The sequence below is a fragment of the Empedobacter stercoris genome (genome assembly GCF_020281205.1).
GTDB lineage: Bacteria > Bacteroidota > Bacteroidia > Flavobacteriales > Weeksellaceae > Empedobacter > Empedobacter stercoris.
Genome location: NZ_JACXZC010000002.1, coordinates 1 through 57,671 on the forward strand (window position 1 = coordinate 1; position 57,671 = coordinate 57,671).

Sequence of the window (57,671 nt, forward strand, 5' to 3'; positions counted from 1 at the left end):
AATGAGCCCGATACAATATCGAACTCATTTTTATAATTATTAATTTTTAATCTGTCCAAACTTTTGGGTGCAGTCTATTCATCTGAAGCTTTTTTTGAAATGAGTATGATTAAAGTTATTTTTTATCAAAAGTTCCTGTGTAAACAGAAGTCAATTTGTCTAATGAAATGTATTTTTTGAAAACTTCATTTACTTGACTTACATTCAGAGCATCAACTTTTTTCTCTAAATTATCGAAATCATCAAAACTAATTCCGTTTAACAAATAACCATTCGATAAACTTAATAAAGTACCATCCATTCCCAAAGATGTGTTACGTCCATTTTTCCAACTTACGATATTTGTTTTTAATTCTTCAGCTGTGAAACCATCTTTCAATGCTTTTGCAACTTCCTCTTTCAATGCTATTTCAACAGCTTCACGTTTAGTAGGATTCAAAAATGCGTAATATCCCCAAGAAGCAACATCGTTTTTAGGATCGTTTGGAATAGAAACATACGAACCTGCACCGTAGCTGATACCTTCTTTTTCTCTCAATCGCATAGGAATACGAGCAGATAAAAATCCACCGCTACCAATCATTTCGTTTGCCATAACCATTGCTGCATAATCTGCACTTTCACGATTCATTTTGAAGTTAATTGATCCAACTGCAGCTGCATTTTCTTTGTCAGCAATGTTGTATATTTTGTCTTCTTTTTTAGTTGCTGTAAACGTTGGATATGCTTTTTCGTATTTCGATTTACTATTCCATTTGCCAAATGTATCACTCAGTATTTTTTCAACTTTAGCTTTATCATTAGTTCCAACGACAGAAACAACTCCGTTTTGCGCACCTAAAATGTTTTTATAAAAATCAACTAAATCAGTTTGTTTTATAGTTTTAATTTCATCTTTTAATTCACTAAAAGAAGCAGTATAAAAAATAGATGATTTTGGATAATTAGAAGTTAAACGATTAATCTCATTGAAAGCTAAAGCTTGTGGATCGTTAGTGTTAGCGTCTAAATAAGTGGTGTATTCATTTACAGTTTTTGTTAATTCGGCTTGAGGGAAAGTTGGTTCTGTAATAATTTGACGAACGATATCCATTGTTTTGTCTAATGAATTTTTGTACGTATTAATTGTTACGGATAACGTTTGTCCACTAAATCTAAATCCGACAGAAGATTTCAACTCATCTAATTTATCTTTGATTTGTTCTTTTGTTAGATTCTTCGTTCCAGACATTAACAATTCAGCCGTTAATTGACCAATAATTCCTTTATTCGCTAAATCTTTTTCATTCGAAACAGGTAAATTGAATGATAAAATAACTTTTTCACCTTTGATTTCTTTATCGATGATTCCGTATTTTAATCCATTGTTCAATTTCCCTTCTGCATAATGCGCTTTAAGATTTTTGATCGAAGCTTCGAAAGGTTTTGCTTCCTTCTCTGCAGCACGACCTTTATAATTTGAAACTAATTCTGTAATTTGTTTATTCGTTAATTCATTCGGTTTTACACGAATTTCATCTTTTGTAGGAATAAATGTTCCAACCGTTCTATTGTTCGCTCTAAAATATTTTTCAGCAACACGCTTGATATCTTCTTTTGTTACTTTTTCGATATTATCGCGGTACAAGAATCCTAAGCGATAATCACCAGCACCAACAATTTCGGTTAAAGCAATTGCAAAATTAATGGTGTTATTTTTTCTATTTTCGATGTTCTTGATAATATTCGCTTTTGCACGTTGTACATCTTGATCAGTATAATTAATTGTGGCAACTTTATCTAATTCTGCACGAATATCATTTTTCGTTTGTTCAATATTTTTCTCTTTCGGAATTTCTGTTCCAATATAAAAGAAACTCGCATCACGAACTTCTGGACTAAATGCCCAAATAGAAGCAATTTTGTGTGTGTCTACTAAAGCTTTATATAAATACCCAGATGGATCTGAAGTCAGAATATTGTTCAACACATCAATCGCTGCATAATCTTTGTCGCTGTAAGCTGCAACGTGATACATCACGCCAACAGATTGAGAATCACCTGCGCGTTTTACTTCTACAAATTTTTCACCGTCTTGTGCTGGTTCAACGGTTAAGACTTCGTCTAAAACACGAGTTGGTTTTGGAATTGGAGCAAAATATTGATTGACATAATCCATTGTTTTTTTCTCGTCAAACTTTCCTGCAATAATTAATGTAGCATTATCAGGTTGATAGTATTTTTCGTAGAATTTCCGTAATTGAGGTGTTTTAACACGTTCGATATCTTCTTTGGAACCAATCGTCGACTTTCCGTAATTGTGCCATAAATATCCAGCAGAAATCACACGTTCCATCAGTACACTTGAAGGATTATTTTCTCCAATTTCAAATTCATTGCGAACAACCGAAAACTCTTTATCTAAATCTTCTTGTTTGATGGTTGCATTAATCATTCGATCGGCTTCCATTTCGATACTCCAACGTAAATTTTCATCACTTGAAGGAAAGATTTCATAATAATTTGTACGATCATACCATGTTGTTCCATTTGCTATTCCACCTTTATCAGATAACATTTTTTTGATATCACCAAGGTTTTTAGTCGATTTAAACAACATATGTTCTAACAAATGCGCCATTCCTTTTTCTCCGTAACCTTCATGTTTAGAACCTACATTGTAAACAATGTTTACGACAACATTACTTTGAGATTGATCAGGAAGTAATAAAACTTGCAAACCATTAGATAGTTTGTACTCTTTTATTCCTTCTACTTGAGTTACAAAAGTTGCTCCTCCAGCTTTAGTTTGAGCCATTACATACGATGAATTTGCAAAAGCAAAAACAAAACATAAACTCAATAAAGTTTTTTTCATGTATTTATTTTTAGTGTTATTAATAGGATGATATAAAATTATAATCTATTCGTTAGACGCAAATTGTATGGTGTAAGTTACAAATCTTTTGTTAAATTTGTGATGCAACAAACAAAAGAAATGGAAACAAAAGAGGTAAATAAAATTACTTTCGAAGAGTTTAAAAGTCAAATCATTAGTGATTATAGAACGGCTTTTATGTCTCGTGAAGTAAGTCTTTTAGGAAGAAGAGAAGTACTTACAGGGAAAGCAAAATTTGGAATTTTTGGTGATGGAAAAGAGTTACCACAAATTGCAATGGCAAAGGTATTCAAAGATGGAGATTTCCGTTCGGGGTATTACCGCGATCAGACATTTATGTTCGCTATTGGTCAACTAACAGTTGAACAATTTTTCGCACAATTATACGCTTTAACTGATTTAGAAAAAGAACCTTCATCTGGAGGTCGTCAAATGACTTCTCACTTCGGAACAAGATCTTTAAACGAAGATGGTTCTTGGAAAAAACTAACAACGCAAAAAAATTCGAGTGCAGATATTTCTCCTACAGCGGGACAAATGCCACGTTTATTAGGATTAGCACAAGCATCAAAATATTTTAGAAATGTACCACAAGCCGATGAAGAGCAACAATTTTCTGTAAGTGGAAATGAAATTGCATTCGGTACAATTGGTGATGCAAGTACATCTGAAGGACATTTTTGGGAAACGATAAATGCGGGTGGAGTTCTTCAAGTGCCAATGGTGGTTTCTATTTGGGACGATGGCTATGGAATTTCCGTTCCAGCTAAATTTCAACGTACAAAATCGAATCTTTCTGAACTATTATCAGGTTTTGGAAGAACAGAAAACGAAAGAGGTTACGAAATTATTACTGTAAAAGCTTGGGATTATCCAGCGTTGATCGAAGCATATACTCGTGCAGAAAGATTTGCGCGTGAGCATCATATTCCTTGTATTGTACACGTGCAAGAATGTACACAGCCACAAGGTCACTCTACGTCTGGTTCACACGAACGTTACAAATCAGAAGAGCGTTTAGCTTGGGAAAAAGAATACGATGGAATAGCAAAATTCCGCGAATATATTTTAGCATTTGCAGATCATTCGGATGCAATTATTACAGCAGAAGAGTTGGATAAATTAGAAGCAGAAGTAAAAGCAGAAGTAAAAAAATCTCAAAAACAATGTTGGGATGATTATTTGAATCCAATTTTAGAGTTGAAAAATCAAGCATTAGATTTATTAATGAAAGTTGGTTCAGAAAGTGTAAATTCAGCATTTATCAATATTGAAATTAATAATTTAAAATCGAAGAAAAGCCCATTTAAACGTGATGTTTATGGTGCAGTTCGTAAAATAATTCGTTTAACTCGTTCTGAAAATTTAGCTTCAAAGGCTGAATTAATTTCTTGGTTAGAAGTTAAATTGGCAAAAGAGGAAGAAATTTATTCGACAAAATTAGTTTCAGGAACAGCTACAAATGTACCTCAAGTTAAACCTGAGTTTGGAGAAAATCCAGTATTAGAAGATGGTCGTGTAATAGTTCGTGATAACTTTGATAAACTTTTCGAAAAGTATCCAAAAGCATTAGTTTTCGGAGAAGATGCTGGAAATATTGGTGATGTAAACCAAGGTTTAGAAGGTCTTCAAGCGAAATATGGAATCGATCGTATTTCAGATACAGGAATTCGTGAAGCAACAATTCTTGGTCAAGGAATTGGGTTAGCAATGCGTGGTTTACGCCCTATTGCAGAAATTCAATACTTAGATTATATTCTTTATTGTTTACAAGGAATTTCAGATGATTTAGCAACTGTACTTTATCGTACAAATGGTGGTCAGAAAGCACCCGTAATAATCAGAACGCGTGGGCATCGATTAGAAGGTGTTTGGCATTCTGGTTCTCCGATGGGAGGAATCTTGAATTTGGTTCGTGGTGTGAATGTTTTGGTTCCTCGCGATCTAACTAAAGCAGCAGGTTTTTACAATACATTAATGCAAGCAGATGAACCAGCAATTGTGGTTGAAAGTCTGAATGGTTACCGTCTGAAAGAACCTGCACCAACAAATATTGGAGAATTTACAACGCCAATTGGTGAAGTTGAAATCACAAAAGAAGGACAAGATGTAACGTTGTTAACTTATGGTTCTACTTGGAGAATTGTAATGGAGGCAGCAAAAGAATTAGAACAATTAGGAATTTCGGTTGAGGTAATTGATGCACAATCATTATTACCATTCGATATTAATGCAGATGTTGCAAAAAGTTTATCAAAAACCAATCGTTTAGTAATTGTTGACGAAGATGTTCCTGGTGGAGCAAGTGCATTTTTGTTACAAGAAATTGTCGAAAAACAAGGTGGATATTTTACATTAGATAGCGCGCCATTGACGATTACAGCGAAAGCTCACCGTCCTGCTTATGCGACAGATGGAGATTATTTTTCAAAACCTTCTGTAGATGATATTACTGAAAAGGTTTATGAATTGATGCGCGAAGCAAAACCAAATGAGTTTCCTGCTTTGTACTAAAAAATAAATTTTAAAGTTATATAAGCGTGTGTCTTTGTAAAAAGACACACGCTTTTTTGTATTTTTATCAATCAAAATAGTAATGAAAATGAAATTCTATTCGATTATCCTGTGTTTATTAACGACAATTGTTTTAGGACAATATCAAGAAGTTAATCCACCAAAAAATATTAAAACTATTCAAGTTTTTAATCCACAAACAAACGACAATACACCAATTATCAAGTTAGGTTCAGAGGAAAGTTTATTTTTTCTTTTTGATGATATTAATGCAGGATATAGACGTTACCAATATTCTATCGAGCATCGAAATGCAGATTGGACAGAATCAAATATTTTTCAATCCGAATTTCTAAATGGTGTAAACGCAGATTATGCACGTACATATAAAAACTCGTTCAATACTTATCAAAAATATACCAATTATCAAATTCGATTTCCGAACGAACAAATGAATATTAAGTTACCAGGAAATTACATTTTGAAAGTGTATTTGGATACGGATGACAACCCTATTTTTACGAAAAGATTTGCCGTTTATCAACCAATTACTGATGTTGGCGTGGTGGTTTCTCGTTTTAATAATCCAACTGTAAAAGAATTGAATCAGCGCTTACAAGTTCAGGTTTCAAGTGGAACTCAAAATTTGACGGAAGTTCCAGATGGAGCAAAGTTATTTTTGATGAAAAATAACAATTGGAACGAAGGTTATTTTGTTAATCGACCATCATTTTCTCGTCCAAATCAATTAACATACAACGATACCAATACACTTTTTGAAGGAGGAGCTGAATACAATTGGTTTGATAATAAAAATTTGGAGGTTCCGAGTATGACAACCGAAAAAACATTCAGAAAAGATAGTGTATACCATACTGTTTTACGCGTAGATTTTCCGAAATACAATTTACCATATGATGATTACCCAGATATTGATGGTAATTTTTATATCCGAAATAACCGTTATGGAAATGAATATGCAGCGAATTCTGAAGCGGATTATTCGTGGGTTTATTTTGCGTTAGATGCGTTCGAAGATCAAAACGGATTGTATGAACCTTACGTCGTGGGAGCTTTTAATAATTGGAATATTGATGAAAATTCGAGATTAGAGAAAGATGATTCAGGACTTTGGGTAACCGAATTATTTTTGAAACAAGGCTATTACAATTACCAATACGTTGTAAAAAACACCAAAACAGGAAAAATAGATCCAAGTTATGTGAGTGGAAGTTTTTGGCAAACCGAAAACCAATACCAAGCTTTATTTTACTATAGACCTTGGGGACAACGTTACGATATTTTGATGGGGTACGGATCAGGAAATTCGAGGAGATAAATTACTTCAAATGAATTTTTCTAAATTTTAGATTTAAAAATTTCACTATAATTAACGATAGAATTCACTATAATTCTATTTAAATTTGGACATGAACTTTATATTCAGATTTTTATCACTCACTATATTGTTTTTTTTGGTTGGATGTACTTCCGAAACCAAAAAATCTCCCGTAGATTTTTATTATTGGCGAAGTAATTTTTCGATCAATGAAACGGAGATAAAAACAGTCGATTACCTAAAGGTAGAGAATGTTTACATTCGTTTTTTTGATGTAGATAAAAAAGCAAATAAAATTTCACCAATTGGGATTATTCAGAATTTTGATGCAACAAAACTTAACGTTAATTATATTCCGACCATTTTTATTACCAATCAAACTTTTCTAAATACATCCAAAGATAAAGTAAAAAAATTGGCTAAAGATGTGTTTAATTTTTTGAACGAAACAGCTGAAAGAGGAAGCTTAAAAAGTTTTGATGAAATTCAAATTGATTGCGATTGGTCAAAATCGACACGAGAAAATTATTTTACATTTTTGTCTGAATTGAAACATATTTCGGGCAAACAAATTTCTGCCACTTTACGTTTGCATCAAGTGAAATTTAAAGAGCAAGAAGGTGTTCCACCATTGGATAAAATGGTTTTGATGTGTTATGCTACCGAAAATCCGACCGATCAAACTGAAAACAATTCAATTTTAGATTTGAAAATAGCCAAAGATTATTTACAAAATTTAGAAGATTATCCAATCAAATTAGATGTGGCTTTGCCAATTTATTCATGGGCGATTTTAACAAATCATCTTGGAAAAATAAAGTTAATCAATTCTTTTTCGGAGCAAGATTTGATAGGGAAACCTGTGAAAAAAGTTCGTGAAGGTTTTTACGAAGTTGAAGATGATTTCTTCGTTCGAAATTTTTATGTGAGCAAAGGTTTTACCATTAAAGTAGAAACAATATCACCTCAATTATTAGTTGAAACAAAGTCGTTTATCGATACAAAATTAAAAGACAATTACCGTTTGATCTATTATCATTTAGATTCAAAATTTTTAAATACAATTCCTAAAGATCTATGAAAAAAATAGTACTATCATTAAGTTTAATCTTTGGACTAACTCAAGCATTTGCTTGCGCTGATGGAGGAGGAGAAGATTACTATTATTACAATCTTTTTTCTCAAACATTAAGCGAAGCGCCACAATATCAACCTTTTTTGATGACATTGGATAATCCATATTATTCGATTGATGAAAATCAAAAAAATGAGAATATTTTAGATTGGCAAAAAACATTAGGAATCACATATCAACAAGCTTACGAATTGGTTTTTAAAGCATCAAAACAAGAAGTTGATTCGATGATTAAAACTGGAAAATCAACCAATTCAACAACCAATTTTGCGACAACAGATTGGATAAAAAAGAATAAACAACAATTGCTTTATTTATCATATGCCAAATATTTAGAGCCTTACATGGCATTTTATTACATTGATAATGGTGAGTGGTCGTATGTCGATCGTCCAGAAAAAAATGTTAATAATCTAAATTATAAAAAAGTTCTTGAGGTTCTAAAGAAGAGTTGGAATGCGGAAACAGATAAAGAATTGAAAACGCGTTATGGTTATCAATTGGTTCGTTTTGCACATTATTTCCATGAATACAGAGATGCTATTAACTATTTTAACATGTATGTAGCTTCTCAGGGACTAAAAAATTCGATGTATTATTATGCGTTAGATCAAAAAGGTGGTGCCGAACGTGCACTCGGAAATTATGTACAAGCGAATTATGATTTTTTCGAAGTTTTTTCACATTCTAATGACCGTAAATTAAGTGCTTATCAGTCGATGAACGTGACACAAGATTTAAATTATGAGAAGCTTTTGGCAAATGCAAAAACTACACAAGAGAAAAATGATTTGTATCTATTGATTGGTTACAATGACTTTTCTAATCCGTTAGCACCCGCGAAAAAAATTATTGCAAATGATGTGAATGCGCCACAAGCTCGAATTTTATTTGCGCGTTCTATCAATTTAATCGAGCGTCAATATTTGCAACAAAATCCTGAAGATTATTATTGGAATTCGACACAAGGACGAAAAAAATACACGGATTTGTATTTGCCTGTAAAATTGAATAATGAATATTATGGAAGTTCGGTTGATAATTCGAAAGAAGAAATTCAAATTAATGAGTTGATTGCCTTAGCAAAATTACAAGCTACAAAAGCCGATAACAAAGAATTTTGGAATTTATCGGTTGCTTATTTGAATTTATTGAATAAAAATTTTACCGAAACGAAGACGTATTTAGCAAAAGTAAATTCGACCTCGAAAGAATTTCAACAACAAAAAAATGTAATTCAAGTTTTATTAGAAATTTTCGAACAAAAGAAAATTACGGATAGTTTTGAGAATCAATTGATGCAAAAATATGCGTCAATCCTTCATTACGAATACCCAAAATTACCAGAAAATGAATACGAATATCCTATTAGTGAGAATCAAAAAATGAATCTAAAAAATGTCATTTTAGACGTTTTGGCAAATCGATATTTTTTGCAAGGCGATAAAGGAAAAGCGTTTTTGATTCATAACGAAATTACACAATTAGGTTCAAATCCGAATTGGGCGATTATCAACGATTTGGATAAATTGGATAAGAAAACGAATAAAACAGCTTTCGAAAAATATTTAATCAATACAAAAGTAAAATCGAGTTCATGGGATTGGAGAACCGAAAAATCAACGGATATTCAATTTAAATTAGCTGATTATTTAGCTGATTTCAAAGGGACTATTTATTTGGGCGAAATGAAATTTGATTTAGCAAAGAAGGAATTCGAAAAAATAGATCCAACATTTCATACTTCCGAAAGTTCATATTTTGTGTATGATTACAATTATTCGACAGAAAAAGAAACAAAAACTTGGGTAGAAAACCAATTTGATGGCTTTCATAATATTCCAAGTAAGATTTTTGGGTACAATAAAATTGAATGTTTTAACTGTGATGAAAATCAGGTAATTGAAACGCCTTATTTGAATGAGTTCAAATTTATCAAATCTAAAATGTCAAAATTAGAATTGACGAATGCAATGATTGAATTGAATAAAATCGGGAAAAAAAATTCTGAAGAAGGTGCGAAAGCAAATTATTTATTAGGAAATTTTTATTACAACACAACAACTTTAGGGTATTATCGCTATTTGTTGACATTTGATCGAAACAACGAGAATGGACCAAAATATCATAATTATGATTCGGAATATGAAGCAACAACAAATTTCTTTTATAAAAGTTTTGGTTGGGGTGGATATTATGTTGATAATTTTACACCTTCAGAAAATTATTTGAAAAAAGCGTTTGATGCAACTAAGGATAAAGAGATGAAAGCGCAACTATTGTTTGCATTATCAAAGAATGAACAAGGTCGTTTTTACAATGCAAAAGATCCAGTTTTGAAACGTTTGTATGAAGATCAATATTCGAATGAAAATAAAATATTGGCATATAAAGTGGCAAATTATCGTTCTAATTTCAAGAGTTTAAAACAATATTCAGATACGAAAGCGTATCAAGAAATCAAATCAAATTGTAAATATTTCGATTATTACACGAATAACTTTTAATCCAGTAAACGCTTCTAATTTTAGGAGCGTTTTTTGTTAGAAAATTTTTGACTCAAATAGACTATTATGAAATGTTTTGTAACACAAAAACCAATTCATCGCTATGAAGCTGTGAAAGGTAAAGAGATTCAACAAGAAATTTTTAAATTAATTCAACAAGATTATCCAGCTATATCCGGAGAAGAAAATGTTTCAATTAAAGTTCTAAATAAATATCGTCGTTTATTTTTTGCTAATTTGATTTCGCAAGAAATAGGTGAAATGGAAAAATTGGATCAAGATGTTATAGAAGCAATTCGAAATAATTCGATTCTTTCAGAAAATATCAAAGAAGAAACAGTAAAAACATTAACAATTGGTGAAAAAATAGCTGATAATGTGGCTACTTTTGGAGGAAGTTGGACGTTTATTGTTGCGTTTTTTGTGTTTTTATTAGCGTGGATGTTACTTAACTTCTGGATGTTACATAACAAAGGATTTGACCCTTATCCGTTTATTTTATTGAATTTAATTCTTTCTTGTTTAGTGGCGATTCAAGCACCGATTATCATGATGAGCCAAAATCGACAAGAAGATAAAGACAGGGATAGAGCTGAACACGATTATAAAATCAATTTGAAAGCTGAATTGGAGATAAAATTATTAAGTGAAAAAATAGATCATTTATTGGTTCATCAAAACAAAAAATTATTAGAAATTCAGGAAATGCAAATTTAGTATTTAGAGAATATCGAAAAACAAGTGATTCAACCTAAAGATAAGAATGATACGGATCAAAAAGATTAATATAAAGAGGCAATTTAGTTAATTATTCAAACTGAAAATTTTCATTTATTTTTCATAAATTTGGACTTTGAATAAGTATAAACAAACAAAATAATAAGAATGTCAAAATCATTTGCTCAAATTCCTCAAGCTGTTAACGAAGAGGTGAAATCGTATGCTCCTGGTACGCCAGAGCGCGCGCAATTATTAGACGCATACAAAAAAATGTTTAACGAGGTAACAGAGGTTCCTCAATACATTGGTTCTGAAGAGATTTTTTCAGGAAATAAAAAAGAAATTCGTCCTCCACACGATCACCAAAAAGTGGTTGGTTATTTCCACGAAGGAACTCAAGACGATGTAAGAAAAGCGATAGATACAGCGTTAGCTGCAAAAGAAGCTTGGGTTGCAATGCCTTGGGAAGATAGAGCGGCAATTTTCTTAAAAGCTGCAGATTTAATTGCTGGTCCTTACCGTGCAAAAATAAATGCTGCAACGATGATTGGACAATCTAAAAATGCGATGCAAGCAGAAATTGATTCAGCTTGTGAGTTAATCGACTTTTTACGTTTCAATGTACAGTATATGACAGAAATTTATGCAGATCAACCAGTCTCTTCTCCGGGAGTATGGAATCGCGTAGATTATCGTCCATTAGAAGGATTTACATTCGCTATCACTCCTTTCAACTTTACTGCAATTGCTGGTAACTTACCTTCTTGTATGGCTTTGATGGGGAATGTTGTTGTTTGGAAACCTTCAGATAAACAAACTTTAGCTGCTAAAGTGACTATGGAAGTGTTCAAAAAAGCTGGTTTACCAGATGGTGTAATCAATATGATTTTAACTGATGGAGCAGAAACTGCAAAAACAGTTTTAGAGCACAAAGATTTTGCTGGATTACACTTCACAGGTTCAACAAAAGTTTTCAATACTTTATGGAAACAAATTGGTGATAATATTAATAATTATAGAACTTACCCTCGTATTGTAGGAGAAACAGGAGGAAAAGATTTCGTTATGGTTCACAAATCTGCTTGTGCAACAGAAGTTGCTGTAGCTTTAGTTCGTGGAGCATTCGAATACCAAGGACAAAAATGTTCTGCAGCTTCTCGTGCTTACATCCCTTCTAATTTATGGAACGAGGTAGAAAAACAAATGAAAGAAATGTTAGCAACTGTGACATTAGGTTCTCCTGAAGATTTCTCTAATTTCATGACTGCTGTTATTGATAAAAATTCTTTCGAAAAATCAAAAGCATATATTGATCGTGCACATGCATCTTCTGAAGCTGAAGTTGTAATTGGTGGTACGTATGACGATTCTGTAGGATACTTTGTTCAACCAACAGTAATCAAAGTAACAAATCCTCAATACGAATCAATGGTAGAAGAAATCTTCGGACCTGTATTGTCTGTTTATGTATATGATGAAAATGAATTTGAAGCAACTTTAAAATTAGTAGACGAAACTTCTGCTTATGCTTTAACAGGTTCTATCTTCTCGAAAGATCGTGCTGCTGTGGGAATCGCATCTAATGCATTGAAAAATGCTTGTGGAAACTTCTACATCAACGACAAACCAACAGGAGCTGTAGTTGGGCAACAACCATTTGGTGGAGCACGTGCTTCTGGTACAAATGATAAAGCTGGATCTGCAATGAACTTGTTACGTTGGACTTCTGTTCAAACTATCAAAGAAACATTAGTTCCTGCGACAGATTATAAATACCCTTTCTTAGCAAAATAAATTTTTAAGAAATAAATTTAGAATAAGCCTTACATTTGTAGGGCTTATTTTTTTGGTATGAATGATAATTCGGAAAAAGCAATCAAAGCTTCGATTTTTAGTATTGTAGGAAATGCTTCTTTGGCTGGAATTAAGTTTTTGGCTGGTTATTTTGGAAATTCATACGCGCTTATTGCAGATGCTATCGAATCTTCGGCAGATGTTTTTTCATCAATATTTGTATTCTTTGGGCTGAAGTATTCAGCTAAACCAGCAGATGAAAATCATCCGTATGGACACGGAAAAGCTGAAGCGTTAATTACATTCTTAGTGGTTACTTTTCTGATTGTTTCTGCGATTATTATTGCGAAGGAGAGTATTACAAATATTATTACACCACATCATCAACCCAAACCTTTTACGTTATTAGTTCTTGGAGGAATTATACTGTTTAAAGAATTATCGTTTCAATATGTGATGCGAAAAAGTGTCGAGACCAATAGTTCTTCTTTAAAAGCGGATGCTTGGCACCATCGATCAGATGCGATAACTTCGCTAATGGCATTTATCGGAATCTCGATTTCTTTGGTGATGGGACCAGGTTGGGAAGCTGCAGACGATGTAGCAGCACTTTTTGCATCAACGTTCATTTTATATAATGCATATAAAATTCTTCGTCCTGCTTTGGGCGAAATTATGGATGAACAATTGTATGAAGATGAAATTGAACAAATTCGTGAAATAGCCTTACATGTACCAGGTGTTATGGCGACCGAAAAATGTAATGTTCGTAAGAACGGAATGAATTATTATGTGGATTTACATGCGATTGTAGATGGCTCTATTTCAGTTGTAGAAGGACATAAAATTAGCCATGATCTAAAAGATGCTGTTCAAGCAAAAATGCCTCAAGTAAAAGATGTGTTGGTGCATATAGAACCTACTTTTGTTTCGGTTCGAGAATATTTTCGAATCAATCAAATAGAAGATAAAAGGGTAGAGAGATAATTTAAATAAAAAAAGAGAAGCAATTGCTTCTCTTTTTGATTTTTCTTTATTTTTAAAAAATCATAATATATATATAAAAGGTCGATTTTAGAATAATTTGAACCCAATACCAGTACTGATTAACCAAGGATTAAGATCTACATCTGCTGGCACATAAACTTGTTGATCCAAAGCAGCTCCAACTGTTACATCTGTGTTTAAATATAATTTTTTAACATCCACGTTCCAATATAATTTATCATTGATTTTATAATCAAATCCTAATTGAAATCCGAAGCCTACTTTATTTTCATAATCAACACTTGTTACAGCTGCATTTCTACCTTTTCCTGCACCTTCGTCGTAGAAAATTGTATAGTTAATTCCAGCTCCAATATAAGGTTTTAAATTTTTTGTAGGATACATATGGTATTGCACATTTACAGTAGGAGGAAGTAACATTACACGACCTAAATCTAAATTTCCTAATGCCGTATTTACAGCAACAACTTCATGTTTAGACGTTCCTAATATTAATTCGGCTGCAAGATTTTTCGTAATATAATACGTAAAGTCAATTTCAGGAATAACATTATTCGTAACAGCTACATTTCCACCTATAGCTTCAATTTTAGCATCTTCTACAGGAACTACACCTGTTGCTCTAACACGCATATGCAACTCTCCTGCTTCTTGACCAAATGAAATTGCTGAAGTTAAGATTGCTCCCAATAGTATAAGTCCTTTTTTCATAATCATTGTTTTTTAATTTCTGACAACAAATCTCGGATTAATCTGTCCGAATTAAAATGTTTAAAATCATTTTTTAAAATGACTTTAAACATTTGTAGTTAATTCAGTTTTTTTTAAATTAAAACCGCTGAGAGTCAATTATTTTTAATGAATAAAAATAATCGTAAAAGAAAAACTTTTCACTTAATAGAAATTTATTACTTTTGAAGCTAAGTCATAAAAAAATAATAAAACTCAAAAAAATGGATTTCTTAGAAAATGAAAATTTATCATTAATCGCACAGTCTGCAAGAGATTTTGCAAAACAATACATTCAGCCTAATATTATGGAATGGGATGAAGCTCAAACTTTTCCTGTAGAAGTTTTTAAAGAACTTGGAAAAATGGGATTCATGGGAATTGTTGTTCCAGAAGAATACGGAGGAAGCGGATTGTCTTATGATGAATATGTATCGATTGTAGATGAAATCTCACAAGTCGACCCTTCTATTGGATTGTCTGTAGCTGCGCACAACTCACTTTGTACAAATCATATTTTAGAATTCGGAAACGAAGAACAAAAACAACGATGGTTACCAAAATTAGCAACAGCAGAATGGATTGGAGCTTGGGGATTAACAGAGCACAATACAGGATCTGATGCAGGAGGAATGTCAACAACAGCTGTTAAAGATGGTGATGAATGGGTAATCAATGGTGCAAAAAACTTTATTACACACGCCATTTCTGGAGATGTAGCAGTTGTGATGACACGTACAGGAGAAAAAGGAGCTAAAAATAATGCAACAGCTTTTGTTATCGAAAAAGGAACACCAGGTTTTACTTCAGGTAAAAAAGAAAATAAATTAGGTATGCGTGCTTCTGAAACAGCAGAATTAATCTTTGATAACGTACGTGTTTCTGATGCTAATCGTTTAGGAAATGTAGGAGATGGTTTCAAACAAGCATTGAAAATTTTAGATGGTGGTCGAATTTCTATCGCGGCTTTATCCTTAGGTATTGCAAAAGGAGCGTATAAAGCTGCTTTAAAATATGCACAAGAGCGTCACCAATTTGGAACTGCAATTGCCAATTTCCAAGCAATTAATTTCAAATTAGCTGAAATGGTAACTGAAATTGAAGCTTCTGAATTATTAATTCGCAAAGCTTCTTATCTAAAAAATCACAAAAAACCAATGACAACAGAAGGTGCTATGGCAAAATATTATGCATCGGAAGCTTGTGTTAAAATATCGAACGAAGCGGTACAAATATTTGGAGGATACGGCTATACAAAAGATTTTCCAGTAGAAAAATTTTACCGAGATTCTAAGTTATGTACAATTGGAGAAGGAACAACTGAAATCCAAAAATTAGTTATTGGAAGAAATATTTTGAAAGATTAATGCAAAAGGATTTGTTTAATTACTAAAGAGTTGTATATTTGCCATCTCAAAAAGAAATAGATAAAATTATGTTGATTATACCAGTAAAAGACGGAGAGTCAATCGAAAGAGCTCTAAAAAAATACAAAAGAAAATTTGATAAAACAGGTGTTGTACGTCAGCTAAGAGCACGTCAACAATTTACAAAACCTTCTGTTTCAAACAGAATTAAGATGAGTAGAGCAATCTACAAACAATCTTTATTGGCACAAGAAGAAGCGTAAAAAGCTGTTTTAAACAATATAAAGAATTAATTTCTATTGACCTATTTATTAAAGTTGTAACTTTGATGAATAGGTTTTTTTATGGAATTAATTCAACTATTCTTAGATTATTTAGCGCTCGAGAAAAACTATTCTACGCTAACAATTACAAGTTACAAAAGAGATTTAGATGATTTTGTTGAGTTTTATCAACAAGAAGAAGATTCATCTGAAATTCAACACGCAACCAAAAATCATATTCGTGCATTTGTAATGTACTTATCCGAATTACAGAAGTCGGAGAAAACAGTAAATCGCAAATTAAGCGCGCTGCGCACGTTTTATAAATATTTAATCAAGGAAAGTCATTTAACGATTAACCCAATTGAACAAATACATTCTCTCAAGCAAAATAAACAAGTGCTGGTTCCATTTACACAGACAGAATTAAATGATTTGTTGAATAATGATGAATTCTTTCCTGATACGTTTGAAGGAGTAAGAGATCGTTTGATGATTGATGTGATGTATCAAACAGGTATTCGACGTGCCGAATTGATAGGTTTGAAAGAAAATGACATTGATCCAGCTACGCTCTCTATTAAAGTTTTAGGAAAAAGAAACAAAGAACGTATAATTCCGATTTCAACTTTTTTGTTAGAAGATTTAGCAATTTACAATACACGAAAACATAACGAAATTACCCTACAATGTACAAATGTTTTTGTAACAGAAAAAGGAAAACCTTTGTATGATAATCTTGTTTATTCCAAAGTTAAATATTACCTTAGTCTTATAAGTGTAAAACATAAAAAAAGTCCTCATATGTTGAGGCATTCATTTGCGACCCATATGTTAGATTCTGGAGCAGATTTGAATGCAGTGAAAGATATTTTAGGGCATTCAAGTTTGTCATCGACTCAAATTTATACACATGGAAGTATAGAAAATTTAAAAAAAGTGTTTAACAAAGCTCACCCACGTGAGAACAAAAAAGAGTAATTATGACAATTAACTTTCAAGCAGTAAACTTCAACACTAAACAAGGTTTAGAGGAGTATTTAGAAAAAAAATTAGAAAAATTAGAAACTTTGTCAGACAAAATCATTGCAGCAAACGTTTCTTTTAAATTAGAGAATACTGCAGAAAAAAACAACAAGACAGTTGATATCAAATTAGAAGTACCCGGAGATGATATCGTTGTGAGTAAAACTGGACAGTCTTTTGAGGAATGTATTGATTTGTCGGTAGATACATTGAAAAAATTAATTATCAGAAAAAAAAAAAAATTAGCGATCGATAAAAATTGAAGAATTAGCTAAAAAAAAATCATAAAAATTTGGTTAATTCAAAAAACAGCGTAAATTTGCAGTCCGTTAAACAAACAATTTTAACGGGCTGTTCTTTTAAAATAAGTCTTTTATAAATAAATAATGCCGATGTAGCTCAGCTGGCTAGAGCAGCTGATTTGTAATCAGCAGGTCGTGGGTTCGAGTCCCTCTATCGGCTCTAAGTTTTTTTATAAGAACAAAAAGTAAGGCGGGGAGATACTCAAGCGGCCAACGAGGACGGACTGTAAATCCGTTGGTTTCACCTTCGCAGGTTCGAATCCTGCTCTCCCCACAAACTTAATTTTTAAAAGTTTTGTGGTTTAGGATTTAATCTTTAAATTTGCAAAGCTTTTTAGAAGTGAATGCGGGAATAGCTCAATTGGTAGAGCGTCAGCCTTCCAAGCTGAATGTTGCGAGTTCGAGTCTCGTTTCCCGCTCAAATTCTAGTTCGCTAGTGTAGTTAATCTTTGTAAGTAGTTGTTGAAACTTATTTAATCTAAGGTTGGCGAATCAAAAATAAATACCTTTATATAAATTAAAAAGTGTATTTTTGCACTTGAAATAATTAAAAGTTATTTTTTTTAAATTTAAGTATAACAATAGAAATTAATAAAAAGTAAAATGGCAAAGGAAACTTTCAACCGTAATAAGCCGCACTTAAATATTGGTACTATTGGTCACGTTGACCACGGTAAAACCACTACAACTGCAGCAATTACTAAAGTATTAGCTGATGCTGGTTTTTCAGAAGCAAAAGCTTTCGATCAAATCGATAATGCTCCAGAGGAGAAAGAGCGTGGTATTACAATTAATACATCTCACGTAGAGTATGAAACTGCTAACCGTCACTACGCGCACGTTGACTGTCCAGGTCACGCGGATTACGTAAAGAACATGGTTACAGGAGCTGCTCAAATGGATGGTGGTATCTTGGTAGTTGCTGCTACTGATGGACCAATGCCTCAAACTCGTGAGCACATCTTATTATGTCGCCAAGTAAACGTTCCTCGTATCGTTGTTTTCTTAAACAAAGTAGATATGGTTGACGATGCTGAGTTATTAGAATTAGTAGAGATGGAAGTAAGAGATTTATTGTCTTCTTACGAGTACGATGGAGATAACACTCCAGTTGTTCAAGGATCTGCTTTAGGTGCATTAAATGGAGAACAAAAATGGGTTGATGCTTTATTGCATTTAATGGAAGAAGTTGATAACTGGATTGAAGAACCAGTACGTGACTCTGACAAACCATTCTTAATGCCAGTAGAGGATGTATTCTCTATTACAGGTCGTGGTACTGTTGCAACAGGACGTATCGAGGCTGGTGTTATTAACTCTGGTGATCCAGTTGATATCGTAGGTATGGGAGAAGAAAAATTAACTTCTACTGTAACTGGGGTTGAAATGTTCCGTAAAATCTTAGATAGAGGTGAAGCTGGTGATAACGTAGGTTTATTATTACGTGGTGTTGAGAAAACAGAAATCCGTCGTGGTATGGTTATTTGTAAACAAGGATCTGTTAAGCCACACAAAAAATTCAAAGCTGAGGTTTATATCTTAACTAAAGAAGAAGGTGGTCGTCACACTCCATTCCACAACCGTTACCGTCCACAGTTCTACGTACGTACAACTGACGTAACAGGGGAAATTAACTTACCAGAAGGTGTTGAGATGGTTTTACCAGGAGATAACTTAACTATTACAGTTGAATTATTACAACCAATTGCATTAAACGAAGGTTTACGTTTCGCAATCCGTGAAGGTGGACGTACAGTTGGTGCAGGTCAGGTAACTGAAATTTTAGACTAATTATAGTCAATCAATAATATAGAAGATGTGGTAATCTTCAATGATTACCACTCTTTTTATTCTACGGGCATAGTTCAATGGTAGAATAGCGGTCTCCAAAACCGTTGATCAGGGTTCGAATCCTTGTGCCCGTGCTAAATGAAAACGATATGAAAATCGTACAATATGTAAAAGAATCCTTTGTAGAGTTTAAAGAACATGTAACATGGCCATCTTTTTCTGATTTACAAAGAGACACTATTATTGTTGCAATAGCTACAGTTCTGTTAGCTATATTTTTATATGCGGTAGATACATTATTCACACAAGTGCTTAACTTTATCTACGGCGCTTTTTAGTTTATATAATATCCCGTTTAGTAATTAGAATCATGAGTGAAAAGAAATGGTATGTAATCAAGACTGTAGCTGGACAAGAGCTGAAAGTTAAAGATTATATTGAAAGAGAAATTCAGTACCAAAATTTGAATGATTATGTAGGACAAATTGTTGTTCCTATGGAAAAAGTGATTCAAATCCGCAACGGTAAAAAATATCAAAAGGAAAAAGTACATTTTCCTGGCTACATCATGATAGAAGCTGAGCTTGTGGGAGAAATACCTCACATGGTAAAGAATACATCTGGTGTAATTAGCTTTTTGAGTGCAACCAAAGGAGGTGATCCTGTACCAATGAGACAATCGGAAGTTAACCGAATGTTAGGTAAAGTTGACGAATTAGCAGAAAATGTTGATACAAATCTTGGAGTAACTTACATTGTAGGTGAAAATGTAAAAGTAATCGACGGACCATTCAATGGCTTCAACGGAACGGTTGAGAAAATCATTGAAGACAAACGCAAACTTGAAGTGATGGTTTTAATCTTCGGACGTAAAACACCACTTGAGTTAAGTTTTAACCAAGTTGAAAAGATTGCATAATCAATCAACAAATTAAAAGTAGAAAATTTAGGCTGCTTCCACATAACGCTTAATTTTAAGAATTAAAAAAATGGCAAAAAAAATTGAAAAAGTTGTAAAACTTCAAGTTAAAGGAGGACAAGCAAATCCTTCGCCACCAGTAGGGCCGGCTTTAGGTGCTGCAGGTGTTAACATCATGGAGTTTTGTAAACAATTTAATGGACGTACACAAGAAAAACAAGGTGCAGTGTTACCAGTTGTTATTACGGTGTATCAAGACAAATCATTTGATTTCGTAATTAAAACTCCACCAGCTGCTGTTCAGTTAATGGAAGCTGCGAAATTGAAAAAAGCATCAGGTGTGCCAAACCGTCAAAAAGTTGGTACTGTTACTTGGGATCAAGTGAGAGCTATTGCTGAAGACAAGTTAGCGGACATGAACTGTTTTACTGTTGAATCTGCTATGAAAATGGTTGCTGGAACTGCACGTTCTATGGGTATAACTGTAAAAGGTGGGCAAGCTCCAGAATAATTAAAACATTTTAGGAAATGGCAAAGTTAACAAAAAAACAAAAAGAGGTATTAGCTAAAGTAGAAAAAAACAAACTTTACTCTATTGATGAAGCATCATCATTAGTAAAGGAGGTTAACTACGCAAAGTTTGATGCTTCTGTAGATATAGCAGTTCGTTTAGGTGTAGACCCTAAGAAAGCTAACCAAATGGTTCGTGGTGTAGTTTCATTACCACACGGAACAGGTAAAGATGTAAAAGTATTAGCATTAGTTACTCCAGATAAAGAAGCAGAAGCTAAAGCAGCAGGTGCTGATTATGTAGGATTAGACGAATACTTACAAAAAATTAAAGATGGTTGGACAGATGTAGACGTGATCGTTACTATGCCAGCTGTTATGGGTAAATTAGGACCATTAGGACGTGTTTTAGGACCTCGTGGATTAATGCCTAACCCAAAGTCAGGTACTGTAACTTTAGAAGTTGGTAAAGCCGTTTCTGAAGTAAAAGCAGGTAAAATCGACTTCAAAGTAGACCGTTACGGAATCATCCACGCTGCAGTTGGTAAAGTATCTTTTGATGCTGATAAAATTAAAGACAATGCGAATGAATTAATTCAAACTTTAATTAAATTAAAACCAACAGCTGCTAAAGGAGTATATGTAAGAAGCATCACGCTTTCTACAACTCAATCTGTAGGTGTATCAGTAGATCCAAAAAGTGTAAACGCTTAAAATTAGTAGATTATGGCAATGACAAAACAAGATAAAGCAAATATGATAGATGAATTGCAAGCTGTATTAGCAGAAGCAAAAATCATCTACTTAGCAGATATCGACGGATTAAACGCTGTTAATACTACTGAATTAAGAAGAGCTTGCTTCAAAAGCAATGTATCTTTACGCGTAGTAAAAAACACTTTATTAAAGAAAGCGATGGAGAACATCGAAGACAAAAACTTCGAAGAACTTTACGGATCTTTAAAAGGAAATACAGCATTAATGACTGCTGAAGTTGGTAATGCACCAGCTAAAGTAATTGATGTTTTCAGAAAAAAATCTGAAAAGCCTATTTTAAAAGGAGCTTGGATTGAAGATAATACTTGGGTTGGTGATGACAAATTACCACAATTAGTAGCATTGAAATCTCGCGAAGAATTAATCGCAGATATCGTTATGTTACTTCAATCTCCTATCAAAACTGTTGTTTCTCAATTAGAGAACAAAGAAGCTGCGAAAGCAGAAGAAGGAGCTTCAGAAGAATAAGACACACTCATATTAAATAAAGTTTAAAAAACAAAAAGCATTAAAATGGCAGATTTAAAAAAATTAGCTGAAGAGTTAGTAAACTTAACAGTATTAGAAGTTAACGAATTATCTACAATCTTAAAAGACGAGTACGGAATCGAACCAGCTGCTGCTGCAGTTGTTGTTGCTGCTGGTGGAGCTGAAGCTGCAGAAGAGCAAACAGAATTCGACGTAATCTTAAAAGAAGCAGGTGCATCTAAATTAGCAGTTGTTAAATTAGTTAAAGAATTAACTGGAAAAGGATTAAAAGAAGCTAAAGATTTAGTAGATTCAACTCCAGCTACAGTTAAAGAAGCAGTTTCTAAAGATGAAGCTGAAGCTTTAAAGAAACAGCTAGAAGAAGCTGGTGCAGTAGTAGAATTGAAGTAATTTTTATTACTCAAAAATATAGGTTTGGACCTAACACAGGACGTGTTAGGTCTAAACCTTTTTACGCATAAAGTCATTATATAAACCAAAATTCATTCGAAATTGGCCACTAAAGCAACATTAAGCAACTCGACTGAGAAAAAAGAAAGATTGAACTTCTCTTCTGCAAAAGCAGTCGCTCAGTTCCCAGATTTCCTTGACATTCAGATCAAATCGTTTGAAGATTTTTTCCAGTTGGAAACAAGACCTGACCAACGAAAAAATGAAGGTCTTTACCGAACATTTGCTGAGAATTTTCCAATTACGGATACTCGCAATCAGTTTGTTTTAGAATTCTTAGATTATTTCGTAGATCCACCACGTTACACAATTGATGAGTGTATCGAAAGAGGGTTAACGTACAGTGTACCTTTGAAAGCTCGTCTTAAATTGTACTGTACGGACGAAGAACACGAAGATTTCGAAACTGTTGTGCAAGACGTTTATTTAGGAACAATTCCTTATATGTCACCTTCAGGATCATTCATTATCAATGGTGCAGAACGTGTTATTGTATCTCAATTACACCGTTCTCCTGGGGTATTCTTTGGACAATCTTTCCATGCGAATGGTACAAAATTGTACTCATCTCGTATTATTCCTTTCAAAGGATCTTGGATTGAGTTCGCAACAGACATCAACAGCGTAATGTACGCTTACATCGATCGTAAGAAAAAGTTACCATTAACTACTTTATTACGTGCAATCGGATACGAAAGAGATAAAGATATCTTAGAAATTTTCGACTTAGCAGAAGAAGTAAAAGTTAATAAAGCTAATTTAAAGAAAGTTGTAGGTCGTAAACTTGCTGCACGTGTATTAAACACATGGCACGAGGATTTCGTAGATGAAGATACAGGAGAAGTTGTATCTATCGAGCGTAATGAAATTATCTTAGACCGTGAAACAATCTTAGAAAAAGATCACATCGATCAAATCGTAGATTCTGGTGTTAAGACAATCTTATTACACAAAGAAGATATCAATTCTGCTGATTATGGAATTATCCATAATACTTTACAAAAAGACCCTACGAATACTGAAAAAGAAGCCGTAGAGTATATCTATAGACAATTACGTAACGCTGAGCCACCAGATGAGGAGACAGCAAGAGGAATTATTGATAAATTATTCTTCTCTGATCAACGTTATTCATTAGGTGAAGTAGGTCGTTACAGATTAAATAAAAAATTAGGTTTAGCTATTAGCGAGGATATACAAGTATTGACTCGTGAAGATATCATTTCGATTATTAAATACTTAATCGAATTAATCAACTCTAAAGCAGAGGTGGATGATATTGACCACTTATCTAACCGTCGTGTAAGAACGGTTGGTGAGCAAATGGCAAGCCAATTCGGAGTAGGTTTAGCTCGTATGGCTAGAACTATCCGTGAAAGAATGAATGTTCGTGACAACGAGGTGTTTACACCTATCGACTTGATTAATGCTAAAACATTATCATCTGTTATCAACTCATTCTTCGGAACGAATCAGTTATCTCAGTTCATGGACCAAACAAATCCATTATCAGAGATTACACACAAACGTCGTTTATCAGCATTAGGACCTGGAGGTTTATCAAGAGAAAGAGCGGGATTCGAGGTACGTGACGTACACCACACTCATTACGGACGTTTATGTCCAATTGAAACTCCTGAGGGACCAAACATTGGTTTGATTTCGTCATTATGTGTATTCGCTAAAGTTAATAACTTAGGATTCATCGAAACACCGTACAGAAAGGTAGAAGAAGGAAAAGTGGACGTCGAATCAGCACCTATCTACTTAACTGCGGAAGAGGAAGAATCTAAAGTAATTGCTCAAGCCAATATCGACATGGCAGACGATGGTACTATTGCTACTGAACGTGTAACAGCTCGTGAAGACGGAGATTTCCCTGTGGTAACTCCATCAGAAGTAGACTTAATCGACGTTGCACCTAACCAGATTGCTTCTATCTCAGCATCATTAATTCCTTTCTTGGAGCATGATGACGCCAACCGTGCGTTAATGGGATCGAACATGATGCGTCAGGCAGTTCCATTATTAAAACCTCAAGCACCAATTGTAGGTACTGGATTAGAAAAACAAGTTGCAAAAGATTCTAGAATCTTAGTTAATGCAGAACGTGAAGGTACAGTAACTTATGTTGATGCTGACATTATAACAATTAAATATGATCGCTCAGAAGACGAAGAATTAGTAAGCTTCGATACCGCTGAGAAAACATATAATTTAACAAAATTCAGAAAAACCAATCAAGGAACTACAATTACGTTGAAACCAATTGTAAAAGTTGGTGATCGTGTAGAGAAAGGACAAGTTTTATCTGAAGGTTATGCAACAGAAGGAGGAGAATTAGCAATTGGTCGAAACATGGTTGTTGCCTTTATGCCTTGGCAAGGGTACAACTTCGAGGATGCCATTGTAATTTCTGAGAAAGCTGTTCGTGAAGACTGGTTCACATCTATCCACATCGATGAGTATTCATTAGATGTACGTGATACTAAATTAGGTATGGAAGAATTAACTTCTGATATTCCTAACGTTTCGGAAGAGGCTACAAAAGACTTAGACGAAAACGGTATGATCCGTATCGGAGCAGAAGTAAAACCTGGTGATATCTTGATTGGTAAGATTACTCCAAAAGGAGAATCTGATCCAACTCCAGAAGAAAAACTATTACGTGCAATTTTTGGTGACAAAGCTGGTGATGTAAAAGATGCTTCTCTTAAAGCTTCTCCATCATTACGTGGTGTTGTAATCAATAAAAAATTATTCTCACGTAGTATTAAGGATAAACGTAAACGTTCTCAAGACAAGGCTATCATTGATAGTGTAGAAGCTGAGTACGATGTTAAATTCAATGAATTAAGAGAGATTTTATTAGAGAAATTATACGTTTTATTAAACGGAAAAACATCTCAAGGTATTTACAACGACTTGAACGAAGAAGTGATCAAGAAAGGTGTAAAATACACACAAAAAATCTTATCTAACGTTGAAGATTTCTTAAATTTAACTGGATTAGAATCTCTTTGGACAACAGACGAGGATAAGAACGAATTAGTAAAAGAGTTGATACATAATTATAAAATTAAGTACAACGACTTACAAGGAGCGCTTAACCGTGAAAGATTTACAATCTCAGTTGGAGATGAGTTACCTGCAGGTATCGTAAAATTAGCGAAAATCTATATTGCGAAAAAACGTAAACTAAGAGTAGGGGATAAAATGGCTGGACGCCACGGTAACAAAGGTATTGTTGCACGTATCGTTCGCGACGAAGATATGCCTTTCTTAGAAGACGGAACACCAGTAAATATCGTACTTAATCCACTTGGGGTACCATCTCGTATGAATATCGGTCAGATTTATGAAACGGTATTAGGATGGGCTGGATTAAAAATGGGACAAAAATTTGCAACTCCTATTTTCGACGGTGCTGAAATTGATGACATCGATCGTATTACAGAAGAAGCAGGTATTCCTAAACACGGTACAACTTATTTATATGATGGTAATACTGGAGAGCGTTTTGATCAAAAAGCTACTGTAGGGGTGATTTACATGTTAAAATTAGGACACATGGTTGACGACAAAATGCACGCGCGTTCTATCGGACCATACTCTTTAATTACTCAACAACCATTAGGAGGTAAAGCACAATTCGGTGGACAACGTTTCGGAGAGATGGAGGTTTGGGCATTAGAAGCATTCGGTGCATCTAATATCTTACGCGAAATCTTAACAGTTAAGTCGGATGACGTAATTGGACGTGCGAAAACTTACGAAGCAATCGTAAAAGGAGAGCCAATGCCAGAACCTGGTATTCCAGAATCATTTAACGTATTGTTACATGAATTACAAGGTCTTGGATTAGACATAAACTTGGAAGAATAATAGGGCAACCTATTATTCTACCTTTTTCGTTATAATAATATAATTGTTAGATACATTTCTATATGTCAACAAAAAATAAAACAAGTCAATTCTCAAAAATCCGTATCGGGTTAGCTTCTCCAGAATCGATTCTACAAGAATCTAAAGGTGAAGTTTTAAAACCTGAAACGATTAACTATAGAACGCACAAACCAGAGCGTGACGGGTTATTCTGTGAGCGTATCTTTGGACCTGTAAAAGATTACGAATGTGCCTGCGGAAAATATAAAAGAATCCGTTATAAAGGTATCGTTTGTGACCGTTGTGGGGTTGAAGTTACTGAAAAGAAAGTTCGTCGTGAGCGTATTGGACACATCAACCTTGTTGTGCCAATTGCACATATTTGGTATTTCCGTTCATTACCAAACAAAATTGGTTACATCTTAGGATTACCATCTAAGAAATTAGATATGGTAATTTACTACGAAAGATATGTCGTAATTCAACCAGGTATCGCAAAAGGACCAGAAGGGGAAGAATTAAATAGATTAGATTTCTTATCAGAAGAAGAGTATTTAGATATTTTAGAAACTCTTCCAATCGAGAATCAATATTTAGAAGATTCAGATCCTAATAAATTCGTTGCGAAAATGGGTGCTGAAGCATTAGAAGACCTATTATCTCGTATCAATTTAGATGAATTATCTTACGAATTAAGACACAAAGCACATAACGAAACATCTAAACAACGTCGTACAGAAGCGTTAAAACGTTTACAAGTTGTTGAAGCGTTACGTGAGTCAAATATGCACCACGTCAATCGTCCTGAATGGATGGTAATGCGCGTTATTCCGGTTATTCCACCAGAATTACGTCCATTAGTTCCATTAGATGGTGGTCGTTTTGCAACATCAGATTTAAATGATTTATACCGTCGTGTAATTATCCGTAACAATCGTTTGAAACGATTAATGGAGATTAAAGCGCCAGAAGTAATTTTACGTAACGAAAAACGTATGTTACAAGAAGCGGTTGATTCATTATTCGATAATACGCGTAAAGCATCTGCTGTTAAAGCTGATGGTAACCGTCCATTAAAATCATTATCTGATTCATTAAAAGGTAAACAAGGTCGTTTCCGTCAAAACTTATTAGGTAAACGTGTGGATTATTCTGCTCGTTCTGTAATTGTTGTTGGACCAACACTAAAATTACACGAATGTGGTTTACCAAAAGATATGGCTGCTGAATTATACAAACCATTCGTAGTTCGTAAATTAATCGAACGTGGTATTGTAAAAACAGTTAAATCGGCTAAGAAAATTATCGATAGAAAAGAGCCAGTTGTTTGGGATATTTTAGAAAATGTAATCAAAGGACACCCAGTTTTATTAAACCGTGCCCCTACGTTACACCGTTTAGGTATCCAAGCATTCCAACCGAAATTAATTGAGGGTAAAGCAATTCGTTTACACCCATTAGTGTGTACTGCCTTCAATGCCGATTTCGATGGTGACCAGATGGCCGTTCACTTACCATTAGGACCAGAAGCTGTTTTAGAAGCACAATTATTAATGTTGGCTTCTCAAAATATCTTGAATCCTGCAAATGGATCTCCAATTACTGTTCCTTCTCAGGATATGGTATTGGGTCTGTACTATATGACGAAAATTCGTCGTACTGACCACCAATTTACAGTAAAAGGTGAAGGATTAACTTTCTATTCAGACGAAGAAGTTCAAATTGCATACAACGAAGGAGCTGTTGACTTAAACGCGCCAATTCGTGTAAAAGGAACTATTCGTGTAGGAGAGGAGTTAGTAGAAAATCAATTAATCGAAACTTCAGTAGGACGTGTGTTATTTAACCAAATCGTTCCAAAACAAGTAGGATTTGTAAATGAAGTATTAACGAAAAAATCGTTACGTACAATCATTAACAAAATCATCAAGATTACAGATTTCCCTACAACAGCTGCATTCTTAGATGATATGAAAGCATTAGGATACCGCAATGCCTTCGAGGGTGGTTTATCATTCTCTTTAGGTGATATCTTAATTCCAGAACAAAAGAAAGACCTTATCTCTGGTGCGATCAACCAAGTTGAGAACATTAAGATGAACTATAACATGGGTCTTATTACAAATAACGAACGTTACAACCAAGTTATTGATGTTTGGACAACAACAAACGCAACGTTAACTGAAATTGTAATGAAACGTATGACAGAAGATCAACAAGGATTTAACTCTGTATTCATGATGCTTGATTCTGGAGCACGTGGATCGAAAGAGCAAATTCGTCAGTTATCAGGTATGCGTGGATTGATGGCTAAACCTCAAAAAGCTGGTTCTACTGGTGGGGATATCATCGAAAACCCAATTATCTCTAACTTCCGTGAAGGTCTGTCTATCTTAGAGTACTTTATTTCTTCGCACGGTGCGCGTAAAGGTCTTGCCGATACTGCCTTAAAAACTGCCGATGCTGGATACTTGACTCGTCGTTTGGTTGACGTTGCGCAAGACGTTATCGTTATGCACGAAGACTGTGGTACATTAAGAGGTTTAGAAATTTCAGCACTTAAGAAAAAAGAAGAAATTATCGAAAGTCTTTCTTCTCGTGTATTAGGTCGTACTTCGTTAAATGATATTTATAATCCAGATAACGGTGAGTTAATCATTGCTGCTGGTCATATTATCACAGAAGATATCGGTGAAGTTTTAGAAGCTGCTGGTATCGAAAACGTAGAAGTTCGTTCTCCATTAACATGTGAAGCAAAAACTGGAATTTGTGCGAAATGTTACGGACGTAACTTAGCAACAGGTAAAGAAGTTCAAAAAGGTGAATCTGTAGGTGTAGTTGCTGCACAATCTATTGGTGAGCCTGGTACACAGTTAACATTACGTACGTTCCACGTGGGAGGTACTGCTGGTAACGTTTCTGAACAAAATACAATTAATGCAAAAGTTGATGGTACTGTTGAGTTTGATGACTTACGTTTAGTGCAATCTACTGATGATGCAGGAAACCTTGTAGATACAGTTGTTTCTCGTTCTACAGAGATGAAAGTTATTGACGATTTAGGAAACGTTCGCCAACAAACTAACATCGCTTACGGTACAGTTTTATCAGTGAAAAATGGAGCTAAAGTTCAAAAAGGTCAAGAGATTGCAAGCTGGGACCCTTATAACGGGGTAATCATCGCAGAATCTACTGGTAAAATCGAGTATGAACAATTAGAACAAGGGGTAACCTTCCAAATTGAAATCGATGAGCAAACTGGATTCCAAGAAAAAGTTATTTCTGAATCACGTAATAAAAAATTGGTTCCAGCGTTAAGAGTTATCACAATTGATGGTGAAGAAAAAACATACAACTTACCAGTAGGTGCACACATAATGGTAAATGATGGAGAAAAAATTAATGCAGGTAAAATCTTAGTTAAGATCCCTCGTAAGTCGGCTAAATCTGGCGATATTACAGGAGGTTTACCTCGTATTACAGAGTTGTTAGAAGCTCGTAACCCATCTAACCCATCAGTTGTTTGTGAAATGGATGGAGTTGTATCTTTCGGTAAAATTAAACGTGGTAACCGCGAAATCATCGTTGAATCTAAAAATGGTGAAATCCGTCGTTACTTAGTTAAATTATCTGCTCAAATCTTAGTTCAAGAAAATGACTTCGTACGTGCAGGTGAGCCTTTATCAGATGGAGCAATTACACCAGAAGATATTTTAAGAATCTTAGGACCAACAGCGGTTCAAGAATACTTAGTAAACGAGATTCAAGATGTGTACCGTTTACAAGGGGTGAAAATTGATGACAAACACTTCGAGATTATCGTACGCCAAATGTTACGTAAAGTTCGTATTGTTGATTCAGGAGACACAAGATTCTTAGAAGATAGTTTAGAGCATAAAGACGATTTCATGGAAGAAAACGATCGCTTATTTGGAATGAAAGTCGTAGAAGATGCAGGAGATTCTGATACATTAAAACCAGGTCAAATCATCTCAGTTCGTGATCTACGTGATGAAAACTCTAAATTAAAACGTGAAGATAAAAACTTAGTAATAGCACGTGAAGCTTTACCTGCAACAGCAGAAGCAGTTTTACAAGGTATTACAAGAGCATCTTTACAAACTAAATCTTTCATGTCTGCGGCATCGTTCCAGGAAACAACAAAAGTTCTTAACGAAGCAGCTGTAGCTGGTAAAGTAGACGGTTTAGTAGGATTGAAAGAAAACGTTATCGTTGGACACTTAATTCCTGCAGGAACTGGATTAAAAGAGTATCAAAACATTATCGTAGGATCTAACCGTGAATACGAGGAATTAATAAACGCAAAACAAGAATTATAATGTCAGAAAATCAACAAAACGAAGGATTAAACATTGAGTTAAACGAATTAGTAGCTCAAGGTGTTTATGCTACAGGAGCAATCATCAACCACTCACCATCTGAGTTCGTTGTAGATTTTGTTCAGTTTTTACCAGGTGCTAGACCATCAGTAAAATCAAGAATTATCTTGTCTCCATTACAAGCAAAACAATTATCTCAATCGTTAGCAGAAAACGTTTCAAACTTTGAGAAAAACTTTGGTGAAATCAAAGAACCTCAAGTAAACAACGGTACTGCAACTTACGAAGCTTAAGAATTATTCTTAATATTTCAAAAATCCCTCAATCGTAGATTGGGGGATTTTTTTGTTTAATCAAAACTATCAGATTGATAATATTAACTTCATTAATTCTTTCAGATTTATTAAATTAATAATATTTATAAATATATTTACGAATAATCTAAAACAGATAGGGGTTAAAGTTTTTTTCTCTATTTTTTAAAATCGAAAAAATGTTTAGATTTGTAAGAAGCAAATACACAAAGCATGTCTGACTATAAATTAATTCTACCTTCGATGGGAGAAGGTGTAATGGAAGCTACTGTTACCAATTGGATCAAAAATATTGGTGATGCAATTGCCGAAGATGAATCGGTTGTAGAAATTGCAACTGACAAAGTAGATTCTGATGTTCCTTCACCAGTTGCAGGAGTTTTAAAAGAAATCTTGGTTCCAGTAGATGGAATTGCAAAAGTAGGTGAGCCAATCGCAATTTTATCTGTAGATGGAGTTGTAGAGCAAACCGAAGAAGCAGAAGAAGTTGATACAAACAGTGATCAAGAAATTGCAGATACTGCAAAAACAATCGAAGCTGAAGTTGCAACAATTAAATCTGAAACGATTATTACATCGTCTGATGATAAATTTTATTCACCTTTAGTAAAGTCTATTGCAAAAGAAGAAGGAGTTTCTCAAACAGAATTGGATCAAATTTTAGGTTCAGGAAAAGATGGACGTGTAACGAAAGATGATATTTTAAATTTCGTTAAAAATAGAGGAACTCAATCAGTAAATACTACTGTCACTGCTCCAGTTACTCAGCCTCAAGCACCACAAATACAAGCTGCACCAATTTCTGTTGGTGAAGGTGATGAAATCATCGAAATGGATAGAATGCGTAAGATTATTGCGCAAAATATGCTACAAGCAAAACAAATTGCACCTCATGTAACATCTTTCGTTGAAGTTGATATGACGAATATCGTTTTATGGAGAGATAAAAATAAGAATGAGTTTCAAAAGAAACATGGTGAGAAAATTACGTTCATGCCAATTTTTATCGAAGCTGTAGCAAAAGCTATTCAAGATTTCCCAATGATTAATGTATCTGTAGATGGAGATAAAATCATCAAAAAGAAAAATATCAACATTGGTATGGCAGCTGCTTTACCAAGCGGAAATTTAATTGTACCTGTGATCAAAAATGCAGATCAATTTAATTTAGCAGGATTAGCTTCTCAAGTAAATGATTTAGCAAACCGTGCACGTACGAATAAATTGAAACCAGTCGAAATTCAAGGTGGAACTTATACAATCACCAATATCGGTTCTTTTGGAAATACGTTAGGAACACCAATTATTCCTCAACCACAAGTCGCTATTCTTGCTGTTGGAGCAATTGTAAAGAAACCTGCAGTTATTGAAACTCCACAAGGAGATATGATTGCCATTCGTCACAAAATGTATCTATCCCATGCTTACGATCACCGTGTAGTGGATGGCGCGTTAGGCGGTATGTTTGTAAAACGTGTAGCCGAATATCTTGAAGCTTTTGATATGAATACACTTGTATAAATATTCATTTGTTAAAATAATAATTATATATCGTAAAAAACTCTGATAACATCAGAGTTTTTTTATTTTCACAATTAGGTTTAATATATAATGAGGTATAGGTTTTTTTTTTTGATTGTATCGATGTTGTCAGTGTTTGTTTTTTTACAAAATACTGAAGAAAAACAATACTTTTTACCAAGAAGCAATTCAACAAATAAAAAAGGATAATGGAAAAGTATCAAGATTTATGAATATTTAATCAATAATGTAACAAATCCAGAACATAAAATTAATTATCAATTAGATTTAATTAAACTAAAAATCTATATTTCGAAAGATGTAGAAGCAATTGATATCTTTTTTGCTATTCAAGATGAAATCGAAAGTTTAAAGAATCGAGAAATAGAAGATAAATACAATATTATTGGGGCAGATTTGGCACAATATTTAGGATTTAATGAATATTTTCAAAAAACTTCTTAAAAAGGTAAAATCAAAAGATAAAAAGTGGATTGATAGCATTCATCACAAGTTTTTAGATCTACGAACAGATTTAGCTGTGAACTCATTTCCCACATCTCCTATTCAGTCCGAAATAGATGCTTATACAACCATTGATAGTTTAAACAATACGATTAATGAGGTTGAAAAATTTATCTTTTAAAGAAACTTGAAAATTATTATCTTAAAAAAACTCACTCGAAAAATACGCTATATATAATACACAATTAACAAAACTTAATGAGCAATTAAAAGTTGAGAAAAAAGGAACAAAAAATCATCTTGTCAACAAACTATTTGAACAGAATAGAATCCGATTAGCAAAAGAAAATCGAAATATTAAGAACTTATCTTACGTTTTTAGTGCAGTTTTAGTAGGTTTATTTTTATTTATAATTTTTTATAAAAAGAAGGAGAAAATTGAAGAAACAATTACGAAACCAAATTTAATTTCGGACAAAGTTGAAAACGAAATATTAATCAAATTAGATCATTTTGAACATAACAAAGGCTATCTAAATCCTCATATTACGATTGTACTTTTGGCTAAAGAACTGGATACAAATGTCAAATATTTATCCTCGATTTTGAACAATAGTAAACAGAAAAGTTTTAATAATTACATCAACGAATTGCGAATTGAATATATTGTGAAATGTCTACAAGAAGACCATAAATTTCGTTTGTACAAAGTGAGTCATCTTGCCACTCTAAGCGGGTTTTCTTCACAAAGTAGTTTCACAACTTTTTTAAAATTGGTGACAGGAACCACTCCATCTGTATTTATCAAAAATTTGACTGACAATGAAGATTAGAATATTCTATATATTTTTTGTTTCTTTTGCTTCTGTTTTATGCGCTCAAAAAGTAGATAGCATTCGAATTGTGTATGATTACGTTTATTTTGATTCTCAAAAAGCGATTGAAATGGCAGATCAAATTATTAAAAATTCAAATGATAAAAATGATTAAAACGATTGAAGATAGAATTTCGAATGTTGGTGCAGAGATTGGCGTAACTTTAGAGGAAGTAGCTGGACAAAATGATCAAATTGTAGCTTTGGTAGGAGAGGGAGATATGGTTTCTAATTTGAGAGTATACAATTTACCAAATTTTGATTTGGTTTATGATTTTCCAGCCATGCATAATGATGATTTGTTGTCTTTAAATTTTAATCGAATTCCAGCTGAAAATAGTTACCATTATGTGATTGGTTTATCTCAATTTGAAACGGATGCAGATAAAAAATACGGTGTAGTAAAAACATTATGATTCTTCAGGGAAAGAAGTGAATAAAGTTCGTTTACCTGTTACAAATGAGTCAGAAAGATTTAGTGTGTTTTTAACAGAAACAACGTTAGATCCAAAATAGTCAATGATGATGATAAGATCGAATATGTGTACGCTTATCAAGATCGTATCAATGATGTTCAGGCAAATACTTATGCGATAGCTCAGGACGAAAATAATGTTATTGCAACATTCTCAGGACGAACAGACAAAGGAAATGTAAACAGTGCAGGTTATTTGACGAATAGAAAAGGGGAGTTTGATCGTTTATATATTTATTATGGAGGAGATTATTCTGCGACAAGTTTCTTAACAGAGTTTTACAAATTACCGATGCAAACGTTGAAGGTAAATGATATTTCGAACGCTAAACAATCAATAAAATATTTGAGTAATGTGAATCAAATCCGTATTGATTATGATTACCAAACTTATCAAGTTTATAGTGTGAATGAAATTTAATTTCTTCTGGAAATTCTGTTCAAACAATTTTTACGAACGGATGGAATAAAGGAGTTTATATCATCAAAACAATAGATAAACAAGGAAAAGCAAATACGGCTAAAATCTTAGTTTTCTAAGTTAATTAACACGAATAATGAAAAAATCCAACTAATTATTAATTGGTTTTTTTTCGTTTAAATTTATAGGTTAACATCACACCTCCTTTATATAGTAACCATTCTCCACTTTTATTGAATGATTAAGCAGAATCGTAACGACCAATTTTAGAAGCATCTTCTTTATAATATATCAAAGTAATATTTACCTTCTACAAATCCCATATACATTTGCAGATGACTTCCAGCAAAAGATTTCCATGGAGAAATAAAACCGTCTGCTTGTAAAGTAATTTTATCAGTAATTGCGTGTTCTACTCCAAGGTTAACCATCGCAAGAGGAAGGGTTAGAACATTTGCTTTGAGCTGTTTTTCAGTTTTTTGAGCAAATAATGTGGCAGGAAATAATATGCAAAAAAGTTTTTTCATCATCAAAATTGAATTCATTAGCTTGCAAAGGTAAAAAAAGTGATTTATTAAGAGGTTAATTCAAGCTTTTTTATAACTTTACTTAACATTAAATAACACTATGGCAGCGTTTATATCAATCTTAATCATTTTTTTAATTTTCGGAATTTTTGTTTCGATATTTTTTGTTATTGCCGTTTCTGATGCAAAAGTTAGAGAAAAGAACGAGTTGCATACGTTGAAAAGCTTACCCGAAGATATAGAACTGAAAGCGGTTGTGCGATATAACATTGGGCGTCCACAAGGGAAATTTCTTAAAATGAAATCCTTTCAAGGAAGTGGGGTGTTATATGTCCAAGGTGAGCAATTAATTTTTAAAGATATTTTAGGAAACGAAGATCATGTATATGATTTAAATACATGTAAATTATCTTGGGTTGAAAACAAAATTAACGGAATTACAAATGCGTTTAAGGTTGCAGATCACGAAGCGATTATATTCTTTTATATCGATAAAGGAGTTTCGATTTTTAGTACGATAGAAGAAAATGCTTCGACATCAGATTTGTACATTCGTCTGAAAGAGTTGCGCAAAAGCATTCGAAATGCTAAAAAAGTTGAGTCGGCAAATGAATAGTTAAGCCGGCTCTAAATCCGCTCATATCTTTAAAATCTTTATTCTCTCTAAACTCAAAAGAATAACCCGCATTTAATTCCACAATACTTAATACAGCAATCCCCGCTTTGGGTGTAATTGTCCACGGAGAAACTTCAGCTCGAATCACATAAAAAGCTGAACTGAAGTTTGAGCTATACGGATCAACTTGGTTGTTGCGAAAATTAAACATATATCCCGCACCAATCTCTGGTATCACACGAAATTTATCTTTCATATACCCCAAATTTGCATTTGCACTAAAGGTCAAAATATTGTTATTGTCTTGGACTAAAAATAAATCTGTTCCAACTTTTCCGTAATTTCCATTCCAATATTCGTAACCAACATTAATTGTAAAATAATCGGTTAAATTTTGTTGTGCTTTTGCCTGAAAACTACTGATAAAAATAAAGAGTGCGATGAACTTTTTCATGTGATAAAATTAATGAATAATTATTTTATAGGAAGAATATTAATCTTATAAAAAATAAATAGCTACAACAAAATATGTTGTAGCTATTTAGATTGATTTATTAAAATTTAAAATCGACTCGAAATTTTAATCCATCGTAAATCCTTTCGTATAAATACGTCCGTAATAATCTGCAAATTTAATTGAAACGCGTCCTTTATAGTTTTTCAGGATTTTTTCTATGTCTTCTTGCGAACTTACATTTTTTTCATTGATAGAAAGAATAATAAATTCATTCTGAACACCAGCTGCAGCTAATTTCCCTCCTGATTCTAAATCTTTCACCATTACACCATAATTGATTCCAAAATTATCTTTTTGACGTTCTGTTAATGGTTCAAATTGTGCTCCCAAAAGTTCAGTTGGTGTTAAGTCAGCTTTGCTTCTTACTTTTGTACTTCCTTTCGCATCTTTCAACGTAATTGTGTATGTTTTTTGTGCATTTCCACGTTTTACAGTCAATGTTACTTTATCACCAGGGCGTTTGCTACCTACGATAAAAGATAATGTAGAGAAAGATGTAATTGGTTTTCCGTCTACAGCTGTAATGATATCACCTTCTTCAATTCCAGAATCGATTGCAGATCCTTTCGAAACCAATTCAGTAACCATTACACCTTTATCAGTTTTTAAATTTTTCTTAAATTCTCTGTTGTATTGTTTTACAGCATCTTCATTTGATAAATCAAAACCTTTGATACCTAAATACCCACGCTGAACCATTCCATAAGATTTAATATCCTCCACAACTTTTTTTACCAAGTTTGCAGGAACAGCAAATCCATAACCAGAGTATGCACCTGTTGGCGAAGAAATAGCAGTGTTAATACCAATCAAATCTCCATTTGCATTCACTAAAGCCCCACCAGAGTTACCTGGGTTAATCGCGGCATCTGTTTGAATAAATGACTCGATTGGTGATTCAGAGTTTTTACCTAAAATATTAATGCTACGTCCTTTTGCTGATACAATACCAGCGGTAACAGTAGAGGTTAAACCAAATGGATTTCCTACAGCTAATACCCAATCACCGACATTAATAGCATCAGAATCTACAAACTTAGTAAATGGTAAACCTTTCTCTGTAATTTTAAGTAACGCAATATCTGTACTTGGATCGGTACCAACTAATTCGGCTGTATAGCTTTTTTGGTTATTTAGGGTTACTTCAATTTTAGATGCACCCTGAATCACGTGATTATTAGTAACAATATATCCATCTTGCGAAATAATTACACCAGACCCCATTCCAGATGGTTGATCTTGATCAGGTTGTTGTTGCTGTCTTCCTCTTTGTTGTGGTGAAGGTTGTCCAAAAAAGAAATCAAAAGGATCAAAGAATTGCTGTTGTTGTTGCTGTCTTCGATTCGAATAATTTTTAATACTTACAACGGTGTGCACAGCTTTATTAGAAGCTTCTACAAAATTAGGCGCATCGTAGCCGTAATTTCCTTTATAATCAACTAATTCGAAATCTCCATTTTTTTGTTCGTTGGCATTGGTAATAAATGGATTGTTTGTATTATCATTCATCAAATAAAAACCTCCCATAGTTGTCATAGAACTAACTAAACCAACTAATAAGTAGCCTGTATATTTTTTCATTTCTTTTTTATATAAGTTTTTAATGTTTTTGATTAAATCAAATTTAAGACCAAAATTTTAACATTTCAAACCGTTTAACGGTTGTTAACACTATATTATAAATCTTTTATAACATTAGTTAAGAGTGATAAAAATGTATTTACTTTGTTTAAAATTTAAGAAGTTGAAATTAAAATTTTATAAATACCAAGGAGCTGGGAATGATTTTGTCATGATTGATGATAGAGAAAAAACATTTCCTATTTCGACAGAACTGATTAATAGGCTGTGTGACCGTAACTTTGGGATTGGAGCTGATGGATTAATTTTGTTACAGAATGACGATCATTCAGATTTCAAAATGGTGTATTTTAATTCTGATGGAAACGAAAGCACGATGTGTGGAAATGGTGGACGTTGTATTATTCGATTTGCCAATGATTTGGACGTTGCCAATGACAAAATGACATTTAATGCAATCGATGGTTTGCATCATGGTGTAGTAGATCACGATGTTATTCGGATACAGATGATTGATGTGAATGAAGTTGAAGACCACGATGGTTATTTGTTTATGAATACAGGTTCGCCACATCACGTAGAATTTGTAAAAAATGTAAAAGACATTAACGTGTACAAAAAAGGAAAATCTATTCGCAATGGAGCTCCTTATTTTGAGCAAGGTTCTAACGTAAATTTTGTAGAAGTCATGCCAGATCATTCGCTGAGAATTAGAACGTACGAGCGAGGTGTAGAAGACGAAACCTTGGCTTGTGGTACTGGAATTACCGCTGCTGCAATTGCTGCTTATGTGAAAAATTTAGTAGACAAAAACGACATCAAAGTAAAGGCAATGGGTGGTGATTTATCGGTGAATTTTGAAGAAAATAATCATAACTTTGTCAATGTTTGGTTGAACGGACCAGCCGTAAAAGTTTTTGAAGGTGAAATTGAAATTTAATTCGATCCTATGAAAAAAATAAATTTTGTATTACTATTAATCTGTTCATTTGTACTCATAGGATGTACATTTATAGATGGTTTCAAGGGAAATGCAACAAAAGATGGTTACATCTATATTTCTCGCGGAGCTAATTTTGATCAAGTCTTAGATTCTTTAAAACCATTTTTAAAGAACGAAAAGTTGTTCAAACAATATGCTGAAGATGCAGATTATCCAGCAACCATTAAATCTGGAAAATATAAAATTTCAAGCACAGATACTAACCGTGATATTGTCGATCGTTTGCAAGGTGGAGAACAAGAAGAAGTGAAACTTCGTATCAAGAATGAACCTACAATTTATCATTTGGCAAGTTCTGTTTCGAAACAAGTTGATATGGATTCGGTTCAAGTTTTAACAGCGATTCGAGATTTTGTAAAAGAGAAAAATGATACCACGTTAAATGACGAAACGGTAAAACAATATTTTATTCCAGAAACGTATTTTGTGTATTGGGGAATTACACCAGAAAAATTTGTAGAAAAAATGGTGGCTCAACATGATAAGGTATGGAACGAAGAACGTCTTGCAAAAGCAAAAACACTTAAGCTATCACCTTTAGAAGTGACAACTTTGGCTTCAATAGTTCAGTTAGAATCATCTGATAATATGGAAGAACAACAAAAAGTGGCGCGTGCTTATATGAATCGTTTAGCGAAAGATATGCGTTTGGAAGCGGATCCAACTTCTATTTATGCTTACAAAATGGAAAATGGTTGGAATCAAAAAGTACAACGCGTGTACAAAAAATGGACATGGTCGTCGAATGCTTACAATACCTATCGCAACAAAGGTTTGCCTCCTGCGCCCATTTGTTTGCCGAATTTAGGAGCAATAGACGCGGTTTTATCACCAGCTAATCACGATTTTATTTTCTTTGCAGCTGACCCGAAAAAACCAGGTTATCATATTTTTACTGCCGATTATCAAGAACATTTGAAAAATGCAGATGTTTACCGAAAATGGTTAAAAGAGAATAATATTAAATAGTATTTAGCTAAACTTAATTTAGTTATCAACAACAAAGTAAGATCAATAGAAAATCCCTCAACAGCTTTAAAATAAGTGTTGAGGGATTTTTAATTCGTTATTATTTGATTTTTTAGAACTTATATCGAAGACTCACGATAAAATATCTGCCCAAAACATTGCGTGTTGTAGTCGATATGTAGTTATCTGTAAAGCCATTTGAAACGATAATATTGTTTCCTAATAGATTTCCACCCGTTAAAGTTAGGTACGTTTTCTTCGCAATTTTATAACGCGCAGAAGCATTCCATTCTTTTGCATCATTTAAACGTTCTCCATTACGGTATTGTAAACGATAGGAAAAATCGGACTGAATTAATAAATTATCCGTCACCGACCAAGCGGCATCTCCATAAGGACGCCAAGTTTCAAATTTTTGTTCGAACAAAGATTTGAAATTACTTAAGCTTAAATTTAATCCAGCTTTTAATTCGAATTTCTTATTGAATACAAACGAATTTTCTAAATTATACGTCTGATTAAAAGACGTATTATTAACCACTCGTTCTGTATCGTCGATTTTACTTCCTGTGTAAGTGTAATAGTCAGAATAATTTAAATTAGCTGTTCCACGCACATTGTACCATTTAGCAAAACGTTTGTAAATCATAAAATAACCTGAATACGTATCATTGTCATAATCCGAATTCAATAAGGTGTTAATCTGTGTTTGATTTTCTTGATTTAGGACAGAAGTTGTTACGATACTTTTTTCACGTTTCGAGTAGGATACATTTCCAAAAATATTGAAAAATGAAAAGGAATTAAAATGATTGAAACTTAACGAAGCGGTATGTGTTAGTGCTTGTCTTAAATCACGATTTCCTTGAAAAACACTGAAGTAACTTTGCAAAACATACGAATCGGTCAAATCTTTTGCATGCGGTAAATCGTAGGCTTGTTTATAATTTGCCGTTATAGAAGTCGCATTGTTAAACTTATAATTCAAGCGTGCGTGTGGTAAAACCTTCGTTTCATTAAACTTCTCGTTTGTCCCATCTGTGAACTTTGCATTTTCTGAAAAGAAAATCAATCCAGCACCAAGATCAGCTTGAAAATTCCCTATTTTTTTTGTCAATGTTACATCTCCAAAGGTTTCATTGTAATCAAAATTCGTATCACTTATGGTATTGAATGAAGTGATTAAGTTTTGGTAATCATACAATGAATTTTCAAAACGTTGAAAACTGAAATTTGTTCCAACCTTAAATTTAAGGTTCGCTGTATTGGTTAATAAATGATTATAAACGGTATAAAACTGAAACGTATTGACATTATATCGTTGGTCTTGATTCAAATTATATTGATCGTTAATTTTTGATAAATTCCCAAAAATAGTAAATGGTTGATTCGATGAATACAAGTTGAAATCTGGTGTTTCATTTTGGAATTGATGACGAAGATAAAAACCAATGTTATGATCACGACCAATCTTTTTGATGTACGATAAATTTTGACTTAATCTGAAATTTTCGCGATCTGTAAAGTTATTTCTAAAACCTGTTTTTTGCCCATCAAGAAAATTATCAACCGATTGTTCGTCTTCATTTTTCATGTAGTTAAAGTTCAGGTTATATTTAATCTGTCCTTTATCATTCGGATTATAGTCAAGTTTTATACGAGCCATTCCCATCAACGTATTGTTTTTGTTTCGTTGCTCATCTATCGTTGTATAAGGATTTTCTACCGTATTATAAAAACGTTCTACCGTAGAATTGTACTTGATGTTGTTCGTGTTAACTAATCCAAAACCAGAAACTTTAAGCCTTTTATTAGGCTCTACACCGTAATGTAAAGCGCCGTTATACGTACTCATTTCTGGAGCATCAGATTCTGTAGGAAATGATAAACTTGCATTTCCTCCTCTAATGGACAGTTGACTACCGTCTTCCGTAAAATTAGACATTCCACCAAAAAATGTCATGTAATCATCAAAGTCAAAAACCTTTTTTCCAAACGTATTGAAATCATGGATGGTTGTAGCATCACTTTTTTCAGAGAAATAGAAAATTTTAGCTTGCGCATCAGCGTGTTTGTCGGCATCTCCACCAATTGTAACATTTCCAAAAGCGATACGTTTCATATCTTCTTTTAGTTCGATGTTTAACGCAAATTGTTCGTCATCTTCTTGTAAGGAAGAAGCAAAAGGATTGGATTTAAACTTTGTATCCAACTGAATTTTAGAAACAGCATCAGAAGGTAAATTTTTGTTCAATAACTTTTCGTTACCACCCAATACTTCGCGACCACCAACGGTTACTTGAGACATCGGTTTACCTTTGTACATCACTTTTCCATTTACGACTTCGATTCCTGGTAATTTTTTTAGAATATCTTCTAACGTTTCTTCGTTTCCAACCTTGAAAGAATCCGCATCAAACTCGATTGTATCACCTTTTACTTTGATGGCTTGCTGCGCCTTTACAATGGTTTCTTGCAAAGAAATTTGATTTCCTTTTTTTAGCTTTAATTTTTTGTTGACGTTTTCTGTTAAGTCAACATTTTCTATGTAAGTCTCAAAACCAGCCTGTTCAATTTCAATATCATATTTTTGACCACAAGGTAGTTTGAATTCAAATTCTCCAACATTACTTGTAAAAACAAAGCCTTTACCTTCGTTATTTTGATCAAAAATAGAAACTGATGCATCGGTAACAGGAATACCATTTTCGTCTGCAACAGAACCTTTTAGTTTACATTCTTGTGCAAATGTAAATTGAGCTGCCCCAACGAGTAAGAGTGGGTAGAGTATTTTCTTCATAGAAATGTAGTGTTATTGTATACTAATTTTTGTAGAGGTTTTGAGTAAAATTCAATCAATTCAACTTAAGTTGAACTGATTGAATTCTTATTTTATGCATTGATTATTTGGTGTCTACGCCACCGCCCATCAATTCTTGTGCTTTTTTCTGGATTTCCAATACTACTTTCATAAATTCGTTTTGCGTTACAACTTCACCTTTAGTCGGTAAGGCAATTTTTAAATCTTTATCCGAAATTTTCAAATCTTTTAAGGTATAAATCATTTTAGCGCCATTCGCTTCAAATTCTGCTTTGATGATTAATCCTGGTAATCCAGCTAAAGAAGTAGGTCCGTCTTTGATTGGAATTGCTGGTGCATACCAAGCGGTAACTGGGATAGAGTCCATCATCACACCTTCTGCTTTTGTTGCTTGGTATCCTGCGATATCCGTTTTTTCGCGTGAGATTTTCCATTTATAATCTGGAATCTGATCTTTGATTAAATATTGTTTAACCCCCATATCCACTTCTTTGTAGTATAAATGAGGTGTAACCGTAAAATCTTTGTACGTTGGTTTATTGTCCATTGCAGCCATTTGTTGCGCAATAATTCCTAAACCACCTTGACCATTGTTTACTTTTTCTTCTAATGTAAATGTTGAATTTTTAGAATTACTTTTGAAGAAATAAGTCATAAAAATTCCACCATCAATTTCAGCTTTCAACATAGGACCAAATTGTGCTCTGTATGCTTCTGGAATAGTTTTCATGGTTTGATCATAATCCATTTTAACTTCCATGACATAAGTGGCGTCAATATTTTGTGCTTTATTGTCTTGTGCGATAGAAACTGTTGTTGTAAGAATTCCTAAGGCAAATGTTAAGATTGCTTTTTTCATAATTGTTGTATTTTCTATAGTTAGTCTACTTAGTAGGTTGAATGTTACAGAAAAATATTACATTGTTTAGTCAACATAAAATGTCATTCAAAAAAAAGATAGGTTTCCAAGTGACATTTTTTACGTTTTATTTATTGTTAGATTATAATAAATAAGTCGAAATATGACCACCTTTCTTTGCAAACTCTTTTTTCAATTCATCAAATGAATCTTGGTTAATCGCTTTTGTCGAACCTTCTAAAATATAAGTTGTATACCCAAGCGATAAAGCGTCTTTTGCTGTGTAGTACACACAAAAATCACCTGCTAAACCACAAACATATACACTCGAAATATTGTGATCTTTTAGATAACCATTTAACCCTGTCGGATTTTTTTTATTCACATCAAAAAAAGCACTATACGAATCTATATTCGGATTCATTCCTTTTCGGATAACCGCACTAATCTTCTTTTGATTGATATCTTTATGCAATTCAGCTCCTTTTGTTCCTTGTACGCAATGATCTGGCCATAGAACTTGCTGTGTTCCATCTAAATCAATCACATCAAAAGGATTTTTTTCTGGATGTTGAGAAGCAAAACTCTTATGATCTGCTGGATGCCAATCTTGTGTAGCGACCACCAAATCAAATTTTTCTTGTAATTTATTGATGCGTTCGATAATTTGATCTCCTTCATTAACAGCTAATGCTCCTCCTGGCAAAAAATCGTATTGCATATCCACGATGATTAAAGCTTTCATAGTATTTTATTTCTTAAGATTAATATGATATTAAATATAAGTTTTTAAATACGAAAATAGCTTAATTTTCAAGGAAATTTAATCCCGTTTGTTCACGCCAGAATTTCGCATCTCTTCAAAACGTTTGCGTTGATCGTTCATTAACTTGTTGTATTCCTTTTGTGAAATTGCATTTTTATCTTTTGGCTTTTCGATTGATTTAGTATTTGTTGCAGTCGAAATATTCGTTAAAGATATGATACGTTTACCACTTATGGGACCTCTGTTGATCTCCGTTTCTACCTCTGCAATTAAACCAGGTAAACCCCAATAATTTTCAGGACCTGTTTTGTATTTTAATGTCGGAATGTACCAAGCTGTTGTTTGAATACTATCAATAATAGCTGTTGCTTTTTTGGCTTCGTTACCTAAAATTGTTTTAGTTTCTCGCGTTAATTTCCACTCATAATTTTGTAAAGTATCTTGTATGGTATAACTTTTCATCATCATGTTTTGTTCTTTCAACAACTGTTGTGTAGACGTATTTTTGTAAATGTTATCTCCATTCATCAACATCATTCTACCTCCACGCAAACCTCTCATTCCTTGTTCTTGCGAATTAGAAATTTTCTCCACCAATTTATAAAGTGATTCTTCGCCTAATATGGTCAAGGTAAAATCTTGGGGTTCTTGTAACGATTTCACCATTTGTTCTTGTATATCTTTTGGCATTTGTCTACTTCCACCTCCTGGAGGTTGAAATTTAAAATCGTCGGGTAGAATAATTCGAGAAGTATAACTAACTTCTAACTTTTCTTGTTGCGCAAAAGAAACAATACTTATAAGTAAAATAAAAACTGAAATTATCTTTTTCATTTGTGTGATTTTGTCATAAGACAATTAAAAAGTAAAAATGTTTAATCGACTCAAAAAATATTTATTCTCAAAGTCTAATCTTTATTTACACCTTCTGAACGCATTTTTTTAAATCGTTCCATTTGTTTTTTAGACATTGTTTCAAACTCTTTTTCAGAGATTACGTTTTTTTCTTTTGGTTTTTCGATAGGTTTCATATCTGCAACTTCTTTTACTTCTGTTGCTTTTATCGTTACATTTCCAAAACCTTTATTACTCGTATTTTTAGTACTAATAATTTCTAATTCCAAAATCAAACCTGGTAATCCATTGTACATCGCAGGTCCGTCTTTTACAGCTAAACTTGGAGCGTACCATGCCACTACAGATTTTGTACTGTCAATAATTGCAGTCGCTTTTTTGACATCAAAACCAATTATTTTTTTCGTTTCTCTGCTTAATTGCCATTTGTACTCGGTCAGCTTATCTTTTATTAAATAAGGCTTATCCATAAGATTAACACTTTTTGCAAATTCTTTTGTCGATAGATTTTTGTAAAGTCCATTTCCTCCCCCAGACATGCTCATTGAAACAGAAAAACCATTATTACCTTGATTATTACTTATCTTTTCAACTTTTTTATAAGTTGATTCGTTATCATTGATTACTAAAGTAAAATCTTTTGGTTCAGAAAGACTCTTGAAAACATTGTCATAAAAATCACTTGGTAAACTTACTGAACCAGAAGTTTCGACTTTCATGTTCTTTTTAAATTCATCTTTGTCTATATTTATAGTTTCTTGGTAAGTTACTTCCAGTTTCTGTGCAAAAGCGATTGTTGCCAATAATGAGAATGTAAATAGAGTAAATATTTTCTTCATTGTATGTGTTTATAAAACAATATTATGAAGAATAAATTTAATTTCTATAAATGTAGAGTATTAAATAAATGTTAAACCTTTATTGAAAATAAAAATTATTTTAAGTCTTTGAAGTACTGACGTTTTTGAATGAAGTATTGAAAAGGTAATAACCCAATGTCAGAATATTTTTTTGATTGATGTTTTTGACGTTTTCTGTACATCTTAAAGAAACCTCCATAAAAATGCATATGTGATAAGAAAACTGCCCAAACATGCGGTAAACCTTGGGTAGGTAAAAATGCAATAGCAGCAATTCCATCCATTGAAAGACGGGTGAAAAGCATTGGAAATAATTTATTTGAAGGCAAGTTTTTCAGCATCATCCACAAACTATTTCTGTAATTTAAATACCATTTTTTCGGATTAGCTTTGTCTAAAGTAGCGCCTCCTAAATGATAAACAGTCGATTCTCCACAATAAAAAACTTTTCGACCCGCGTTGTTTAATCGCCAACACAAATCGATTTCTTCCATGTGCGCAAAATAATCTTCATCAAAACCATTTTGCTCAAAGAAATCTTTTTTTCTGATGAATAAACTTGCACCTGTAGCCCAAAAAATTGGTATGGTATCGTTATATTGTCCATTGTCTTTTTCTAACGTAGAAAACACGCGTCCACGACAAAATGGATAGCCAAACTTATCGATAAAACCACCACCAGCACCTGCATACTCAAAATATGATTTGTTTTTGTAGTCTAATATTTTGGGTTGAACAGCAGCGATCTCTTCGTTATTTTCGAATAATATTTCAATCGGCTCAATCCAATTTTCAGTTACTTCAACATCTGAGTTTAATAAACAAAAATATTCCGCATCAATATGTTTTAACCCTTCATTATAACCTTGTGCAAAACCATAATTCTCTTTGTTTTGAATGATTTTCACTTCAGGAAATTGAGTTTTCAACAATTCAATAGAATTGTCAGTCGAAGCATTATCAATCACATAAACTGTGGCATTTTTAGAATGGTTGATAACCGAAGGTAAAAATTGAGGAAGTAATTTTTCTCCATTCCAATTTAAGATGGCAATTGCTGTTTTCATGAATATTTAAAATTACAAATCGGCGTATTTCCAACGTTTGTGGCTCCAAAGCCAATTATCTGGATGTTGTTGAATAGTTTTCTCTAAATGTTCAAAAAATTGATGTACAATTTCGTTTTCAGCAAAAGTATCTTGCTGAGGTTGCAAACGAATAAAAGTGGTGTGGTAATGACCGCGTTTTATTTTTTCTGTTTGACAATAAACAACGCCCATATCTTTGCGACGTGCAATTTTATCAAACCCATTAAAAACAGGCGTTCTCTGGTTAAGAAAGTTGATAAAATAATGAACGGCAGATTGTTTCGGACTTTGATCTGCTACGAATAAATACGTTAATTCACCGTCATTTGGCGCTTTCATCATAAAACGTAAAACATCTTTCATGTCCAATGCTTTCGTCCCAAAACGACCACGCATGGCATTAATTTTATCATTCCAAAATGGATTTCGAATCTTGTGGTAAACAGCAGCAGTCTCCTCTGTAGATAGATATTTGACAGCACCAATGAACCATTCCCAATTGAAAACGTGTCCACACATCATCATGGTATTTCGTTTTTCCGCTTTTATTTCATCAAAAACTTCGAGATTAGAATAGGTAAAACGTTTATCTAATTCTTCTTGAGAAATTGAAAAGCTTTTTAAAGTTTCGACCAAATAATCACAAAAATTAGCATAGAATTTTTTATGAATGGCTTTGATTTCTTCTGGCGATTTCTCTGGAAAAGAATTTTCTAAATTGGTTCTAATAACACGCCTTCTATATCCAATAACGGTGTATAACAGAAAGAACAAAAAGTCAGAAAATCTGTACAATACCGAAAGAGGTAAGCGCGAAATTTGATAGATGATAAAATAAAAAATGCTGTTCATTCGACAAACAAATAAGCGACAAATTTACGAATTAAAATTTGGTTGTAGCCTGCCAAATTGCATCTTTCGGAACTGGAGCTACAATCGTCATTTCTTCTTTTTTGACAGGATGTTCGAAGGTGATTTGATAGGCATGTAAACAAATACTACCGTCAGGGTTAGAGCGTTTTGCACCATATTTTAAATCACCTTTTATAGGGCAACCAACTGCTGAAAGTTGTGAACGAATTTGATGTGAACGACCTGTGAATAATTTCACTTCGACACAATGAAACGTATCCAAAGCACCTAAATAGGTGTATTCTAATATCGCTTTTTTAGCTTCAGGCGTAGGTTTAGAATAAACCGTTGTTTTATTATTCTTTGGATTTTTCTTTAAGTAATGTTCCAAACGTTCGAAATCTTTCGGAGGTTTACTTTGAACAATGGCGCGATAAACCTTGTCAATATTTCGTTTCTGAAACATCTCATTCATGCGTGTCAACGCTTTCGAAGTTTTGGCAAAAATTAAAACACCAGAAGTCGGACGATCTAAACGGTGTACCAATCCTAAAAAGACATTTCCAGGTTTATTGTCACGCTTTTTTATATAGTTCTTTAGATTGTCGATAAGTGGAATGTCACCTGTTTCATCGCCTTGAGCCAATTCACCAGCTTTTTTGTTGACGATTAAGAGGTGATTATCTTCGAATAATATTTCAGGATTCATGTTTTTGAGATTGAGGCTGAGATTGAGATCTACTTAATCTAACCATTAGAGTTATTTTATTTTTTTAAAGCTTTTTTGAGTTTATTTATCTCAAAAATTATGACATTTAATTCTTTAAAAAGATGATTTATCGAATCTTCTTTAAAATATCCAACTTTTTGTCCATAAATTAAATGAGATTTGGTTTCGAAGGCAGAGCCTTTTGCAATTTTATAAAACCTAACTTTATCATTAATACTTGACTTACCAAAACCTTCGGCAATATTTGTTGAAATACTTTCTGCAGAACATCTAATTTGAGAGGTTAATCCATAATCTTCAGTTCGTGCAAGTTTGAAGTTAATTCAAAGATTTGAACTGCAATATTCATCGCTTTTATCCAAATTGGCATTTCTGTGAAATCATGATAAGGCATAATTTGTAAAGGTTGAGTCTAATATTGAGGTTGAGGTAAAGTAAAAATGTTAAACTTAATCTCAGTCTTCACCTTAACCTCAACCTTACTAATTAATATTGCTCATTTGCATTCGGAAAATCTCCAGATTTTACATCTGCAACATATTGTCCAATCGCTTGGTGAATTTGATCTTCTAAGTTTAAATATTTACGAACAAACTTAGGTTTGAATTCGTTGTTTAATCCCAACATATCATGTACCACTAAAACTTGCCCATCGCATCCAGATCCAGCACCAATTCCGATTGTAGGAATGTTAATTGATGCAGTAACTTTTGCAGCTAAATCAGCAGGTATTTTTTCCATAACCAATGAAAAACAACCCAATTCTTCTAATAATTTAGCATCATTAATTAATTTATCTGCTTCGTCATTTTCTTTCGCACGAACTTTATACGAACCAAATTGGTAAATAGATTGTGGTGTAAGTCCTAAATGTCCCATAACAGGAATACCAGCATTTACAATACGGCGAATAGATTCTTCAATTTCTTTTCCACCTTCTAATTTGATGGCATGTGCACCAGATTCTTTCATGATTCGAACTGAAGATTCTAATGCTTTCTGCGGATCAGATTGATACGTTCCGAAAGGTAAATCAACAACCACTAAAGCACGTTTTGCACCGCGAACAACACATTGAGCATGATAAATCATTTGATCTAATGTGATTGGTAAAGTAGTTTCGTGACCAGCCATTACATTTGCAGCAGAATCACCAACCAAAATAACTTCCGTACCAGCTGCATCTACAAGAGAAGCAATGGTAAAATCGTATGCCGTTAACATCGAAATTTTCTCTCCAGTAAATTTCATGTTACGAACAGTTTCGGTTGTAATACGTTTGATTTCTTTATTTACAGACATTACGTTTAATATTTATAACTTCTGTAAAGTTAAATTGAATATTAAAACAGAACTAATTTTGTTGAAATTATTTCATTTTATATGAAAGAGATTTCTCAATACCTCGAAATGATATACTATATGGGATTCTTCGACAAGCTAAGAGTGACAACGAATCTGAATATTGAAAAAGGTTGAAAAAAATGTCATATGATTTGGAGGCGAGTGTCAAAAAGTTGAAAGTCATGGTTAAAATGTTTTACTGTTTGCGTAGCAAATGATTTAAAACATTGAATGACTGAAACTAATTTTGACCGTTGAAAATCAAAGACAAGTCTTTTTTCGTTAGTTTTTTTGACTGTTCCCCGAAGGGCATATGAATACCGATAAGTAAAATATATATTCAATGAATAAAAAAGTGACAGAAAGTATTTTACATTCATTTTTTCCTTGATGAAAAAACGAAACAAAAAAATCAAGTCTATGCTTACAAGTCGGTCAATAATGGCTATTCGCTAAATGCTTTAAATCATTCGCATATAAAATGCGAAAAGTAAATCATTTTTAACGCTCTTTACGCCGAATTGACGCTCGACTCTTCAGCAAGGACGGTTTATAAATTAGTTGTTATAAACGAATTCGAATGTTTAAATAGGAATTAAAAAAATCCGACGATTTAGAATCGAAATGTAATTCAACTCTAAATTATTGAAATTAAAAAGTTGGAGTGTTTGAGTGGAGCGAGTTGCCAACTTTAAGAAAATAATTTAGTTAGTTGAATTACCTGAGCCATACCATGGCTCCTCCTCTTAATCTCAAATGTTTTTTTGGATGAGCTTCCCCGAAGGGCATATGAATACCGACAATAAAAATACATAAGCTATGAATAAAAAAATGAAAGGAAGAAATGAAAATAAAGAAAAGGAATACCTGAGCCATACCATGGCTCCTCCTTTTAATTTCAAATTTTTAATTTCAATTTTTTTTTTGGATGAGCTTCCCCGAAGGGCATATGAATACCGATAATTAAAATAGATAAGTAATGAATAAAAAAGTGACAGAAAGATTCTTCAAGAAATTTTAATGTTCATTTTCATTCCTGATTTTTTACATTTACTTTAATAGATTGAAGCTCGTCTGCAAATCGTATGTCGACTCTAAAATTGGTTGTTAAAAGTGGATGAGGTTGAGATTCTTCTACAAGCCCAGAATGATATCGAATCTGAATATTGAAAAAGGTTGAAAAAATGTCATATGATTTGGAGACGAGTGTCAAAAAGTTGAGATAAAGAATTTTAAATTAAAAGGAGAAGCTCTGGTTGAGCTTAGGTATATATGTTCATTTTTATTCATGATTTTTTTTATTGTTTTCAAATGAATTCATATGCCCTTCGGGGAAGTCTTGACACAAAAACGAACCAAAAAGGTCAAGACTTCGATTTTCGCCGTTCAATCATCATTTTACTCACTAAAAAGATTAAATGATTCGCATAGGCTCACTAATCTTTTTTACGTTCGTTTCAATGGATTGAAGCTCGTCTGCAAATCGTATGTCGACTCTAAAATTGGTTGTTAAAAGTGGATGAGGTTAAGATTCTTCAAGAATTATTAATATTCATTTTCATTCCTGATTTATTGTAAAGCGTTTAAAATTACTTTTAAAACACTCACGCATAATATTACAGCAATAAAAGCTTTGGAATTCAGCTTCTATTTACTCATTTTTAGTGAATTGGTGTTTATATTTAGAGATTTTGACTAAATTTGTTCTCTTAAACTAATTATAAATCACCATAAATGAAAATAGCAATAGTAGGAACAGGCTACGTTGGCCTATCTAATGCCATTTTATTAGCTCAACACAATGAGGTAGTAGCGTTAGATGTTGTTCCAGAAAAGATTGCACTGCTTAATGCTAAAAAATCTCCGATTGAAGATGCTGAAATCATAGATTTTTTACAACACAAAGACCTTAATTTTCTTGCAACTTTAGACAAAGAGGAAGCGTATAAAAATGCTGAATATGTAATTGTTGCAACACCTACTGATTACGATCCGAAAACAAACTATTTTAACACATCAAGTGTAGAGTCGGTTGTAAAGGATGTAAAACACTATAATCCGAATGCTGTAATTGTAATTAAATCGACTGTTCCAGTTGGTTTTGTAGAGGATTTAAAATCAAGATTAGATTATCAGAATATTATTTTTTCTCCCGAATTTTTGAGAGAAGGAAAGGCATTGTATGATAATTTATATCCTTCTCGAATTATTATTGGTGAACAAAGTGAAAGAGCGGAAGTTTTTGCTAATCTGTTGAAAGAAGGAGCGATTAAAAAAGATATTCCGACCTTATTTACACATTCAACAGAAGCCGAAGCAATTAAGCTTTTTTCGAATACTTACTTAGCGATGCGTGTTGCTTATTTCAATGAATTGGATAGTTATGCGCAAATTTATAAGTTAGATAGCAAACAAATTATTGAAGGTGTTGGTTTAGATCCTCGTATTGGCTCGCATTACAACAACCCATCATTTGGGTATGGCGGATATTGTTTGCCAAAAGACACCAAACAATTGTTGGCGAATTACGATGCAGTTCCAAATAATATCATACAAGCCATTGTCGATGCAAATAGAACAAGAAAAGATTTCATTGCCGATTCTATTATCGCAAAAAACCCTAAGAAAGTTGGGGTTTACCGTTTGATTATGAAATCAGGATCAGATAACTTCCGTGCATCTGCTATTCAAGGAATCATGAAACGCATCAAAGCAAAAGGAATAGAGGTTGTTGTTTACGAACCAGTTCTGAAAGAAGATACGTTCTACGGATCGAAAGTAACGAAAGATTTAGAAACTTTTAAGGCAGCATGCGATGTGATTATTTCAAATCGAAATGCACCTGAATTGGCCGATGTGAAAGAGAAAGTTTATACGCGCGATTTGTTTGGAAACGATTAAATAACAACTAAAATACTATGAAAACAATATTAATTACAGGTGGAGCTGGTTTTATCGGTTCGCATGTTGTAAGAGAATTTGTCTTAAAATACCCAGAAACAAAAATTATCAATCTTGATGCATTGACATATGCTGGGAATTTGGAGAATTTGAAAGATATCGAATCTTATCCAAATTACGAATTTGTAAAAGCGGACATTGTTGATGCAAAACATATTTTAGAAATTTTTGAACACTATCAACCCGATGGTGTCATTCATTTAGCTGCCGAATCACATGTGGATCGTTCGATTACGAATCCATTAGAATTTGTGATGACCAATGTGATTGGAACAGTTAATTTATTGAATGCTGCAAAACATATTTGGAAAGATAATTTTGAGGGGAAACGTTTTCATCATGTTTCGACAGATGAGGTGTTTGGTGCTTTGGGAGACGAAGGTTTTTTTACAGAAGAAACATCGTATGATCCGCATTCGCCTTATTCGGCATCCAAAGCGTCTTCAGATCATTTTGTAAGAGCGTACCATGATACCTATGGATTACCAATTGTCATGACGAATTGCTCAAACAATTATGGACCTAATCATTTTCCAGAAAAATTGATTCCATTGTGTATTCACAACATCTTAAACGGAAATCCACTTCCAATATACGGCGATGGAAAATATACGCGCGATTGGTTGTTTGTGATTGATCATGCGAAAGCGATTGATTTGGTTTTCCACGAAGGTAAAAATGGAGAATCTTACAATGTAGGAGGTTTCAATGAGTGGCAAAACATCGACTTGGTGAAAGAATTATGTAAGCAAATGGATGAAAAATTAGGGAAAGAAGCAGGAACTTCGGAGCAATTAATCACCTTTGTAAAAGACCGTCCAGGACATGATTTACGTTATGCCATTGATGCCACAAAAATCAACGAAGAGTTAGGATGGAAACCAAGTGTGACTTTTGAGCAAGGTTTGAGTCTAACTATCGATTGGTTTTTAACAAACAAAGAATGGCTAGACAATGTGACGTCTGGTGATTACCAAAATTATTACGAAAAACAATATAATTAATCTGTTTTACGTTGATTTTAATCAACTTAAAACCTAACAACCTAAATTTATTTTATGAGTTTAGACTCGAATAAGAATCAAGAATGGTCACAAGTGATCGAATCTAAATCTTCTCTCTTTTCATTGAATTTGAAAGAAGTTTGGCGATACAAAGATCTGGTGTATATGCTTGTGAAGAGAGATTTTGTAACCTCTTTTAAACAAACTATTTTAGGCCCTTTGTGGTTTTTTATTAATCCAATTTTTACAACAATCATGTATGTGATTGTTTTTGGGAATATTGCAAACTTATCAACAGATGGTGCACCGCAAATTCCTTTTTATTTGTCAGGAGTTATTCTATGGAATTATTTTTCTTCTTGTCTTAATAATACATCAAATGTCTTTAGAGGAAACGCCTCTATTTTTGGGAAAGTTTATTTTCCGCGTTTGGTTATGCCTTTAGCAATTGTAACGTCTAACCTAATGCAGTTTGCTGTGCAATTTTGTCTTTTCTTAGGTTTTTTAATCTATTACTTGATTGTAGACCAAAATGTTCACCCTAACTTATGGGTATTGGCGACACCATTTTTGATTGTATTAATGGCAGCTTTTGCGATGGGGGCAGGAATGATTTTTTCTTCCATGACCACAAAATACAAAGATTTGTCGATGCTACTTAGTTTTGGTGTTTCGTTGTATATGTATGTAACACCAGTTGTCTATCCTGTGTCTTCAATTCCTGAAAAATACAGATGGATTGCAGATATTAATCCTTTAACAGGTATCTTCGAATGTTTTAAATATGCTTATTTAGGCGTGGGAGATTTCAATGTTGGAATGTTACTTTATTCCACTGTTTTTATATTTAGTATTTTATTGATTGGAACCGTTATCTTCAATAAAGTCGAAAAATCATTTATGGATACTGTTTAATTAGTAAGAATTTATTATGTCAAAAAATATAGTTTTAGATGTCGAAAATGTTTCGAAACAGTATCGTTTAGGTGAAGTAGGAACAGGTTCATTGCAACACGATATCAAACGTTGGTGGGCAAATGTAAGAGGACAAGAAGACCCATTTCTTAAAATTGGAGAAACCAATGACCGTACACAGAAAGGAGATTCTGACTATGTATGGGCGTTAAAAGATATTAATTTTCAAGTAGAGCAAGGACAGGCTGTCGGAATTATTGGTCGTAATGGAGCAGGTAAATCAACCTTATTGAAGTTACTTTCTCGTGTAACCAAACCAACTACGGGTTCTATCAAATACAAAGGTCGTATCGCTTCGTTGTTAGAAGTGGGGACTGGCTTTCACCCAGAAATGACGGGTCGTGAAAATATTTATTTGAACGGTGCTATTCTTGGAATGACACGAAAAGAAATCACCCGAAAGTTTGATGAAATTGTAGCCTTTGCAGGTGTAGAGCGCTATATCGATACTCCTGTTAAACGTTATTCGTCAGGAATGTATGTTCGTTTAGCATTTGCTGTTGCCGCACATTTAGAATCGGAAATCTTAATCGTTGATGAGGTCTTAGCAGTGGGCGATGCAGAGTTTCAGAAGAAATGTTTGGGGAAAATGGGCGATGTAACCAAAGGAGAAGGACGAACGGTGCTTTTTGTGAGTCATAATATGACAGCTGTTGAGACACTATGCACAAATGCTGTATCTATGCGTCAGGGTACTATTGTTGATGTAGGGCAGCCAGAACTTTTGATTAAAAACTATTTGGCAGATAGTATCACAAATTGTAGGCAGATAGAATTTGAAGATATTAGCAAAGCTAAAGGCAATGAGTATGTAAGGATTAAATCTGCTTCAATTAATAATCTATCAACTTTAGATCCAGCTGAAACAATTGATGTTACATCAGATATAGAAATTGTTTTTGAAATAGTGAATCAAACCAAAGAAGAGAAACTCTCATTAGGTTTTGATTTAAAAAATACACGAGGAGATGTGATTTTTGGAACGGGTAATAAATTTAATTTTCCGATTGATATTCCAACAAAAATATCGTGTCAAATTCCTGGGAATTTATTGAATGATGATACGTATCAAATTTTACTTTATATACATACTGAAGGGATGAGCTCTTTATATGCAGAAGATGAAATATTAAGTTTTGAGATAAAAGATATAGCTAGAGAAAGTGGATATTTAGGAAAAGTTAATGGTTTTATTCGGCCTCAGTTAATTTGGAAATAGCTATGTTAAGAAAATTGTATGATAAAAAAATACCAGCAATAGGTTTAGCAATTTTTAGAATTGCTTATTGTTTGGTTCTATTTGCAGAAATAGTACAGTTTTATTATTTTCGACATTTAATTTTTGACAAAGTACCTTATTTAGATCAAGCAGAAATCAATTTTGGAATTCCGATTGCGATCTGGGGTATTTCCGTATTATTTATTGCGTTTGGATTATTTACCAGAACAGCAACAATTGTTAATTATTTATTAAGTTTAATATTAATAGGGAGCATAACTACTTATGAATATCACATGTTCTACGCTTACATGGGAATTAATTTTTTGTTGATGTTCCTACCTATTTCAAGAGTTTTATCTATTGATAGACTTTTATTAAAATATAAATATTCTAATACAAAATTTGAATATAATCCTCCAGCAGAAGTAAGTGTACTTGCTTATTTTATACCTATTTTAGTTGGGGTCGCATTTGTTTATTTTGATTCCATATTTTTTAAGTTATCGTCTGACTTTTGGATGAAAGGGCTAGGAATGTGGTTGCCAACATCTGTACCACCAATTATTTTAAATGATTTACAATTTTTGTTAAATCAAGAATATTTAATGTATTTTTTAGGGTATTTAACTTTGGTATTCGAAGCGATATTCTTGTTTACATTTTTTAGAAAAAGATGGAGAGTTCCTCTTCTAATAATTGGTATAGGTTTGCACGTTGGTATTTTAATCTGTTATCCTATTCCTTGGTTTGCATTAGGAATGTGTAGTTTGTATTTATTAATGGTGCCAATAAGTTGGTGGGCTCTATTTTTTGGAACAAACAAGAAAAGATTACCAACAATTACGTTTTATTATGATGGAGAATGTCCCTTATGTAATCGTACCAAAATAACGATAAAGCACTTTGATATTTTCAAGAAAATAGAGTTTAAAACAGTTCAATATTATGCTGAACAAGAACCATTGCTAAAAGATATTCCTTACGATACATTATTAGATGATATACATTCTATAAAAAACGGAAAAGTTTACAAAGGTTTAGATACTTATATACAGGTTTTGAATAGTATGATCTATACAAAACCATTGAGTTGGATGTTGAGATTAACTGGTATTTATCATTTAGGAAAAGTAGTATATGCTTATATAGCAAAAAACCGAAATACAGAACATTGTACAGAAGAAAACTGTGGTTATACACCACCTGTAATTCCTCCAAAAGAAGAAGAATTGAAATTACTTCATAATTTTACTTTAAAAGATTTGAAGATAAAAATCATAACAGCCGGTGTTTTAGCTTTATGTCTT

At 33.2% G+C, this 57,671-nt stretch carries 50 protein-coding genes and 4 tRNA genes (1 of these 54 running past the window's edge); 39 read left to right on the forward strand and 15 right to left on the reverse strand.

The features are described from left to right. Nucleotides 1-115: 115 nt before the first annotated feature. A complete protein-coding gene (locus IF125_RS01065; protein WP_225541229.1) occupies nt 116-2,857 on the reverse strand; it encodes a M16 family metallopeptidase in 2,742 nt (913 codons plus the stop codon). Nucleotides 2,858-2,977: 120 nt separating this feature from the next. Here IF125_RS01065 and IF125_RS01070 point away from each other — a divergent pair, with 120 nt between their 5' ends. The 7 genes from IF125_RS01070 (at nt 2,978) to IF125_RS01100 (ending at nt 13,874) form a co-directional block, all read left to right on the forward strand. Beyond that, nucleotides 2,978-5,392 (forward strand): alpha-ketoacid dehydrogenase subunit alpha/beta, encoded by a 2,415-nt coding sequence (locus IF125_RS01070; protein ID WP_225541230.1) that lies wholly within the window; start codon nt 2,978-2,980, stop codon nt 5,390-5,392. Nucleotides 5,393-5,474: 82 nt separating this feature from the next. After that, a complete protein-coding gene (locus IF125_RS01075; RefSeq protein ID WP_225541231.1) occupies nt 5,475-6,731 on the forward strand; it encodes a type IX secretion system plug protein in 1,257 nt (418 codons plus the stop codon). A 91-nt stretch (nt 6,732-6,822) separates the two neighbouring features. Then, on the forward strand, nt 6,823-7,812 hold the full coding sequence (locus IF125_RS01080) for a hypothetical protein (RefSeq protein WP_225541232.1): 990 nt from the start codon (nt 6,823-6,825) through the stop codon (nt 7,810-7,812). Continuing rightward, entirely contained in the window at nt 7,809-10,373 is a 2,565-nt protein-coding gene (locus IF125_RS01085) for a hypothetical protein (RefSeq protein ID WP_225541233.1), read from the forward strand. The genes IF125_RS01080 and IF125_RS01085 overlap by 4 nt, the downstream gene beginning before the upstream one ends. Nucleotides 10,374-10,439: 66 nt before the next feature. Then, nucleotides 10,440-11,090 (forward strand): DUF1003 domain-containing protein, encoded by a 651-nt coding sequence (locus IF125_RS01090; RefSeq protein ID WP_225541234.1) that lies wholly within the window; start codon nt 10,440-10,442, stop codon nt 11,088-11,090. Between the two features lie 168 nt (nt 11,091-11,258). Next, a complete protein-coding gene (gene pruA, locus IF125_RS01095; RefSeq protein ID WP_225541235.1) occupies nt 11,259-12,887 on the forward strand; it encodes an L-glutamate gamma-semialdehyde dehydrogenase in 1,629 nt (542 codons plus the stop codon). A gap of 57 nt (nt 12,888-12,944) precedes the next feature. Beyond that, nucleotides 12,945-13,874, forward strand: coding sequence for a cation diffusion facilitator family transporter (locus tag IF125_RS01100; RefSeq protein ID WP_225541236.1), 930 nt, complete (start codon nt 12,945-12,947; stop codon nt 13,872-13,874). A gap of 87 nt (nt 13,875-13,961) precedes the next feature. On the opposite strand, the gene IF125_RS01105 is transcribed toward IF125_RS01100, so the two are convergent. Next, the gene (locus IF125_RS01105; RefSeq protein ID WP_171622827.1) at nt 13,962-14,606 is read right to left on the reverse strand and encodes an OmpW/AlkL family protein; all 645 of its coding nucleotides are present in this window, start codon (nt 14,604-14,606) and stop codon (nt 13,962-13,964) included. Between the two features lie 242 nt (nt 14,607-14,848). Between IF125_RS01105 and IF125_RS01110 the strand changes: the two genes are divergently transcribed. The 24 genes from IF125_RS01110 (at nt 14,849) to IF125_RS01225 (ending at nt 34,814) form a co-directional block, all read left to right on the forward strand. After that, nucleotides 14,849-15,991 (forward strand): acyl-CoA dehydrogenase family protein, encoded by a 1,143-nt coding sequence (locus IF125_RS01110; RefSeq protein WP_171622826.1) that lies wholly within the window; start codon nt 14,849-14,851, stop codon nt 15,989-15,991. Nucleotides 15,992-16,059: 68 nt separating this feature from the next. Next, a complete protein-coding gene (rpsU, locus tag IF125_RS01115; protein WP_171622825.1) occupies nt 16,060-16,254 on the forward strand; it encodes a 30S ribosomal protein S21 in 195 nt (64 codons plus the stop codon). An 81-nt stretch (nt 16,255-16,335) separates the two neighbouring features. Beyond that, nucleotides 16,336-17,235 (forward strand): tyrosine-type recombinase/integrase, encoded by a 900-nt coding sequence (locus IF125_RS01120; protein WP_171622824.1) that lies wholly within the window; start codon nt 16,336-16,338, stop codon nt 17,233-17,235. 2 nt (nt 17,236-17,237) lie between these two features. Further along, the gene (hpf, locus tag IF125_RS01125) at nt 17,238-17,543 is read left to right on the forward strand and encodes a ribosome hibernation-promoting factor, HPF/YfiA family (RefSeq protein WP_225541237.1); all 306 of its coding nucleotides are present in this window, start codon (nt 17,238-17,240) and stop codon (nt 17,541-17,543) included. Between the two features lie 125 nt (nt 17,544-17,668). Beyond that, nucleotides 17,669-17,742, forward strand: a tRNA-Thr gene (locus IF125_RS01130). A gap of 32 nt (nt 17,743-17,774) precedes the next feature. After that, nucleotides 17,775-17,856: transfer RNA gene (locus IF125_RS01135), tRNA-Tyr, on the forward strand. Nucleotides 17,857-17,928: 72 nt separating this feature from the next. Further along, nucleotides 17,929-18,001 (forward strand) — tRNA-Gly (locus tag IF125_RS01140). 184 nt (nt 18,002-18,185) lie between these two features. Then, nucleotides 18,186-19,373, forward strand: coding sequence for an elongation factor Tu (tuf, locus tag IF125_RS01145; protein ID WP_171622822.1), 1,188 nt, complete (start codon nt 18,186-18,188; stop codon nt 19,371-19,373). A gap of 63 nt (nt 19,374-19,436) precedes the next feature. Next, a tRNA-Trp gene (locus IF125_RS01150) sits at nt 19,437-19,507 on the forward strand. A gap of 15 nt (nt 19,508-19,522) precedes the next feature. Further along, nucleotides 19,523-19,711 (forward strand): preprotein translocase subunit SecE, encoded by a 189-nt coding sequence (gene secE, locus IF125_RS01155; protein ID WP_171622821.1) that lies wholly within the window; start codon nt 19,523-19,525, stop codon nt 19,709-19,711. Nucleotides 19,712-19,743: 32 nt separating this feature from the next. After that, a complete protein-coding gene (gene nusG / locus IF125_RS01160) occupies nt 19,744-20,292 on the forward strand; it encodes a transcription termination/antitermination protein NusG (protein ID WP_171622820.1) in 549 nt (182 codons plus the stop codon). A 70-nt stretch (nt 20,293-20,362) separates the two neighbouring features. Continuing rightward, entirely contained in the window at nt 20,363-20,803 is a 441-nt protein-coding gene (rplK, locus tag IF125_RS01165) for a 50S ribosomal protein L11 (RefSeq protein WP_019974310.1), read from the forward strand. Nucleotides 20,804-20,820: 17 nt separating this feature from the next. Further along, complete coding sequence (gene rplA, locus IF125_RS01170; protein WP_171622818.1) at nt 20,821-21,516, forward strand: 50S ribosomal protein L1; 696 nt, start codon at nt 20,821-20,823, stop codon at nt 21,514-21,516. 18 nt (nt 21,517-21,534) lie between these two features. Further along, on the forward strand, nt 21,535-22,047 hold the full coding sequence (gene rplJ / locus IF125_RS01175; RefSeq protein ID WP_171622862.1) for a 50S ribosomal protein L10: 513 nt from the start codon (nt 21,535-21,537) through the stop codon (nt 22,045-22,047). 45 nt (nt 22,048-22,092) lie between these two features. Beyond that, nucleotides 22,093-22,458, forward strand: coding sequence for a 50S ribosomal protein L7/L12 (rplL, locus tag IF125_RS01180; protein WP_171622817.1), 366 nt, complete (start codon nt 22,093-22,095; stop codon nt 22,456-22,458). A gap of 102 nt (nt 22,459-22,560) precedes the next feature. Next, nucleotides 22,561-26,403, forward strand: coding sequence for a DNA-directed RNA polymerase subunit beta (gene rpoB, locus IF125_RS01185; protein ID WP_171622816.1), 3,843 nt, complete (start codon nt 22,561-22,563; stop codon nt 26,401-26,403). A gap of 62 nt (nt 26,404-26,465) precedes the next feature. Continuing rightward, on the forward strand, nt 26,466-30,743 hold the full coding sequence (rpoC, locus tag IF125_RS01190) for a DNA-directed RNA polymerase subunit beta' (RefSeq protein ID WP_225541238.1): 4,278 nt from the start codon (nt 26,466-26,468) through the stop codon (nt 30,741-30,743). Next, nucleotides 30,743-31,036 (forward strand): DUF3467 domain-containing protein, encoded by a 294-nt coding sequence (locus IF125_RS01195; protein ID WP_171622814.1) that lies wholly within the window; start codon nt 30,743-30,745, stop codon nt 31,034-31,036. Before rpoC ends, IF125_RS01195 begins: the two co-directional genes overlap by 1 nt. Nucleotides 31,037-31,270: 234 nt before the next feature. Further along, nucleotides 31,271-32,578 (forward strand): dihydrolipoamide acetyltransferase family protein, encoded by a 1,308-nt coding sequence (locus IF125_RS01200; RefSeq protein WP_171622813.1) that lies wholly within the window; start codon nt 31,271-31,273, stop codon nt 32,576-32,578. A gap of 439 nt (nt 32,579-33,017) precedes the next feature. Further along, the gene (locus tag IF125_RS01205) at nt 33,018-33,224 is read left to right on the forward strand and encodes a hypothetical protein (RefSeq protein WP_225541239.1); all 207 of its coding nucleotides are present in this window, start codon (nt 33,018-33,020) and stop codon (nt 33,222-33,224) included. Between the two features lie 379 nt (nt 33,225-33,603). Continuing rightward, nucleotides 33,604-33,876, forward strand: coding sequence for a helix-turn-helix domain-containing protein (locus IF125_RS14295; RefSeq protein WP_225541240.1), 273 nt, complete (start codon nt 33,604-33,606; stop codon nt 33,874-33,876). Then, complete coding sequence (locus IF125_RS01215) at nt 33,866-34,033, forward strand: hypothetical protein (protein ID WP_225541241.1); 168 nt, start codon at nt 33,866-33,868, stop codon at nt 34,031-34,033. Before IF125_RS14295 ends, IF125_RS01215 begins: the two co-directional genes overlap by 11 nt. Beyond that, nucleotides 34,026-34,334 carry a hypothetical protein gene (locus IF125_RS01220; RefSeq protein WP_225541242.1) on the forward strand — a complete coding sequence of 103 codons (309 nt, stop codon included), beginning with the start codon at nt 34,026-34,028 and terminating at the stop codon, nt 34,332-34,334. Before IF125_RS01215 ends, IF125_RS01220 begins: the two co-directional genes overlap by 8 nt. Nucleotides 34,335-34,460: 126 nt before the next feature. Beyond that, entirely contained in the window at nt 34,461-34,814 is a 354-nt protein-coding gene (locus IF125_RS01225) for a hypothetical protein (protein WP_225541243.1), read from the forward strand. 281 nt (nt 34,815-35,095) lie between these two features. Here the strand turns inward: IF125_RS01225 and IF125_RS01230 are convergent, their stop codons facing one another. After that, a complete protein-coding gene (locus IF125_RS01230; RefSeq protein ID WP_225541244.1) occupies nt 35,096-35,344 on the reverse strand; it encodes a DUF3575 domain-containing protein in 249 nt (82 codons plus the stop codon). Nucleotides 35,345-35,441: 97 nt separating this feature from the next. Here IF125_RS01230 and IF125_RS01235 point away from each other — a divergent pair, with 97 nt between their 5' ends. Next, entirely contained in the window at nt 35,442-35,957 is a 516-nt protein-coding gene (locus IF125_RS01235) for a hypothetical protein (protein ID WP_225541245.1), read from the forward strand. On the opposite strand, the gene IF125_RS01240 is transcribed toward IF125_RS01235, so the two are convergent. Together IF125_RS01240 and IF125_RS01245 are read right to left on the reverse strand one after the other, a co-directional pair. Beyond that, the gene (locus IF125_RS01240) at nt 35,929-36,411 is read right to left on the reverse strand and encodes a hypothetical protein (RefSeq protein WP_171623859.1); all 483 of its coding nucleotides are present in this window, start codon (nt 36,409-36,411) and stop codon (nt 35,929-35,931) included. The genes IF125_RS01235 and IF125_RS01240 overlap by 29 nt on opposite strands. Nucleotides 36,412-36,537: 126 nt before the next feature. Further along, a complete protein-coding gene (locus IF125_RS01245) occupies nt 36,538-38,055 on the reverse strand; it encodes a Do family serine endopeptidase (RefSeq protein WP_225541246.1) in 1,518 nt (505 codons plus the stop codon). Nucleotides 38,056-38,218: 163 nt separating this feature from the next. Here IF125_RS01245 and dapF point away from each other — a divergent pair, with 163 nt between their 5' ends. Beyond that, nucleotides 38,219-38,995, forward strand: a complete 777-nt coding sequence (gene dapF / locus IF125_RS01250) for a diaminopimelate epimerase (protein ID WP_225541247.1) — start codon at nt 38,219-38,221, stop codon at nt 38,993-38,995. 9 nt (nt 38,996-39,004) lie between these two features. Then, complete coding sequence (gene mltG / locus IF125_RS01255) at nt 39,005-40,027, forward strand: endolytic transglycosylase MltG (RefSeq protein ID WP_225541248.1); 1,023 nt, start codon at nt 39,005-39,007, stop codon at nt 40,025-40,027. Between the two features lie 112 nt (nt 40,028-40,139). On the opposite strand, the gene IF125_RS01260 is transcribed toward mltG, so the two are convergent. The 10 genes from IF125_RS01260 to panB all read right to left on the reverse strand — a co-directional run bounded on the left by IF125_RS01260 (nt 40,140) and on the right by panB (nt 50,160). Further along, entirely contained in the window at nt 40,140-42,827 is a 2,688-nt protein-coding gene (locus IF125_RS01260; RefSeq protein ID WP_225541249.1) for a TonB-dependent receptor, read from the reverse strand. 103 nt (nt 42,828-42,930) lie between these two features. After that, on the reverse strand, nt 42,931-43,707 hold the full coding sequence (locus IF125_RS01265) for a GLPGLI family protein (protein WP_225541250.1): 777 nt from the start codon (nt 43,705-43,707) through the stop codon (nt 42,931-42,933). A gap of 142 nt (nt 43,708-43,849) precedes the next feature. Beyond that, on the reverse strand, nt 43,850-44,452 hold the full coding sequence (pncA, locus tag IF125_RS01270; protein ID WP_225541251.1) for a bifunctional nicotinamidase/pyrazinamidase: 603 nt from the start codon (nt 44,450-44,452) through the stop codon (nt 43,850-43,852). 78 nt (nt 44,453-44,530) lie between these two features. After that, a complete protein-coding gene (locus tag IF125_RS01275) occupies nt 44,531-45,307 on the reverse strand; it encodes a GLPGLI family protein (RefSeq protein WP_225538951.1) in 777 nt (258 codons plus the stop codon). Nucleotides 45,308-45,381: 74 nt separating this feature from the next. Next, a complete protein-coding gene (locus IF125_RS01280; RefSeq protein WP_225541252.1) occupies nt 45,382-46,167 on the reverse strand; it encodes a GLPGLI family protein in 786 nt (261 codons plus the stop codon). A gap of 95 nt (nt 46,168-46,262) precedes the next feature. Next, the gene (locus IF125_RS01285) at nt 46,263-47,255 is read right to left on the reverse strand and encodes a glycosyltransferase family 2 protein (protein ID WP_225541253.1); all 993 of its coding nucleotides are present in this window, start codon (nt 47,253-47,255) and stop codon (nt 46,263-46,265) included. Nucleotides 47,256-47,267: 12 nt separating this feature from the next. After that, nucleotides 47,268-48,128 carry a lysophospholipid acyltransferase family protein gene (locus IF125_RS01290; RefSeq protein WP_225541254.1) on the reverse strand — a complete coding sequence of 287 codons (861 nt, stop codon included), beginning with the start codon at nt 48,126-48,128 and terminating at the stop codon, nt 47,268-47,270. A gap of 31 nt (nt 48,129-48,159) precedes the next feature. Then, entirely contained in the window at nt 48,160-48,837 is a 678-nt protein-coding gene (locus IF125_RS01295) for an RluA family pseudouridine synthase (protein WP_225541255.1), read from the reverse strand. A gap of 56 nt (nt 48,838-48,893) precedes the next feature. Beyond that, nucleotides 48,894-49,181: a four helix bundle protein gene (locus IF125_RS14300; protein ID WP_225541334.1), complete on the reverse strand. Its 288-nt coding sequence runs from the start codon at nt 49,179-49,181 to the stop codon at nt 48,894-48,896. 163 nt (nt 49,182-49,344) lie between these two features. Further along, nucleotides 49,345-50,160, reverse strand: coding sequence for a 3-methyl-2-oxobutanoate hydroxymethyltransferase (gene panB, locus IF125_RS01305; RefSeq protein WP_171623872.1), 816 nt, complete (start codon nt 50,158-50,160; stop codon nt 49,345-49,347). Between the two features lie 1,776 nt (nt 50,161-51,936). Here panB and IF125_RS01310 point away from each other — a divergent pair. The 5 genes in view from IF125_RS01310 to IF125_RS01330 are tightly spaced (at most 54 nt apart) and all read left to right on the forward strand, a layout consistent with a single transcriptional unit that may run on beyond the window. Then, entirely contained in the window at nt 51,937-53,103 is a 1,167-nt protein-coding gene (locus IF125_RS01310; RefSeq protein WP_225541256.1) for a nucleotide sugar dehydrogenase, read from the forward strand. A gap of 17 nt (nt 53,104-53,120) precedes the next feature. Further along, a complete protein-coding gene (gene rfbB, locus IF125_RS01315) occupies nt 53,121-54,167 on the forward strand; it encodes a dTDP-glucose 4,6-dehydratase (protein ID WP_225541257.1) in 1,047 nt (348 codons plus the stop codon). Nucleotides 54,168-54,221: 54 nt separating this feature from the next. After that, the gene (locus IF125_RS01320) at nt 54,222-55,082 is read left to right on the forward strand and encodes an ABC transporter permease (protein ID WP_225541258.1); all 861 of its coding nucleotides are present in this window, start codon (nt 54,222-54,224) and stop codon (nt 55,080-55,082) included. A 16-nt stretch (nt 55,083-55,098) separates the two neighbouring features. Further along, a complete protein-coding gene (locus IF125_RS01325) occupies nt 55,099-56,361 on the forward strand; it encodes an ABC transporter ATP-binding protein (RefSeq protein WP_225541259.1) in 1,263 nt (420 codons plus the stop codon). A gap of 2 nt (nt 56,362-56,363) precedes the next feature. Further along, nucleotides 56,364-57,671: the 5' portion of a DCC1-like thiol-disulfide oxidoreductase family protein gene (locus IF125_RS01330; RefSeq protein ID WP_225541260.1), read on the forward strand. Its footprint extends 567 nt past the window's final position; the window shows 1,308 of its 1,875 coding nt (coding positions 1-1,308); the start codon lies at nt 56,364-56,366; its stop codon lies beyond the right edge, outside the window.

Bases quoted from the DNA above. Each gene is read 5' to 3' on its own strand.
- IF125_RS01065 (WP_225541229.1), bottom strand. From the start codon at position 2,857: ATGAAAAAAACTTTATTGAGTTTATGTTTTGTTTTTGCTTTTGCAAAT.
- IF125_RS01070 (WP_225541230.1), top strand. From the start codon at position 2,978: ATGGAAACAAAAGAGGTAAATAAAATTACTTTCGAAGAGTTTAAAAGT.
- IF125_RS01075 (WP_225541231.1), top strand. From the start codon at position 5,475: ATGAAAATGAAATTCTATTCGATTATCCTGTGTTTATTAACGACAATT.
- IF125_RS01080 (WP_225541232.1), top strand. From the start codon at position 6,823: ATGAACTTTATATTCAGATTTTTATCACTCACTATATTGTTTTTTTTG.
- IF125_RS01085 (WP_225541233.1), top strand. From the start codon at position 7,809: ATGAAAAAAATAGTACTATCATTAAGTTTAATCTTTGGACTAACTCAA.
- IF125_RS01090 (WP_225541234.1), top strand. From the start codon at position 10,440: ATGAAATGTTTTGTAACACAAAAACCAATTCATCGCTATGAAGCTGTG.
- pruA (WP_225541235.1), top strand. From the start codon at position 11,259: ATGTCAAAATCATTTGCTCAAATTCCTCAAGCTGTTAACGAAGAGGTG.
- IF125_RS01100 (WP_225541236.1), top strand. From the start codon at position 12,945: ATGAATGATAATTCGGAAAAAGCAATCAAAGCTTCGATTTTTAGTATT.
- IF125_RS01105 (WP_171622827.1), bottom strand. From the start codon at position 14,606: ATGAAAAAAGGACTTATACTATTGGGAGCAATCTTAACTTCAGCAATT.
- IF125_RS01110 (WP_171622826.1), top strand. From the start codon at position 14,849: ATGGATTTCTTAGAAAATGAAAATTTATCATTAATCGCACAGTCTGCA.
- rpsU (WP_171622825.1), top strand. From the start codon at position 16,060: ATGTTGATTATACCAGTAAAAGACGGAGAGTCAATCGAAAGAGCTCTA.
- IF125_RS01120 (WP_171622824.1), top strand. From the start codon at position 16,336: ATGGAATTAATTCAACTATTCTTAGATTATTTAGCGCTCGAGAAAAAC.
- hpf (WP_225541237.1), top strand. From the start codon at position 17,238: ATGACAATTAACTTTCAAGCAGTAAACTTCAACACTAAACAAGGTTTA.
- tuf (WP_171622822.1), top strand. From the start codon at position 18,186: ATGGCAAAGGAAACTTTCAACCGTAATAAGCCGCACTTAAATATTGGT.
- secE (WP_171622821.1), top strand. From the start codon at position 19,523: ATGAAAATCGTACAATATGTAAAAGAATCCTTTGTAGAGTTTAAAGAA.
- nusG (WP_171622820.1), top strand. From the start codon at position 19,744: ATGAGTGAAAAGAAATGGTATGTAATCAAGACTGTAGCTGGACAAGAG.
- rplK (WP_019974310.1), top strand. From the start codon at position 20,363: ATGGCAAAAAAAATTGAAAAAGTTGTAAAACTTCAAGTTAAAGGAGGA.
- rplA (WP_171622818.1), top strand. From the start codon at position 20,821: ATGGCAAAGTTAACAAAAAAACAAAAAGAGGTATTAGCTAAAGTAGAA.
- rplJ (WP_171622862.1), top strand. From the start codon at position 21,535: ATGACAAAACAAGATAAAGCAAATATGATAGATGAATTGCAAGCTGTA.
- rplL (WP_171622817.1), top strand. From the start codon at position 22,093: ATGGCAGATTTAAAAAAATTAGCTGAAGAGTTAGTAAACTTAACAGTA.
- rpoC (WP_225541238.1), top strand. From the start codon at position 26,466: ATGTCAACAAAAAATAAAACAAGTCAATTCTCAAAAATCCGTATCGGG.
- IF125_RS01195 (WP_171622814.1), top strand. From the start codon at position 30,743: ATGTCAGAAAATCAACAAAACGAAGGATTAAACATTGAGTTAAACGAA.
- IF125_RS01200 (WP_171622813.1), top strand. From the start codon at position 31,271: ATGTCTGACTATAAATTAATTCTACCTTCGATGGGAGAAGGTGTAATG.
- IF125_RS01205 (WP_225541239.1), top strand. From the start codon at position 33,018: ATGAATATTTTCAAAAAACTTCTTAAAAAGGTAAAATCAAAAGATAAA.
- IF125_RS01215 (WP_225541241.1), top strand. From the start codon at position 33,866: ATGAAGATTAGAATATTCTATATATTTTTTGTTTCTTTTGCTTCTGTT.
- IF125_RS01220 (WP_225541242.1), top strand. From the start codon at position 34,026: ATGATTAAAACGATTGAAGATAGAATTTCGAATGTTGGTGCAGAGATT.
- IF125_RS01230 (WP_225541244.1), bottom strand. From the start codon at position 35,344: ATGATGAAAAAACTTTTTTGCATATTATTTCCTGCCACATTATTTGCT.
- IF125_RS01235 (WP_225541245.1), top strand. From the start codon at position 35,442: ATGGCAGCGTTTATATCAATCTTAATCATTTTTTTAATTTTCGGAATT.
- IF125_RS01240 (WP_171623859.1), bottom strand. From the start codon at position 36,411: ATGAAAAAGTTCATCGCACTCTTTATTTTTATCAGTAGTTTTCAGGCA.
- IF125_RS01245 (WP_225541246.1), bottom strand. From the start codon at position 38,055: ATGAAAAAATATACAGGCTACTTATTAGTTGGTTTAGTTAGTTCTATG.
- mltG (WP_225541248.1), top strand. From the start codon at position 39,005: ATGAAAAAAATAAATTTTGTATTACTATTAATCTGTTCATTTGTACTC.
- IF125_RS01260 (WP_225541249.1), bottom strand. From the start codon at position 42,827: ATGAAGAAAATACTCTACCCACTCTTACTCGTTGGGGCAGCTCAATTT.
- IF125_RS01265 (WP_225541250.1), bottom strand. From the start codon at position 43,707: ATGAAAAAAGCAATCTTAACATTTGCCTTAGGAATTCTTACAACAACA.
- pncA (WP_225541251.1), bottom strand. From the start codon at position 44,452: ATGAAAGCTTTAATCATCGTGGATATGCAATACGATTTTTTGCCAGGA.
- IF125_RS01275 (WP_225538951.1), bottom strand. From the start codon at position 45,307: ATGAAAAAGATAATTTCAGTTTTTATTTTACTTATAAGTATTGTTTCT.
- IF125_RS01280 (WP_225541252.1), bottom strand. From the start codon at position 46,167: ATGAAGAAAATATTTACTCTATTTACATTCTCATTATTGGCAACAATC.
- IF125_RS01285 (WP_225541253.1), bottom strand. From the start codon at position 47,255: ATGAAAACAGCAATTGCCATCTTAAATTGGAATGGAGAAAAATTACTT.
- IF125_RS01290 (WP_225541254.1), bottom strand. From the start codon at position 48,128: ATGAACAGCATTTTTTATTTTATCATCTATCAAATTTCGCGCTTACCT.
- IF125_RS01295 (WP_225541255.1), bottom strand. From the start codon at position 48,837: ATGAATCCTGAAATATTATTCGAAGATAATCACCTCTTAATCGTCAAC.
- panB (WP_171623872.1), bottom strand. From the start codon at position 50,160: ATGTCTGTAAATAAAGAAATCAAACGTATTACAACCGAAACTGTTCGT.
- IF125_RS01310 (WP_225541256.1), top strand. From the start codon at position 51,937: ATGAAAATAGCAATAGTAGGAACAGGCTACGTTGGCCTATCTAATGCC.
- rfbB (WP_225541257.1), top strand. From the start codon at position 53,121: ATGAAAACAATATTAATTACAGGTGGAGCTGGTTTTATCGGTTCGCAT.
- IF125_RS01320 (WP_225541258.1), top strand. From the start codon at position 54,222: ATGAGTTTAGACTCGAATAAGAATCAAGAATGGTCACAAGTGATCGAA.
- IF125_RS01325 (WP_225541259.1), top strand. From the start codon at position 55,099: ATGTCAAAAAATATAGTTTTAGATGTCGAAAATGTTTCGAAACAGTAT.